This is a genomic window from Streptomyces sp. NPDC002888 (assembly GCF_042888465.1).
Classification (GTDB): Bacteria; Actinomycetota; Actinomycetes; order Streptomycetales; family Streptomycetaceae; genus Streptomyces.
Genome location: NZ_JBIAPU010000017.1, coordinates 112,892 through 169,475, shown reverse-complemented (window position 1 = coordinate 169,475; position 56,584 = coordinate 112,892). Strand labels below are relative to the sequence as shown.

Here is a 56,584-nt window from a genome sequence, read left to right as displayed (position 1 = left end):
GGTCCCGCAGGTCGAACGCGGCCAGGGCGTCGCAGCAGGCGGCGTACGCCTCCGGGTCGGCACGGCGGTGGTCCTCCACCAGCTCCGGCACGGTGAACCCGGGCGTGAACCAGCGGGCGTCCGCGCTCTCGGCGAGCGAGGCCAGTCCCTCGCGGCGCACCAGTGCCGCCCGCTCCTCCCACGGCTTCGAGCCGTTGAAGTGGGCCGACGAGCAGATCACGGCGAGGAAGGACACCCGCTCCGGGTGGTGCACCGCGAGATGCAGACCGACCGCACCGCCCAGCGACACCCCGGCGTACGCGAACCGTTCCAGACCGAGCGCGTCGGCCAGCGCGAGCACCCGCTCGGCGAGGTCGCCGACCGTGGCCCCGGGCCCGATCAGATCCGCCGCCGAACCACCGTGCCCCGGCAGGTCCCAGCGCACCACCCGGTGGGTGACGGACAGCTCGGGCGCCACCTTGTCCCACAGGGCGTACGAGGTGCCCAGCGAGGGGCCGAGCAGAAGAGGGGGAGCGGAAGCGGGGCCCTCGGTACGGTGGTTGAGAAGGTTCTCGGTCAACGTCGCTCCAGCGCACGGTTGATGATGGCTCCTGCGGAGCCGGTGTAACGGGCGGGGTCGGCGATCTCGTCCAGGTCGAGGTCGACGCCCTGCAACTGGGGCTCCTCGGCGAGGAGTTCCGCCAGCGGTCTGCCCTCGGCGTAGGTGCGCCGGGCGAGTTCGGTGAGCAGGTCCTTGGCGCGGGCGCGGCCGAGCACGCCGGCCAGCTCGGCGGAGAGCCGCTCGGAGACGATCAGCCCATGGGTGAGGCCGAGGTGTTCGCGCATGGCGTCCGCGTTCACCCGGAGCCCCTCGGCCAGTTCGGCGGCGTCGCGGGCGGCACCGCCGACCAGCCGCAACAGGTCCCGCAGCGGCTCCCACTCCGCGTGCCAGGCCCCGGCCGGCCGCTCGTCCTCCGCCACCAGTGCCGAGTACAACGTCGCCGCGAGCTGCGGTGCCCGCCGGGCGGCCGCCGCGATCAGGGTGGACCGCACCGGGTTCGCCTTGTGCGGCATGGCCGAGGAGCCGCCGCCGCTGCCCTCCGCGACCTCGGCGATCTCGGTGCGGGAGAGGGTGAGCACATCGGCGGCGATCTTGCCCAGCGCCCCGGCCGTGATGGCCAGACACCCGGCGAGGTCGGCGATCGGCGTGCGCAGGGTGTGCCAGGGCAACAGCGGCTCCGCGAGCCCGAGTTCACGGGCGTAGGCGGCGGGCAGGGCGGTGGGGTCGTCGGCGCCGTATGCCGTGAAGGCCGCCAACGTGCCGGCCGCGCCGCCCAGTTGGGCGGGGAGTCCGTCCCGTACCGCCGTCACGCGGTCCCGCGCGTCCAGCACCAGCGACCGCCACCCGGCCGCCTTCAGCCCGAACGTCGTCGGTACGGCGTGCTGGGTGAGCGTCCGTCCCGGCAGCGCGGTGTCGCGGTGCTCGGCGGCGTGCCGGGCCAGCGCGCGCTCGGTGCGGGCGAGGTCGGCGAGGACGAGGTCCAGTGTGCGCACCGCCACCAGCATCGTCGCCGTGTCCATGATGTCCTGGCTGGTCGCACCCCGGTGGACGTACGGGCCGTACTCCTCGCCGACCGCCTTCGTCAGCTCGCCGACCAGCGGGATGACCGGGTTGCCGCCGGCCCGGGCGCGCTCGGAGAGGGACCGTACGTCGAAGCTGTTCGCGTCGGCCGCCCGTGTCACCGCCGTCGCCGCGCCGGCCGGGGCGAGCCCCAGCGCGGCCTGCGCCCGGGTCAGCGCGGCCTCCGCGTCGAGCAGCGCCCGCAGGAAGGCGCCGTCGCTCGTCGCGGCCGCGGCGGGGGAGCCGGCCCACCCGGGGGCGAGCAGACCGGTGTCGGACTCTGCAGGGGTCACTGGAACTCCAGGAAGACCGTCTCGCCTTCGCCCTGAAGACGGATGTCGAAACGGTACGTGCCGTCGCCTCCGTCCGTGGCGATCAGCGTGTCGCGGCGGTTCGGCTCCAGGCGGGCCAGCAGCGGGTCGGCGGCCAGCGCAGCCTCGTCGCCCGGCAGGTAGACCCGGGTGAACAGGTGCACCAGCAGACCGCGCGCGAACACGCACACGCTCAGGTAGGGCGCGCTCCGCCCACGTGCCCCGGGACGCAGCGTGCGTGCGTACCAGTGGCCGTTGGCGTCCGTCTGGATGCGGCCCCAGCCGGTGAACTCCACCCCGTTGCGGCCCAGGTAGCCGCCGGTCGAGGGGTCGCGCCGGATCGAGCCGTCCACCTGCGGCAGGTTGCCGTCCGGGTCGGGTCCCCACAGCTCGACGAAGGCGTCCGGCAGCGGCTTGCCCTCGCCGTCGTGGACATACCCCTGGAGGGTGATGGTGTCCGGGTGGCCGACGGGTGCGATGTCCCCGCCGCCGGGGAACGGCAGGGCGTATCCGTAGAAGGGGCCCACCGTGTGCGACGGGGTGGGCAGCACGCTCTCCGGGCTGCTTGTGTCGATCTTCGTCATGGCGGTCAGCGTCCTTCCTCGATCCAGGTGGCGTTCGGGCCGTCCAGCACGATGTCCCAGTGGTAGCCGAGGGAGAACTCGGGCACGGAGAGGCTGTGGTCGTAGGTGGCGACCAGGCGCTGCCGGGCGGCGTCGTCCGTCACGGACTGCAGGATCGGGTCGTACTCGAAGAGCGGGTCGTTGGGGAAGTACATCTGCGTCACCAGCCGCTGCGTGAACGCCGAGCCGAAGAGCGAGAAGTGGATGTGGGCCGGGCGCCAGGCGTTGACGTGGTTGCGCCACGGGTAGGGGCCCGGCTGGATCGTGGTGAAGCGGTAGAAGCCGTCGTCGTTGGTGAGGGTGCGGCCCACGCCCGTGAAGTTGGGGTCCAGCGGGGCGTCGTGCTGCTCGCGCTGGTGGGCGTACCGGCCGGCCGAGTTGGCCTGCCAGAGCTCGACGAGCTGACCGCGGATCGGGCGCCCCGTACGGTCGAGGAGCCGTCCGGATACGGTGATCCGCTCGCCGATCGGCTCACCCCGGTGGTGCCTGGTCAGGTCGTTGTCGATCTCGGTGATGTCCCGCTCGCCGAAGGCCGGGGAGGACAGCTCCACCAGCTCCGGGTCCTGGGCGACGTCGATGGCGACCGGCGGCTGCCCCGGGTGGCGCAGCAGGGACGAGCGGTAGGGGGCGTAGTCCCGGCGCGGATGGTGCTCGACGGGGCCGCCGTCGGCGACCCGCTTCTCGTACGCGGCGTGCTCGGCCGCGATCTCCTGGTCGATGTCGTGCTGGGTGAGAGTCATGGGTCTTCCTAACGCTTCCTGACGCTTCCTAGCGTTCGAGGACGAGGGCCAGGCCCTGGCCCACGCCGATGCAGAGGGTGGCGACGCCGGTGCCGGAGCCCCGGGCGGCCAGTTGGTGGGCGACGGTGCCGGCGAGGCGGGCACCGGAGGCGCCGAGCGGGTGCCCGAGGGCGATCGCGCCACCCTGGGGATTGAGGATCGCCTGGTCGAACTCGGGCCACTCCGCCACACAGCCCAGCACCTGCGCGGCGAACGCCTCGTTCAGTTCCAGGACCGACAGGTCGCCGAACTGCTTGCCGGCCTTGGCGAGGGCGCGGTTGACCGCCTCGACGGGGGCGAGCCCGAAGTAGTGCGGGTCGATCGCGGAGACACCGGTCGCGCCGACGCGGGCGAGCGGTTCACGGCCGGTGGCCTTCAGGCCCTTTTCGTCGACGAGGAGCAGGGCTGCGGCCCCGTCGTTCAGGGGCGAGGCGTTCCCGGCCGTCACCGTGCCTCCCCCAGCCTCCGGCCGGGGGGACCCCCATCTCGCTTCGCTCGCCGTGCGGAAGGACGGCTTCAGCTTGGCCATCGCCTGCAGCGACGCATCGGCGCGTACGCACTCGTCGGCGTCGACCACCACCGGCTCGCCCCTGCGCTGCGGGATCGGCACAGGCGCGATCTCGGCGTCGAACAGTCCTGCGGCCTGCGCCTTGGCCGCTTTCTGGTGGCTGAGCAGGGCGAACCCGTCCTGCTGCTCCCGCGTGATCTTGTGCTTGTCGGCGATCAGCTCCGCCGACTCACCCAGCGGAACGGTCCACTGCGGGTCCATCCTCGGGTTGACCATGCGCCAGCCCAGCGTGGTCGAGTACAGCTCGGTGTGGGCGGCGGGGAACGGCCTGTCGTTCTTCGGCAGGACGTACGGCGCGCGGGTCATCGACTCCACACCACCGGCCACCGCGATGGAGGCGTCCCCGACGGCGATCGCGCGGGCCGCCTGGATGACCGCCTCCAGGCCGGAGGCGCACAGCCGGTTGACGGTCACGCCGGGCACGGAGGTGGGCAGGCCCGCGAGGAGGGCGGCCATACGGGCGACGTTGCGGTTCTCCTCGCCGGCCCCGTTGGCGTTGCCGAGGTAGACGTCCTCGATGCGGGCCGGGTCCAACGAGGGGGTGCGGGCGAGGAGTTCACGCAGGGCGTGGGCGGCCAGGTCGTCCGGGCGGACGGTGGCGAGCGCGCCGTTGTAGCGGCCGACCGGGGTGCGGACCGCGTCGACGATGTAGACGTCCTTCATCGCAGGTCCTCCTTCATCGCGGGTCCTCCGGGACGGTCAGCTTGGCGTCGGTCTTGCCGATGATCTCGTCGACGCTCACGCCGGGCGCGGTCTCGACAAGCGTCAGACCGTCCTCGGTGACGTCGAGGACGCCGAGGTCGGTGATGATCCGGTTCACGCACCCCTTACCTGTGAGCGGCAGCGCGCACTCGGTCAGGATCTTCGGCGAGCCGTCCTTGGCGGTGTGGGTCATCACCACGATGACCGTGCGGGCGCCATGGACGAGGTCCATCGCGCCGCCGATCCCCGTGATCAGCTTGCCCGGTATGGCCCAGTTGGCGAGGTCGCCGTTCTCGGACACCTGCATGGCGCCGAGAACGGCGACGTCGATGTGACCGCCGCGGATCATGCCGAACGACAGCGCGGAATCGAAGAAGGACGCGCCCGGCAGGACCGTCACGGTCTCCTTGCCGGCGTTGATCAGATCGGGGTCGACCTGGTCCTCGGTGGGGTAGGGGCCGGTGCCCAGGATGCCGTTCTCGGACTCCAGGATCACCTCGACGCCCGGCGGCAGGTAGTTGGGGATCAGGGTCGGCAGTCCGATGCCGAGGTTGACGTACTGGCCGTCTTCGAGCTCGCGCGCGGCGCGGGCGGCCATCTCCTGGCGTGTCCAGGCCATCAGTTGCTCACCGTCCGCTGCTCGATCCGCTTGTCCGCCGCCTGCCCGGGGGTCAGCGCGACGACCCGCTGCACGAAGATCCCCGGCAGGTGCACTGCGTCCGGGTCGATCTCGCCGGGCTCGACGAGTTCCTCGACCTCGGCGATCGTCACCCGGCCCGCCATGGCCGCGAGGGGGTTGAAGTTGCGGGAGGACTTGTTGAAGACGAGGTTGCCGTGCCGGTCCCCCTTCGCCGCCCTGACCAGCGCGAAGTCGGTACGGATACCGTGCTCCAGCACGTACTGGGTGCCGTCGAACTCCCGCACCTCCTTCGGCGGCGATGCCAGCGCGACCCCGCCCTCACCGTCGTAGCGCCAGGGCAGCCCGCCCTCGGCGACCTGGGTGCCGACCCCGGCCGGGGTGTAGAAGGCGGGGATTCCGGCGCCGCCTGCCCGCAGCCGCTCGGCGAGCGTGCCCTGCGGGATCAGCTCCACCTCCAGCTCGCCGGCCAGGTACTGCCGGGCGAACTCCTTGTTCCCGCCGATGTAGGACCCGGTCACCCGCGCGATCCGCCCGGCGGCCAACAGGACCGCGAGGCCCGACTCCATCGCCCCGCAGTTGTTGGAGACGACCGACAGCCCGGCCACGCCCCGCTCGTACAGGGCCTGGATCAGCACGTTCGGCACACCGCTCAGCCCGAAACCACCCACCGCGAGCGACGCGCCGCCGGGCACGTCGGCCACGGCTTCCAGGGCCGTGGCGACCACTTTGTCCATCCGTGAAGCCCCATCTCTTCCGAGCACCCCGACCCTCAATTAATCAGGGCACTGAGTATTTCAGTGAGGTGTCTTCACGCTGCCATCGAGGCACCAGGGGCGTCAAGACTGTCTTCCCCGGGTATTGTTCAGTACACCAACGAATTCAACCCGGGGAGTACGGATGGCCGCGGTGGACCTCACCACCCATCCCGGGCACCTGGCCCGGCGACTGCAGCAGGCGCACTACCTGCTGTGGAACACGATGGTCTCCGAGGAGATCACCTCGCCCCAGTTCGCGGTCCTCAACGCACTCGTCGCCGAACCGGGCCTGGACCAGCGCACGGTGGGGGAGCGGGTGGGGCTCGACCGGTCCACCATCGCCGAGGTGATCAGCCGGCTCGGCCGGCGCGGGCTGCTCGACAAGGTCCGCGACCCGCAGGACGGCCGCCGCTTCCTGCTGCGCCTGACCGACGACGGCCTGCGCACCCACCGCAAGCTGACCGTGCGCACGGCCCGGATGAACCAGGTCTTCCTCGCCCCGCTCTCCGCCGAGGAGCAGAACCAGTTCTTCGACCTGATCCGTCGGGTGTCGGACGCGGCGGAGGGGCTGCGCAATCCCGCGGAGCCGCTCGTCGCGCCGCGCTGATCGCCGCCGCGATCACTTCTTCGCGAAGACCACCCATACCTGGCCCGCGGCGAAGTTCACCGGCCGACCGTCCTTCGTCGTGAACTCCGTGCCGTCAGTGGCCTTTCGGCGCTTCCACTCCACGTCGTACGCCCGCCCGTCGCGCAGCACCGTCGCCGTCCCCGAGCCCACCGTCTCCGTGTACGGCGTGTTGTTGCCGAGGAAGTCGCGGAAGGTGGACGTGCGGACCTTCACGTACTGCACGACGACCGTCGGCGGAGCGGGCGGCTTGCCGTCGGTCGTCCGAGCGGCGGTCCCGTCCATCGCGACCCGCCAGCCCTTGTCGCTCCCGGACCAGGTGAAGGCGAAACGGGCCGCCGGGTAGCGCACGGTGAGCGAGGTCTGCGCCCTGCCGCCCGCGGGTGCCGGGCCCACGTGGAAGCCGGTGGTCAGCGCGGCCGCGCCTGGCGCGGTGGGCAGCAGTCGGTCGGGGCGCAGATACAGGTTGTGCGGCGCGCGCCTCGCGGAGTCGCGGAAGTAGGCGCCGGACGCCCGGCCCGGAGGCTCGGGCACCAGCGGCGCACCGTCGATCAGCGGCATCAGCTTGCTCTGCGCGCCGGAGAACGCCAGCAGGGGCCGGTCGAACTGGCGCAGCAGTTCGAGATCGGACTCGCGTGCGCTGCGCACCGGCCCGACCGCCTTCGGCAGCCGCGTGGCGTACACCGCCATCAGTCGGCTGAGCCCGCCCTCGACCTGCTCTGCGTAGACGATGTCCGCGGAGTCCAGGCCGGTGTGCGGGCGGGCCGTGCTCGCGTTGTCGATCTTCACGGCGAGTACCGAGCCCGTGGTGGGGGTGGCGGTCTGGCTCCGCGTCGGCGTCCGGCTCGTGTTACGTCCGTCGTCGGGCGGGGCGGAACTCCCCGTGCAGCCCGCGACCAGCGAGAGCGACACCGCGGCGGTCAGCAGCGCCGCTGTCGTCGCGGTGTTCCGCGCACGTGCCCTGCGTCTCACGACCACCGTTGCCACCTCACGCATGTGTCACTCATTGTGCGCTTATTTGCTTATTGCTGCACACGTGCGATCGATTCCGCTGGTGCGCACGTCGTGGTTCGGTATGGGGCCTTCGGGTACCCGGGCGGGACACAGAACCGGACAGCCCGGGCACACCGGACACGACGGAGGGAGCGCGGCGCGATGAGGGCAGTGACGTGGCAGGGCAAGCGGGACGTGCGGGTGGAGACCGTTCCGGATCCACGGATCGAGGAGCCGACGGACGCCGTCATCCGTATCACCTCCACCGGCCTGTGCGGCTCCGACCTGCACCTGTACGAGGTGCTCACCCCGTTCATGACGCCGGGCGACATCCTCGGCCACGAACCGATGGGCATCGTGGAGGAGGTCGGCGCCGGAGTGCCGGACCTCCAGGCGGGCGACCGCGTGGTCGTGCCGTTCCAGATCGCCTGCGGCAACTGCTGGATGTGCCTCACGGGCCTGCCCACGCAGTGCGAGACCACGCAGGTGACCAGCGAGCACATGGGCGCCGCCCTGTTCGGCTACACCCGCCTCTACGGCTCGGTGCCGGGCGCCCAGGCCGAGTACCTGCGGGTCCCGCAGGCGCAGTACGGGCCGATCAAGGTCCCCGAAGGGCCGCCCGACGACCGGTTCGTCTACCTCTCCGACGTCCTGCCCACCGCATGGCAGGCGGTCGCCTACGCCGACATCCCCCAGGGCGGCAGCATCGCCGTTCTCGGCCTCGGCCCCATCGGCGACATGGCCTGCCGTATCGCCCAGGCCCGTGGCGCCGGGCGGGTGTTCGGCGTCGACCTGGTGCCCGAGCGGCTGCGCAGGGCGCACGCCCGGGGTGTGGAGACGTACAACCTCAGGAGCTTCGACCACGAGAAGGAGCTGGTCGCGGCGATCCGCGACCAGACCGACGGTCGCGGCCCCGACGCGGTCATCGACGCGGTCGGCACCGAGGCGCACGGCAGCGCGGCCGCCAAGCTCACCCAGCAGGCTTCGGCGATGCTGCCCCGGAAGCTGAGCGGCCCGCTCGCGGAGCGCTTCAGCGTCGACCGGCTGGCCGCCCTGCACACCGCCATCGACCTGGTGCGTCGCGGCGGCACCATCTCGCTGTCCGGCGTGTACGGCGGCATGGCCGACCCGCTGCCGATGCTCACCCTGTTCGACAAGCAGGTCCAGCTGCGGATGGGCCAGGCCAACGTGCGCCGCTGGAGCGACGAGATCATCCCGTACCTGACGGACGAGGACCCGCTCGGCGTCGACGACTTCGCCACCCACCGGGTACCGCTGTCCGAGACGCCGGACGCGTACCGGATGTTCCAGCAGAAGAAGGACGGCGCGATCAAGATCCTGATAGAGCCGTGAGCCGGTCCTACGGGATCAGGCCTCATGTGCGTCAGTCCCTGGCGCCGAAGATCTCCGCGAGGTCGTAGCGGACCGGCTCCTCCAGCTGTGCGTACGTGCAGCTCTCGGGGGTCCGGTCCGGACGCCAGCGGCGGAAGCGGGCGGTGTGCCGGAAGCGGGCCCCGTTCTCCATGTGGTCGTACGCCACCTCGGCGACCCACTCCGGCCGCAGCGGCACCCAGGACAGGTCCTTCCGGCCCGACCAGCGGCTCGGCGCGCCGGGCAGCCGGGCCGTCTCGTGGGCGGCCTCGTCCGACCAGGCCGCCCAGGGATGCCCGGCCACGGCGTCCATCCGCAGCGGCTCCAGCTCCTGCACCAGCTCGGCGCGCCGCTTCATGGGGAAGGCCGCCGACACGCCGACGTGCTGGAGGGCACCGCGGTCGTCGTACAGGCCGAGCAGCAGCGACCCCACCACCGGGCCGCTCTTGTGGAGGCGGTACCCCGCCACGACGACGTCCGCCGTGCGCTCGTGCTTCACCTTGAACATGGCCCGCTCGTCCTGGAGGTAGCGCACACCGAGCGGCTTGGCGATCACCCCGTCCAGGCCCGCCCCCTCGTACTGCTCGAACCACTCCTGCGCCACCTCGACGTCGGTCGTCGCCGGCGCCAGATGCACGGGGGGCGTCACCCCTTCCAGCGCCCGGCTCAGCAGCGCCCGCCGATCGCTCAGCGGCACGTCCAGCAGCGACTCGTCCCCCAACGCCAACAGGTCGAACGCCACGAACGAGGACGGTGTCCTCTCCGCCAGCATCCGCACCCGCGAGTCCGCCGGGTGGATCCGCTCGGTCAGCGCGTCGAAGTCCAGCCGCCCCTCCCGCGCGATCACGATCTCCCCGTCCACCACGCACCGCTGCGGCAACCGCTCCCGCAGCGCCGCCGCCAACTCCGGGAAGTACCTGGTCAGCGGCTTCCCCGTACGGCTGCCGAGCTCCACCTCACCCCCGTCCCGGAACACGATCGCCCGGAACCCGTCCCACTTGGCCTCGTACTGCATGCCCGGCGGAATCCTCGCCACCGACTTGGCGAGCATCGGCTTCACGGGCGGCATGACCGGCAGATCCATGGTCCGATTCTGCGCGCTGATGGTCCGGTGTGCGAGGTTTGCGGCGTGCGCCTACCGTGGCTCGCATGGGTGATGCGGTGGAGCTGGAGGTGGGCGGCCGGACCGTGCGGCTGTCCAGTCCCGACAAGGTCTTCTTTCCGGAGCGCGGCTTCACCAAGCTGGACCTGGCCCGGTACTACCAGGCCGTCGCCCCCGGCATCCTGCGCGCGCTGCGCAACCGCCCCACCACCCTGGAGCGCTACCCCGAGGGAGTGGCCGGCGAGTCGTTCTTCCAGAAGAGGGCGCCGAAGAACATGCCCGACTGGATCCCGACCGCCCACATCACCTTCCCCAGCGGCCGCAGCGCCGACGAGATGTGTCCCACGGAGGAGGCCGCCGTGCTGTGGGCCGCCCAGTACGGCACCCTCACCTTCCACCCCTGGCCGGTGCGCCGCGACGACGTCGACCGCCCCGACGAACTCCGCATCGACCTCGACCCGCAGCCCGGCACCGACTACGACGACGCCGTCCGCGCCGCCCACGAACTCCGCGCCGTCCTCGACGAGTTCGGCGGACTGCGCGGCTGGCCCAAGACCTCCGGCGGCCGTGGCCTGCACGTCTTCGTGCCCCTCGCACCCCGCTGGACGTTCACCCAGGTCCGGCGCGCCGCCATCGCCGTCGGCCGGGAGATGGAACGCCGGATGCCGGAGTTCGTGACCATCAAGTGGTGGAAGGAGGAGCGCGGCGAGCGCATCTTCATCGACTACAACCAGACCGCCCGCGATCGCACCATCGCCTCCGCCTACTCCGTACGGCCCCGCCCGCACGCCCCCGTCTCCGCGCCCCTGCGCTGGGAGGAGGTCGGCCAGGCCCACCCCCGCGACTTCGACCTCGCGACCATGCCCGCGCGCTTCGCCCGACTCGGCGACGTGCACGCGGACATGGACGACCACGCCTTCTCCCTCGACGCGCTGCTGGAGCTGGCGACAAAGGACGAACACGACCACGGGCTCGGCGATCTGCCGTACCCGCCCGAGTATCCGAAGATGCCGGGCGAACCCAGACGGGTACAGCCGAGCCGGGCCAGGAAGGAACCGAAGGACCCAAGGGAGCCAAAAGAGCCCAAGGAACCGGAGGAACCGAAGGGGCCTCCTACAGCTCCTTGATCCGGATGTCCCGGTACGAGACCACATCCGTCGTGCCGTGCACCTGGAGCCCGATGTAGCCGGAGGCGAACCGCCGCCCGTCCGTGCCCGGATCGTCCGCGCGGGGCGGGGAGAAGTCCAGGCCGCCGATGTTGTCGAACTCGTTGATCAGCACACCGTTGCGGTAGACCGAGTAGTGCTGGTCGACCACGCGGATCTCGTAGTCGTTCCAGGTGCCCTTCTGTGTCACGCCCGCACCGGCGAGGCCCACCCGGTCGAAGCCGTAGACGGAGCCCGTCTTGTACATGTCGCCGTCGGGCCGGTCCAGCACCTGCACCTCGTGCCCGTACTTGATGGCGACCCACTCCGGCCGTGACTCCTCCGGGTGGTCGAGGACCCACGGGAAGCGCACGAACACACCGGAGTTGGCGTTGCCGGTGCCCGGGGCGTCGTCACGCCACTGGAGCTTCAAGGAGAAGTCGCCGTACTTGCGCTGCGGGAACCACAGCATGCCGAGGCCGGGAGTCGTGGTTCCGCTGGTCATCGAGCCGTCGGCGTTGAGCCCGAACGAACCGCCGCCCACCTGCCGCCACTTGGCGAAGGAGTCCGCGCTGCCGTCGAAGAGCTTGCGGTAGCCCTCTGTCTGCCCCGGCCTGCCGATTCCGGACGCGCGGGCGGTTTCCAGCACGGCGTCGTACTCGCGCTCGTCGACGACCCCTTCGTCGAGAAGCCTGCCGAGGGCCGTCTTCACGTGCTTCAGGAACAGCGCGTGGGACGTCCACTCCTTCTCGTCCTCGATCAACTCGTTGATCCGGCACCGGTTGTTGGTCACCCGGTTGGGGACTCCGGAGTCGACCGTGCCGACGATCACCGTCAACCGCTCGTCGAACTCCGGGCAGTTGGGCGCGGGGACTCCGCCGCCCGCCACCACCGTGAAGCTCACCGTGCGTGGCTGTGACGTGTTCCCGGCCTGGTCGCTCGCCCGGTACGCGACGGTGTGCGCGCCCACTCGGTCGACGACCACGGGCCCGGTGTACGCCAGGTAGGGACCGGCGTCCAGCGAGTACTCGACGCGCGCGACGCCGGAGCCCCCCGTGTCCGTCGCGCTGACGGTGACCCGGGCGTTCCCCACGTACGCCCCGTCGGAGTTGCGCGTACCGTCGACGATCGCGCCCGTCACCGGGGGAATGGTGTCCTGCGGCGGTGCGGAGACCACCGTGAACTGGACGCTCTTCTCGGCGGAGACGTTGCCCGCCTTGTCGGTGGCGCGGTAGCGGACGGTGTGGGTGCCGAGCTGGTGGACCATGACGGGGGCGGTATACGGCAGCCAGTCCCCGGTGGAGCCGACCGCATACTGGATACGGTCGACGCCGGACCCGGTATCGGATGCCGTGACGGTGACCGTCGCCATGTCGATGTAGGCCCCGTCGGCGTTCTTCGCGCCGCTCACCGTCGCCGAGGTCTCCGGCGCTGTCGTGTCGTCGGTCGGCGGGGCGACCACGGTGAACTCGACGCTCTTCTCGGCCGACACGTTGCCGGCCTTGTCGAAGGCGCGGTAGCGGACCTTGTGGCTGCCGACCCGGTCGGCGACGACCGGAGCGGTGTACGGGAGCCAGTCGGCCGCGTCGTCGACGGCGTACTGGATCCTGTCGACACCGGACCCACCGTCGTCCGTGGCCGCGACCGTCACGCTCGCCGAACCGACGTACTCACCCTGCGCGTTCTGCGCCCCGGTCACCTTCGCCGTCGCCTCGGGCGCCGTGGTGTCCTCGCCACCGCCCTCGGTCACCATCAGGATGCCCTGCATCTGTCCATGGCCGGGGATCGTGCAGTGGTAGAAGTAGCGGCCCGGGGTGAGCGTGACCTCGGCGGTGTGGCGGCCGCCCTGGTCGTCGTTCGGGTTGGCGAGGATGTTGAGCTGGACGTCGTCGTTGAACTCGGGGTCGGAGGTCTCGAACGTCAACGTGTGCGGCATACCGGTGGTGTTGCCGGTCGCCGCGCTGTTCTCGAAGACGATCGTCGTCGTGCCCGCCACCGCTGTCGTCGGTGCCGAGGTGTACTTGGTGATGTCGTCGCCCGCTGTCCAGGTGAGCACAGAAGCGGCGGCTGCCTGATCCGCGGCGGCGGGTGTCACCTGCATTCCGAGCGTCATGAGCAGGACGGCCAACAGGGCCGCCCAGACTGTGCGTTGGCGTCTCACTGGATCCCCCTTGCCAGCTGGTCCGCCGGCGGTGTCGGACCGCCGCCCTTGTAGGTCACCCGCCACAGCGCCGACTTGGCGTCCGAGGTGAAGAAGCCGCGGCCGTAGTCGAGGACGTACAGAGCGCCGTCCGGACCGAACTTCCAGTCCATGAGGTTCTTGATGCCGTCGTTACTGATCGGCACGATCTTCTTCAGCGACTCCGCGTGCACCGGCAGACCGCCGTCGCCCTGGGTCCTCGCTTCGGTGAGCACGGCGTTGCGCGGCTGGTCGGCGTCGTAGAAGTCGCCGACGAACCACTTGCCGTCCCAGTACGCGGGCCACTTGGCGTCCCCGGCGGCCGCCGGGTCGTAGCGGTAGACCGGCCCGTTCATCGCGGCCTGGCCGCCGCCCTTGAGCCACGGCAGCAGATAGGTGGCCTGCTCCTGCTTGTAGGAGGGGACGCCGTTCGCGTCGCGCGGATAGTCCGGGGCGCCGCCCTGCGGGGAGTACCAGATGTTGTTGCCGGTGACCGGCGGGAGGTTGACCAGGCCGTCGTTGTTCGGCGACTCGTTCTTCGGGTGGTCGCAGTCGTACCAGCCCAGCGGCTTCGACGGATCCGGCAGGTTCCGGTCCCGGTAGGGTTGCTTGTTGCCCATGCAGTACGGCCAACCCCGGTTGCTCGCCTTGGTGATCACCGCGAACGTGTCGTACTTCGCCGGGCCCCACGTCGTCGACGGCGCGCTCGCGTCCGGGCCGACCCAGCCCGCGTACAGGACGTCCGTCTGTCGGTCGACGGAGATGCGCGCGGGGTTGCGGACGCCCATCACGTAGATCTCGCCGCGGGTCTTCCCGCCGCCCTCCGCGCTCTCGTGACCGGTGAAGAGGTTGCCCTCCGGGAGGGTGTAGGTGCCGTCGGGCTCCGGGTGGATGCGCAGGATCTTGCCGTTGAGGTTGTTGGTGTTGCCGGCGGTGCGCCGCGCGTCGGCGAAGGAGACGCCCTTGTAGTTCGGCTCGGGGTTGTTGCCCGAGTAACCGTCGCTGAAGCGGCTGGAGTTGTTGTCACCGGTCGCGATGTACAGGTTGCCCTTGGAGTCCCAGGCCATCCCGCCGCCCGCGTGGCAGCAACTGTGGATCTGCACCGGCCACTTGAGCAGCACCTTCTCGCTGCCGAGGTCGAGCTTGTTCGTGGCGGGGTCGAGCGTGAAGCGGGAGACACGCCGCTCGGCCATGCGGGTGTCGCGGTTGATGCGGGCGTGTGGCGTGTGGTGCAGGTACACCCAGCCGTTCTGCTCGAAGCGCGGGTCGAGCTCGATGCCGAGCAGGCCCTCCTCGACCTTGACCAGCTCGTCGCCGCCGCCCTTGTTGCCGAAGACGGTCAACTCGCCTGCCAGCGTCACCTTCTTGGTCTTCGGGTCGTAGACGTGGACCTGACCCTTGCCCTTGCCGATGTCGGGGTTGTTCCAGTCGGTGATCACCGGCTGGGAGGAGTCGGCGCCGCCGCGTCCGATGGAGAACACGCGCCCATCGGGTGCGGTGACCAGGCCGTGCGGCTCGCCGATCTGGTCGTTCTGGCCCGGCTGATTGGGCTGGGTGAGGCGCTCGGCCTTGTAGTTGCCGGTGATGGTCGCCTTGCAGTCGGCCTGCGCCAGCCGGGTGGTCCACAGCAGGGCGCCGCGCAGATGCGTACGGAACTCGGTCTCGTCGTAGGACGACACCGTGCCGCCCATGCCGGTGTAGAACGAGCGGCCGCCGTCGTAGTCCCGGCACCAACTGACCGGATGGTCCCAGCCGTTCTTGCTCGCGCCCGGCTGGTACGTCGACTCGCGGACCCGGGCGACGGTGTGCACGTCGCCCGAAGGGTTCTTCGCCCAGTTGAACCACTGGTCGGGCCGCTTCCACTGCACCGGCAGGTCCCGGGTGGCCGGGTGTCGCCGATCGCCCACCTCAACGGTCGCCCGCTGCACGGCAGTTGGGCTGGAAGATGCCGGGCGGGCGCCGACGAGGCCGGTGAACCAGTCCGAGTACGGTTCCGCGCGGGCCGCGTCGTGGATGCCGACGAAGCCGCCGCCCGCCTCCATGTACGACTCCAGGCCCGCTTCCTGCTCCGGGTCGAGGACGTCGCCGCCTCCGGTGAGGAACACGATCGCGTTGTAGCGGCCCAACTCCGTGTCGTCGGTGAAGACCGAGGCGTCGTCCGTGGCCTCCACCGTGAAGCGCTGGTCCTGCGGGCCGGACAGGCCGATCCGCTCGATCGCCTCGATACCGGCGTTCACGACCGGCGACTCGTTCCCGGCCGCGGCGGTGCCGTGGAAGATCAGCACCCGTACGTTCGCGCCGCCCGGCGGCGACTTGACGGACATCGTCGTCCCGGGCGGTTCCGGCGCCGGGAGCGCCCCGGCGGGTGGGCCCGACATCAGCCCGGCGGTGAGGAATCCGGCGGTCACGGCCGTCGTCCAGGCCCGTCTTCTCGCGCTTGTTGTGCTCAACCCTCGTAAGTGCATGGGCACCTCCTCGGTCACAGCGGCAGCGCCAAGAAGCTAGACCCCACCGTCCGGCGCGCCAATACCTATAACCGGAATGGCACGAACTTTGTCCAGGGAGTGGATAAACGGCTGAGGGCCCGGTACGGTCTCACAGGTTCATCACAGGTCCGTCTCCGCAAAATCCGTACCAGGGTGGGGAGTTCCGCATGGACAGACGCGGGTTCAACCGGCGGGTGCTGCTGGGCGGCGCGGTCGCCGCGACATCGATGGCCCTGAGCTCCGAGGCCGTGAGCGCCGCCGCACCGGCGCGGACCGCGCCGGCCGGGGGTGTGGTGAGGCACCTCAAGCTGTACGCCGAGAAACTGTCCGACGGCCGGATGGGGTACGGCCTCGAGAAGGGCGCCGCGACCGTCCCCGGGCCGCTGATCGAGCTCAACGAGGGCGACACGCTGCACATCGAGGTCGAGAACACGATGGACGTGGCCGCGAGTCTGCACGTCCACGGCCTGGACTACGAGATCTCCAGCGACGGCACGAAGCTGAACAAGAGCGACGTCGAACCGGGCGGCACCCGCACCTACACCTGGCGCACCCACGCACCCGGCCGGCGCGCGGACGGCACCTGGCGGGCGGGCAGCGCGGGCTACTGGCACTACCACGACCACGTCGTCGGGACGGAACACGGAACCGGCGGCATCCGCAAGGGCCTCTACGGCCCGGTGATCGTCCGCCGCAAGGGCGACGTCCTGCCCGACCGCACCCACACCGTCGTCTTCAACGACATGACGATCAACAACAGGCCCCCGCACTCCGGCCCCGACTTCGAGGCCACCGTGGGCGACCGCGTCGAGTTCGCGGTGATCACGCACGGCGAGTACTACCACACCTTCCATCTGCACGGGCACCGCTGGGCCGACAACCGCACGGGCCTGCTCACCGGCCCCGACGATCCGAGCCAGGTCGTCGACAACAAGATCGTCGGCCCGGCGGACTCCTTCGGCTTCCAGGTGATCGCGGGGGAGGGGGTGGGCGCCGGGGCGTGGATGTACCACTGCCATGTGCAGAGCCACTCCGACATGGGGATGGTGGGCCTGTTCCTGGTGAAGAAGCCGGACGGCACGATCCCGGGGTACGAGCCGCACGGACCGCATGGCGTGCACGAGCACTGAGGGGTACGCGTCGGCGTCAACCGATGTCGAGAAGGCCCCACTCGGTGAAGGGCTCCTCCTGGACGTAGACGCGTGATCCCCGGCTGACGACCCGTCTCGGGCCGCCCGATCGGCTGCCGTCGGAGCGCAGCAGACGGACTTCCTCCTCGGGTTCGACGGCCGAGTCGGTCAGCTTGCCGAGGACGAGCCGGTCGCCGTCGTCCGCGTACCCGCCGTAGAAGGCGACGTGCTCGCCGTGCACGGCAACGCCGGACGCGCCCCTGACCGGGGCGGTGCGCACATGCGGTGGTCGGCCGTCGCGCACTTCCAGCAGAGGGAAGTCCGTGTAGGGGTACACCCAGGTCGCGCGCCGGCCCACATTGAGCGCGTAGCAGTCCAGGAAGGAGCCGATCCCGGACTGCGGACCGTACTGCCACGCCGGTGTGCCCGTGCTGCTCCAGCGCCGCACGCCCGGCTCGCTGAGCGGGTCGGAGACGACGCCCTCGTCGAAGTACCCCACCCACAGGTCGCCGGACTCGTCGGTCAGCAGGTGCCCGACGGCGTCGCCGACCGTGAAGCCCCACGTCGGGCGGCCCAACGCGTCGAAGATGTGCACCTGGTCGGCGTCGGCGCGGCTGCGCGCGTCCGCGACGACGAAGCCGCCGTCGGGGAGCGCGTCGACCAGCGGGAAGCGCGCCCGCACGGAGCTGAGGTGCGTCTCCTCCGAGCGTCCTGCGTCCACGGTGACGACCACGGCGTCGTACAGGTCGGCCAGAACGGTCGCCCCGCGCAGCAGCCAGTGCGCACGCCCGAAGGCGTCGACCGTGCTGTGCAGCACGGTCCGGCCGTGGTGGGCGCGGGGGAGGCGGGCGTACGGGGTCAGGCGGCGGTCAGCGGCCATGGGCCTTTCGCATGCTCATGCGGTGATCCTCAGGGTGCTCCCGCCCCGTGTGCAACCGGATTTTCGATGATCGGAGAGCGCTCTCACTCCGCTCGCGGTGCCAGAGTTATCCTGATCCGCACCCACCCATGAGGAGCCCCGAAGTGACCGACACAGCGCCGCGACCCACCCTGGAGGCCGTGGCCGCGCTGGCGGGGGTGTCGCGGGCCACCGTGTCCCGGGTGGTCAACGGTGGGGACGGGGTCAGGGAACCTCTCGTCCAGCGGGTCCGGCGGGCGGTGGAGGAACTCGGGTACGTCCCCAACCAGGCCGCCCGCAGCCTGGTCACGAGGCGGCACGACGCCGTCGCCGTCGTCATCGCCGAACCGGAGACCCGGGTCTTCGCCGACCCCTTCTTCGCGCTGCAACTGCGCGGCATCAGCAAGGAGTTGACGGCCCACGACAGCCAACTCGTGCTGCTGCTGACGGAGGGCCGCGACGATCACGCCCGGGTCGGCCGCTATCTCGCCGGGGGCCACGTCGACGGGGCCCTGGTCTTCTCGCTGCACCTCGACGACCCGCTGCCCGGACTGATCCAGGGCGCGGGCGTCCCGACCGTGTTCGGCGGCCGGCCCGGCTGGGGCGACGGCCGCGGCGGGGTGACGTACGTCGACAGCGACAACCGTGGCGGCGCCCGTGAGGCCGTGCGCCACCTCCTCGGCCTCGGCCGCGGGCGCGTCGCGCACATCACCGGGGCGCTCGACCAGACGTCCGCGGTGGACCGGCTCGACGGCTACCGGGACGTCCTGCCCGACGCCGACCCGCGGCTCGTCGCCGAGGGCGACTTCACTCCCGCCGGTGGCGAGCGCGCGATGCGTGAACTCCTCGACCGTCGCCCCGACCTGGACGCCGTGTTCGCCGCCAACGACCTCACCGCCGCGGGCGCCCTGCGCGTCCTGCGCGAGCACGGGCGCCGCGTGCCCGACGACGTGGCAGTGATCGGCTTCGACGACATGCTCGCCGTGGCCGAACAGACCGACCCGCCCCTGACCACCATCCGCCAGGACATCGAGGAGGCGGGCCGCCTGATGGCGCACCTGCTGCTGCGCCGACTCAGCGGAGGCGGCGAGGGCGGGGGCGGGGACACGGCGGACGCGGGTGCGGCAGACGGGACCGCGGCCGGTGCGGACGTGACGGACACGGACATGGGCCCGGCGGCTTCTGACGCGGGCCCCGCGAATGCTGACGCGGCGAGCCCGGACGAGGCCACGGCCGGCATGCCGACGGGCGTGGTCCTGCCGACGACCCTGGTACGCCGCGCCTCGGCGTAGCCGCGACAAGGTCATGGGCCCGCGGGCCCGTTGCCCCTCTCGAGGCGGGCACGCGCACTCGCTGCCCCGGCCGCCGCCGGGCGCACCGCCGCCGTTCAGCCCTGCTGCGGCGCGCTCTTGATCACCGCGAAGCGGGCGCCGTACGGGTCGGCGAGCTTGGCGAGGCGGCCGACGCCCTCCACGTCCGTGGCGGGCATGCGGACCGCGCCGCCCAAGGACTGTGCCTTGCCCACGACCACGTCCGTGTCGGTGACCTCGAAGTACGGCAGCCAGTACGGGTCGGAGGCCGCCTCCGTGGGGTCGTCCGCCAGGGGGACGACGCCGCCGAACATGGCGTCCTCCCCGGCACCGGCGGGGTTCAGGCAGGTGTAGGTGCCGCCGGGGAAGGGGACGGCGGAGGTCTCCAGGCCCAGCACGGCGTTGTAGAAGGCGGCCGCGGCCGCGATGTCCGGCGTGTACAGCTCCACCCAGCACAGGGAGCCGGGGGCGCCCGCCACGTCCACGCCCTTGGTCTGCGCCGGCTGCCAGATGCCGAAGGGCACGCCCGCCTGGTCGGCGAGGACCGCCATGGTGCCTTGGCCCATCACGTCCATCGGCGGCATCAGCACCCCGCCGTGGGCCTGCTCGGCGGCCTTGGCGGTGGCTTCCGCGTCCGGTGTCTGGAAGTACACCGTCCAGGACGGCGGGCCCTGCTCCGCGGTGGTCTGCATGCCGCCCGCCGCGGTCTTCCCGTCCAGCTGGAAGAAGCCGTAGCCGCCGGCCTCGGGCCCCGCCGACTGGAACTGCCAGCCGAAGAGGGCGTTGTAGAAGGCGGTCGCGCCCTCGATGTCGGAGGTGCCGACGTCGGTCCAGTTCGGGGCGCCGTTGACGAAACGGGTGGTGAGCATCTTCGCCCTCCTCGGAAGGGTCCCGTTCTCTGCACTGCCGAATCCCGCAGCACTGCCGAGTCTCGCACCGCCCACTGACAATCGCCGCCGGAGCGCGGCCCCGCGCCGGAGGCGTCCTCCGTCACCGGCGGGTTTCTCGGCGTTCGGGACCGTCCCCGCGCGCCGCCGTGCGCCGGCCCGCACGGCGGGGCATCATCGAGCGGCTGCCGGGCCCCCGCGACGATCGCATTGATCCCGCGTTGATCCCGCGTTGATCGAACGTTTTTCGCCGCCCGGCACGATTTCGCCCATGCACATCGACACGATCACCCCGACCGCCCCCGCCTGGCAGGCCGAGGCCCTGTGCGCGCAGACCGGGGCGGACTTCTTCTTTCCCGAGCCGGGCAGCTCGGTGCGCGAGGCGAAGCTCATCTGCGGTATGTGCGAGATCCGCCCCGCCTGCCTCGAGTACGCCCTGGCCAACGACGAGCGCTTCGGCGTCTGGGGCGGCCTGTCCGAGAAGGAACGCCTGCAACTCCGACGCACGTCACGCTGAACCGAGGCTCCCCGGCCGCCCGAGCGCCGTGAACGCGGCGGTCACGCGCCGGCGCGGGCCGCCATCCGGGCCTTGCGCGCGGCCAGCTTCTCGTCGAACTTCAGCGCCTCGGCGTTCAGCCCGCCCATGAACAGGCCGAGCTCCTCCTGCGCCTGAAGTCCCTCGGGGCCCAGGCCGTCGATCTCCAGGACCTTCAGGAACCGCAGGACGGGCTGGAGCACGTCGTCGTGGTGGATGCGCATGTTGTAGACCTCGCCGATGGCCATCTGCGCGGCGGCCCGCTCGAAGCCGGGAATGCCGTGGCCGGGCATGCGGAAGTTCACGACGACGTCGCGCACCGCCTGCATCGTGAGGTCGGGGGCGAGCTCGAAGGCGGCCTTCAGCAGGTTCCGGTAGAACACCATGTGCAGGTTCTCGTCGGTCGCGATGCGCGCCAGCATGCGGTCGCAGACCGGGTCGCCGGACTGGTGGCCGGTGTTGCGGTGCGAGATACGGGTCGCCAGCTCCTGGAAGGAGACGTAGGCGATCGAGTGCAGCATCGAGTGCCGGTTGTCCGACTCGAAGCCCTCGCTCATGTGGGACATGCGGAACTGCTCCAGCTTGTCCGGGTCCACCGCGCGCGAGGCGAGCAGGTAGTCACGCATCACGATGCCGTGCCGGCCCTCCTCCGCGGTCCAGCGGTGCACCCAGGTGCCCCAGGCGCCGTCACGGCCGAAGAGGGAGGCGATCTCGTGGTGGTAGCTGGGGAGGTTGTCCTCGGTGAGCAGGTTCACGATGAGGGCGATGCGGCCGATCTCGGTAACCTTGGACTGCTCCTTGTCCCAGGCCTCGCCGTCCTCGAAGAAGCCGGGGAAGTTGCGCGCATCGCTCCACGGCACGTACTCGTGCGGCATCCAGTCCTTGGTGACCTTCAGATGCCGGTTGAGTTCCGTCTCGACCACTTCCTCCAGCGCGTACAGCAGTTTGGCGTCGGTCCAGACGGCGGGGCTGCCAAGGTGAGGGGTGGTGATCGTCACGTGGTACTCCAGAGGGACGGTCTAGCAAAGCGGAACGAACCGGCCGGGGGCGCGGCAACTTACGGGATCGTAGGCTACGAACCCGTAGGTTACGAAGCCGTAGGTTAAGGGCGTCGTAAAGAGCGCTGATCAGCAGGTGTGCCGCAGGTCACCCGCGACGCGGCGTGAGGATGAAAACAGCTCCGGGACCCGCAGGTCCCATGGCTGAAACGGTGAGGTGTTCACCCGGTCAGGCGTACAGCTCCCGCAGTCGTACCGAGAGGCATGTCACACAGCCCTCGAGCTTCTCGAACTCGCTGATGTCGACCACGACCGGCTCGAACCCGAGGTCTGTGAGCAGTCCGGCCGTCTTCGGCGCGCTCGCCGCCATGAGCAGCTTGTCGCCGCCGAGCAGCACGACGTGGCCGCCGGCCTCCTCGGGCACCGACAGGAACCGCGGGAACAGCGCGGGCCGGTCGACCTTCGGGATGTGCCCGATCACTGTCCCGTCGGGCAGCGCGGTGACCGCCGACTTCAGATGCAGCACCTTGCTCACCGGCACCGCGACGACCCTCGCGCCCAGCGGTTCGAAGGCGGCGCGCAGCTGCTGGACCCCGGCCGCGTTGGTACGGCCGCCCCGGCCCACGTAGATCGTGTCGCCGACCTTGAGCACGTCGCCGCCGTCCAGCGTGCCCGGATCCCAGATCCAGTTCACCGAGCAGCCCAGCCGGGCGACGGCCTCCTCGACCCCGGCCGTCTCCTCGCGCCGGGACTCGGCGCCGGGCCGCGCTATCAGGGCGACGTTCTTGTACATGACGACCGTGTCCTCGACGAACACGGAGTCGGGGCAGTCGTCGGCCGGGTCCACCTCGATCGTCTCCCAGCCGTGCGCGCGCAGCGTCTCCGCGTAGGCCTCCCACTGCTCCAGGGCGAGCCCGGCGTCGGCCTTCTCCCGCTCGATGTGCGTCACCAGGCCTTCGGCGAGGCGTGGGCTGGGGCGGCGGATGAGGGCCTTCTTGCTGGGCACGTCCAGGTCTCCGAATCGGCTGAGGGTGTCGGTGCCCGTGATGCGGCACCGACTGGCCATCATGCAGCGCCGGTCCGCACCCACGAAACCCCGCGCACCGGCCTGTGGCCCTCCTGAGACGGTCCAGGGGGCCACCGGCCGGTCTGCCGGGGCTGAGCCGGCCGGGCTGTCGGGAGGCCGACGGCCCGGCCTGCTTGCGCCCCGCCGCGCCGTCAGAAGTCCGACGGGCCTGCTTGCGCCCCGCCGCGCCCTCAGAAGCCGGACGGGCCTGCTTGCGCCCCGCCCCGCCGTCAGGCGTCCGACGGGCCTGCCCGCGCCTCGCCCCGCCGTCAGAAGTCCGACAGGCCTGCCTGGCCGATCGCCTCCGGTGTGGTGTGCGTGAGTTCGCCGTCCAGGAGCAGCCAGCGGGTGATGCCGATCGACTCCAGGAAGGGCAGGTCGTGGCTGGCCACGATCAGTGCGCCCTCGTACGACTCCAGGGCCGTGGTGAGCTGCCGCACGCTCGCCATGTCGAGGTTGTTCGTCGGCTCGTCCAGCATCAGCAGCTGCGGCGCGGGCTCCGCCAGCATCAGCGCGGCCAGCGCCGCCCGGAAGCGTTCACCGCCGGACAGCGTCGCCGCCCGCTGGTCGGCCCGGGCGCCCCGGAACAGGAACCGGGCCAGCCGCGCCCGGACCCGGTTGTTGGTGGCGCCCGGCGCGAACCGGGCCACGTTCTCGGCGACGGTCAGCTCCTCGTCGAGGACGTCCAGCCGCTGCGGCAGGAACCTGAGCGGGACGTGCGCCCGCGCCTCGCCCGACACCGGCGGCAGCTCCCCGGCGATCGTGCGCAGCAGCGTCGTCTTGCCGGCGCCGTTGCGCCCGATCAGCGCGACCCGCTCCGGACCGCGCAGATCGAGACCCCCGGCCACACGGGCGCCGTACGCGAGCTCCAGGTCCAGGAGGGTGAGGACGGTACGGCCCGGCGGTACGGCCGTGTACGGCAGGTCGACGCGGATCTCGTCGTCGTCCCGTACGGCGTCCACCGCCTCGTCGAGCCGTTCCCTGGCCTCGGTGAGCTTCTCCTCGTGCATGATGCGGTGCTTGCCCGCGGACTCCTGCGCCGCGCGCTTGCGTGCGCCCATGACGATCTTCGGCTCGCGCTTCTGGTCGAACATCTTCTGCCCGTACCGCTTGCGGCGGGCCAGCTTGACCTGGGCGTCGACCAGTTCGCGCTTCTGTTTGCGGAAGTCGGCCTCGGCGACGCGCACCATGCGCTCGGCCGCCTCCTGCTCGGTGGCGAGCGCCTCCTCGTAGGCGGAGAAGGTGCCGCCGTACCAGGTGATCTCGCCCGAGCGCAGGTCGGCGATCTGGTCGACCAGGTCGAGGAGTTCGCGGTCGTGGCTGACCACGACCATCACACCCGGCCAGGACGACACTGCCGCGTACAGCCGCCTGCGCGCGTACAGGTCGAGGTTGTTGGTGGGCTCGTCGAGCAGCAGGACGTCCGGCCGGCGCAGCAGCAGCGCCGCGAGGCGGAGCAGGACGGACTCGCCGCCCGACACCTCGCCGATCGTGCGGTCCAACTCGATGTGCCCGAGCCCGAGTTCGCCCAGCGTGGCCAGGGCGCGCTCTTCCACGTCCCAGTCGTCGCCGAGGGTCTCGAAGTGGGCCTCGGCCACGTCGCCCGCCTCGATGGCGTGCAGTGCGGCCCGCTGGGCGGCGATGCCGAGCGCCTCGTCCACGCGCAGCGCGGTGTCGAGCGTGACGTTCTGCGGGAGGTAGCCGACCTCGCCCGCTACGCGGACGGTGCCGTCGGAGGGGCCGAGTTCGCCGGCGATCAGCTTCAGCAGGGTGGACTTTCCGGAGCCGTTGACGCCGACAAGACCGGTCCTGCCGGGGGCGAAGGAGACGTCGAGGTCCTCGAAGACTGGGGTGCCGTCGGGCCAGGTGAAGGAGAGGGACGTACAGGCGATGGAGGTATGCATACGGGCCTCGCGGTTGCTGGATGCGGTCGGGGAGCAACGCGTGTCGAGACACCGGGGCGGGCGACCGGGAACGCCGGCACGAAGGCCGAAGGCCGAAGGAGCCACAGGGCATGAGAAAAGCCCTGCTCCGTCAGGGACGGCTCGAATGCCGAGGTCGCACGCGGCGTCCACACCTCACGGGTGTGACGCGGTGTCTCAGGACCTCAGACGAGCAACGTCCTTCTCCAATCGACGGCAACAGAACCGTTGTACACCGTAGGAGGGGTCTGAGGGGCTGTCAACGGAATTAGCCGGGGCCGCTCGAGGGGCCCTCACACTGACGTCGGATTTCCGCCAGCTCCCCACCCCGGCCGGGTGCTTGAGTCATTCGCATGACGAACGAGAACCCTCTCCGCGACCGTGCCCTCGCCTTCCGCGCCCTGCACGTCCCGGGGCGGCCGCTGGTGCTGCCGAACGCCTGGGACACCGCGAGTGCCCGCATCGTCGAGGACGCGGGGGCGCCCGCCGTGGCCACTACGAGCGCCGGGATCGCCTGGGCGCTGGGGGCGGCGGACGGCGACCGGCTGGAGCGCGACCGGGCCGTGGCGGCCGTCGCGGCCATCACCGCCGCGGTGCGCGTGCCGGTGAGCGCGGACATCGAGGGCGGCTACGCGCCGGACCCGGCGGGCGTCGCCGACACCGTCCGCGCGGTGCTCGACGCGGGCGCCGCCGGGATCAACATCGAGGACGCGCTGTACGAGGACGGGGAGGGGCCGCTGCGGGCGGTCGCCGAGCAGGCCGAGAGGATCGGCGCCGCCCGCGAGGCCGCCGACGCCGAGGGCGTGCCGCTGTTCGTCAACGCGCGCATCGACACCCTCCTGACGGGCGTCGGGGGAGTGGACCTCACCCTGGAGCGGGCCGCTGCCTTCCGCGCCGCGGGCGCCGACGGGATCTTCGTCCCCGGAGCCGTCGACCGGGAGACCGTCAAGCTCCTCGTGGACGGCGTCGACGGACCGCTGAACGTCATGATCGGCCCCGGCGCACTCCCCGTCGCCGAACTGGCCGGGCTCGGCGTCGCGCGCGTGAGCGCCGGATCGGGCATCACCCAGGCGGCCCACGCACTCGTCCGCCGCGCCGCGCGGGAGCTGCTGGAGGCGGGGACGTACGAAACGCTGACCGGCGGGTTCGACTACGGCGAGCTGAACACACTGCTCGGCCAGGCGCGTTAGACCCCCCTGGCTCGCCGACCCGTCTCAGGCGTCCCGCATCAGCTCCGCCAGGTCGTGGTCCAGGTCGAGCTGGAGGTGTTCCAGGCCGGCCGGCACCAGCTCGCCCGTGGCTTCCAGGAACCGGCGGATCTCGCCCGAGCGGACATGGACGATGGCGGTGCCCTCGGGGGCGTGGAACTCCAGGACCGTGCGGTCGTACCCGTACGGCCGGACGCGGACGTCGCCGTGGCCCTCGGCGTCGTGCAGGCCGGCGGCGAGCAGGTCGCGGGCGAACGTCCAGCAGACCTCCACGCCCTCCAGGGTGGCCGGGGCGGGGAAGGTCATGCGGACGGCGAACGGGTCACGGCGGTCGTAGTGCAGGGTGGCGGGAATGCTCGGCATCCGCGGCGCGGCGGCGACGAGGCGGGCCTCTACGGGCTGCTCGATGACGGTGGACAACGCCTTGCTCCCTTGATGGCGGCTGGACAGACCTTCCGGGCGGATGAGGCCGGGCACTGGAAGAGACGACGGAATCGGCCAATCCGTGTACAGGAAGTCGAGTGACCTCGGTCACCGCGTTCATTCACAGGAGTGGCGCAGCTCTCCTCCCGTTCAGGAAAGGGCACTTGGGGCGATCGGGGACACCTCGGGACGGCCCGGGCGGGGTCGTCTGGACGGCACCGGGGTGGTGGGCTAGCTTCGCCCGCCATGAGGCGCTTGGGGAACACGCGACGCACGAGACCGGCGGCACGGACGGGACGAGGGGCGCGACGTACGGGCCGGGCGGTGGCCGCGGCAGTCGCCTGCGGGGCGGCGCTGGCCGCCCTGACCGCCGGCCCTGCGCAGGCGCAGGCGCCCGGGCAGCGGGCGCCGCACTGGGAGCTCAAGGACAGCGGAACCCCCGACGTGCGGTTCCGCGGGCTGGCGGCCGTCGGCCGGGAGACCGCCTGGGTGGCCGGAACGCAGGGCACCGTGCTGCGCACCACGGACGGCGGGAAGAGCTGGCGGAACGTCTCACCGCCCGGCGCTTCCGAGTTGCAGTTCCGGGACGTCGAGGCGTTCGACGCGCGGCGTGCCGTGGTGCTGGCCATCGGTGAGGGCGAGGCGTCCCGCGTCTACCGTACCGACGACGGCGGGGCGACCTGGACCGAGTCCTTCCGCAACACCGACGCGCGCGCCTTCTACGACTGCCTCACCTTCTTCGACCGCCGTCACGGCCTGGCGATGAGCGACCCGGTCGACGGAAAGTTCCGCATCCTGTCGACGAGCGACGGCGGCCGCTCCTGGAAGGTGCTGCCGAACGACGGGATGCCGGCCGCGCTGGACGGCGAGGCGGGGTTCGCGGCGAGCGGTCAGTGCCTGGTCATCTCCGGCGCGAGGGACGTCTGGCTGGCCACCGGCGGCGGTGCCCACGCGCGCGTGCTGCACTCGGCCGACCGCGGCCTGAACTGGACGGCCACCGACACGCCGATCCCGGCGGGCGACCCGGCCCGCGGTGTCTTCGCGCTCGCCTTCCGCGACCGCGCTCACGGCCTCGCCGTCGGCGGCGACTACCGTGCCGACCAGCCCTCCCCGCGGGCGGCGGCCACGACCGGGGACGGCGGCCGCACCTGGCGGACCGCCGCCACGCCCCCGCCCGCCTACCGCTCCGGCGTCGCCTGGCTCCCGCACAGCCGCACCGCCGCGCTCGCGGTCGGCCCCACCGGCACGGACCTCACGACGGACGCCGGCCGCACCTGGCGGACGGTCGACACGGGCTCGTACGACACGGTGGACTGCACGGCGGACCTGGGGTGCTGGGCGGCGGGGGAGAAGGGGCGCGTGGCGCGCCTGGAGAACTGACTCCGGCCGGATCCGGCGAGCGCCGAACGCGAACCGGAGTGCCACATTCGCCCACAACGGGGTACCCGTTCACCGAGCACGAGGAGAGGCGTCGAGAGGAGTGAACGGGCATGCCACGCGGTTCCAGCTCGAAGCGGGAACGCCAGTACGAGCACATCAAGGAGAGCGCGCAGGACCGGGGTGAGAGCACCGGGCGCGCCGAGGAGATCGCCGCGCGGACGGTGAACAAGGAACGCGCCCGATCCGGTGAGTCGAAGACCGCCAGCCGCACTTCCACCCAGGACATGTCGTCCGGCAAGCGTGGCGGGCAGCGGTCCGGCCAGGGCTCCCAGGGGCCCACCTACGACCAGCTCTACGAGGAGGCCAAGCGGCGCAACATCCACGGCCGTTCGGACATGAACAAGCAGCAGCTCCAGCGCGCGCTGGGCAACAAGGGCTGACCCGGGGGCGCGGGCCGCGCCTCAGCCAAGGGTCTCGCGGTACCGCTCCAGCTCGGGCGCCGTCTTCGTGGCGGTGAACTCCGTGATGCGGTACGCGCACACTCCCGCGGTGACGAACGGGTCGCCCGCGGCGACCTCCTCGATCCGGGTGCGGTCCTCGGCGACGGCGAGGATCACCCCGCCGTCGCGCGGGTTCTTGCGCCCGGAGGCGAGGAAGTAACCCTTCTCGTACTGCTCGTCGAGCCACGCCACGTGCGCCTCCAGCACGGCGTCGACGGCATCGAGCGGGGCGGTGTAGGTCAGCTCCAGTACGAACATGATCGCGAGCGTACCGCCGGAGCCCGTAGGCTCGGCACCACGATGACGACCGTAGGTGTGCCCGCGGGCTGGCCCGCGACCGAGGAGGAGGCCCGCGCCGTCCAGGACGAGCTGCGGGCGAGGATGGTGCTCGACGAGCCGGGGCCGCAGCCCGGGACGGGCCATGTGACCGGAGTCGACGTCGCCTACGACGACGAGCGGGACGTGGTGGCGGCCGCGGCCGTGGTCCTGGACGCAGCGAACCTCGCCGTCGTGGCCGAGGCGACCGCGGTGGGCCGGATCTCCTTCCCGTACGTGCCCGGTCTGCTCGCCTTCCGTGAACTCCCCACCGTCCTGGCCGCCCTCGACGCCCTGCCCTGCCCACCCGGCCTGGTCGTCTGCGACGGCTACGGCCTCGCCCACCCCCGGCGCTTCGGCCTCGCCACCCACCTCGGCGTCCTCACCGGCCTCGCCACGATCGGCGTCGCCAAGAACCCCTTCACCTTCACGTACGACGACCCCGGCACCCGGCGCGGATCGTCGTCCCCGCTGATGGCGGCCGACGAGGAGGTCGGCCGAGCCCTGCGCACCCGGGACGGCGTCAAGCCGGTGTTCGTCTCCGTGGGGCACCGCGTGAACCTCGCCAACGCCTGCGCCCACACCCTCGCCCTGACCCCCGAGTACCGCCTGCCCGAGACGACGCGCAGGGCGGACGCACTGTGCCGACGGGCTCTGCGGGAGGCCACGCGCACGCGAGGTCCCCTGGCCGACCGAGCCACCGCGGACCCCACCTCGAGCTGGGGACGCTCCCTCTTCGAGCGTCAGGCCGCCCCCGTGTTCTGGGCGGCCCGCGTGCTCGAAGCGGCCGCGGCGGGCCCGGGCCGGACGCCGGAGATCGATGCCGCGCTGCGACTGGCGGCCGACCGGGACGCCTGGAGCCGGGGGCGCGAGGTGTTCGACCTGATCCGCAGGAGCGGGCTCCCCGTGGACGAGCAGCCCGCGGAGGAGGAGCGACTGCTCCTCCGGCTCGCGGAACTGGTGGCCAAGCTCGCCCACAACGCGGCAGGCCCGCCGCCGTTCTTCGACCACCACGCGGGGTGGCAGGTCGGCCCGCTGGCCGTCCATCTCGCCACGGCCGCGCACGACCCATCCGTGCGGGACCGCATCGAGGCCGCGCTGGGGGACTGGCCGTCGGCCGCCGCGCCGGTCCTCTGAGTACGTGCTCTGAGTACGTCGTCTGAGTATCCGTACGGATGTGCCCGCCTCCCCGTGATCGGCAGGCTGGGCCGCATGACGACGCACCGTGCTCCGAAGCCCCTGGCCGACCCCAACCGGCCCGTCGAGCGTGCCGTGACCGCCGCGCTGGTTGTGGCCGTGCTGGCGGGGCTCGGTTGGATCGGCGGGATGATCTACACCTTGGTGGCGTGGCCCATGTAGGGGTCCTTGCACTATGGCGCCCGATCAGGCCGCGTGACCCGGGCGGGCAGGCTGCAAGGACCCCTCAGGGCAGGCAGGGACGGTCAGCGGACGGCGGCGACACGGAAGCGGATACCCGCCCGGCGCAGCCGCTCGGTGAGGGCGTCGCCCATCGCCACCGCGGTGGTGACCTGCCCGGCCGTCGGCGGCAGGTCGTCGAGGGCCAGCGCGAGCGCGGACTCGGCGAACATCTTCGCCGTCTCGTCGTAGCCGGGGTCGCCGCCCGAGACCTCCGTGAACACGCGGCGGCCGCCGCCCTCGCCCACGAACCGCACGGAGAACCAGCTCTTCGCCCGCTTCTCGGGACTCGGCCCCTCGCCGGGCTTGAGCCGGTCGGACAACCAGCGCCGGGCGGGTGCCACTTGGGCGGCCGCGAAGAGCGCCCCGACGGCCGCGACACCGCCCACCGCGACGGGCAGGCTCGGTACGGCCGCGTAGTGGCGGTAGCGGAAGTCGGGCCCGTAGCGTTCGAGCGCCTTCGCCGAGCGGCGCACGATCTGCGGATCGATCGTCGGCAGCGGCAGCGCCCACGCGCCGACCTCCGGGGCGAACCGGGGCGCGCTCGTCGGTGCCGTCGCCCGGCGGCCCACCAGGCGCGGCTCGTGCCGTCCGCGGTCCCGCGCGGCCGCCACCATCTGCCGCCCGCGCGCGAACTGGCCCAGCGCGGAGGCGAACGTGCCGCCCGAGAAGGTCGCGTCGGCGGTCACGAAACCGTCCACGGTCAGCGCAACCCCCTCCGGCAGCTGCCGGACGGTGAAGTACGCGCCAAGGTCGTGGGGGATGGAGTCGAACCCGCACGCGTGCACCAGCCGCGCACCGGTCTCACGCGCGCGTGCGTCATGGCGCACATACGTCAGGTCCACGAACTCCGGCTCACCGGTGAGGTCGAGATAGTCGGTGCCGCTGTCGGCGCAGGCGGCGACGAGGGCCTCGCCGTACTGGACGTACGGCCCCACGGTCGTGGCCACCACGCGCGCGTGCTCGGCGAGTGCCCGCAGGGACCCCGGGTCGGACACGTCCGCCCGCAGCAGCCCGATGCCCGCGCCGCCGGGCAGCCGCTCGCGCAACCGCTCCAGCTTCTCCTCGCTGCGGCCCGCGATCGCCCAGCGCAGCCCCTCGGGTGCGTGTGCCGCGAGGTACTCCGCGGTGAGTTCCCCGACGAAGCCGGTGGCCCCGAAGAGCACGATGTCGTACCGACGATGTGTGGGGCGATCCGTGGGGAGATCCGCCCTGTTTAGCCTGCTCATGACACCCCTCGGTCGTGCGCTCCGCGCCGTTGTCGGTGGCTGAGGCTAGCGTGAGGAGTGCGGGACCCGTCGCCCGGCCTGCCGATCCGCTCGGTCCGGGGTACGGTGGCTAAGCGCTTGCTCGCCCAGCTCTTGTGCCGGGTGGAACGCGTTCTTAGCATCGCTGGTGGTCAATCGCTCGTGTCGCAGCAGGGGGCTGGATGACGACGGCAATGACGCCGACGGCAATGACGCCGGGGCACGGTCCGCTCGCCGGTGTGCGCGTGGTCGAGCTGGCCGGCATCGGGCCCGCTCCCTTCGCCGCCATGCTCCTCGCCGACCTCGGTGCGGATGTCGTCCGCGTGGACCGCCCGGGCGGCGCCGTCCTCGCGATCGATCCCGAGTTCGACGTCACCAATCGCAACAAGCGTTCCGTGGTCGTCGACCTCAAGTCCGCCGACGGCCCCGCTCGCGTCCTCGACCTGGCCGAACGCGCCGACGTGCTGGTCGAGGGCTACCGCCCCGGTGTCGCCGAGCGCCTCGGCGTCGGCCCCGAGGACTGCCACGCCCGCAACCCCCGGCTGGTCTACGGCCGGATGACCGGCTGGGGCCAGGAGGGCCCCCTCGCCCAGCGCGCGGGGCACGACATCGCCTACCTCGCCCTCACCGGCACCCTCGGCATGATCGGCGCCCCCGACGGGCCCCCGGCCGTCCCCGCCAACCTGCTCGGCGACTACGCGGGCGGCTCCCTGTACCTCGTCGTCGGTGTCCTCGCCGCCCTGCACCACGCCCGCGCCACCGGCACCGGCCAGGTCGTCGACGCCGCCATCGTCGACGGCGCCTCCCACCTCGCCACGATGATTTACGGCATGCTCGCCGCCGGCGGCTGGCAGGACCGCCGGGGCGCCAACCTCCTCGACGGCGGCTGCCCGTACTACGGCACCTACGAGACCGCCGACGGCGCGTACATGGCGGTCGGCGCGCTGGAGCCCCAGTTCTACGCGGAGTTCCTTGACCTCCTCGGCCTCCCGGACCACGCGCGGGCACGCAAGGACATCACCCGTTGGGGCGAACTGCGCGCGGCGATCTCCGCCCGCTTCCGCACCCGCACGCGGGACGAGTGGACCGCCGTCTTCAAGGGCTCCGACGCATGCGTGGCGCCCGTCCTGTCGCTGCGCGAGGCCCCGCACCACCCGCACCTCGCCGCCCGCGGCACCTTCACCGACCACGGCGGCATCACCCAGCCCGCCCCCGCCCCCCGCTTCTCCGCCACCCCGGTCACCGTCCGCTCCGGCCCCGCCCGGCCCGGCGCCGACACGGAGGCCGTGGCACGCGACTGGGGGATACCCCGGCTCGTCACGGACGACCTGCCGGGCGGCGACGCCCCGGCCACAACGGACGACGCCCCGGCGGCCGGCGCCGCCCTCGCGACAGACGGCGACTGACCCCGGCCGACCGCTCGGCCCACCCTCCTCGAAAGGCTTACCAGTGAGCACCGAAGCGTACGTGTACGACGCGATCCGCACCCCGCGCGGACGCGGCAAGGCAGCCGGCGCCCTGCACGGCACGAAGCCCATCGACCTGGTCGTCGGCCTCATCCACGAGCTGCGCGACCGCTTCCCCGACCTGGACCCGGCGGCCGTCGACGACATCGTGCTCGGCGTCGTCGGCCCCGTCGGCGACCAAGGCTCCGACATCGCGAGGATCGCCGCCGTCGCGGCCGGACTGCCGGACACCGTGGCCGGCGTCCAGGAGAACCGCTTCTGTGCCTCGGGTCTGGAGGCCGTCAACATGGCCGCCGCCAAGGTCCGTTCGGGCTGGGAGGACCTCGTCCTCGCGGGCGGCGTCGAGTCGATGTCCCGGGTGCCGATGGCCTCGGACGGCGGCGCCTGGTTCAACGACCCCATGACCAACATCGCCGTCAACTTCGTGCCCCAGGGCATCGGCGCCGACCTGATCGCCACCATCGAGGGCTTCTCCCGGCGGGACGTCGACGAGTACGCGGCCCTCTCGCAGGAGCGGGCGGCCACGGCCTGGAAGGAGGGCCGCTTCGACCGGTCCGTCGTCCCGGTCAGGGACCGCAACGGCCTCGTCGTCCTCGACCACGACGAGCACCTGCGCCCCGGCACCACCGCCGACTCGCTCGCCAAGCTGAAGCCGTCGTTCGCCGACATCGGCGACCTGGGCGGCTTCGACGCAGTGGCCCTGGAGAAGTACCACTGGGTGGAGAAGATCGACCACGTCCACCACGCCGGCAACTCCTCCGGCATCGTCGACGGCGCCTCCCTGGTCGCGATCGGCTCCAAGGAGGTCGGCGAGCGAGGCGGCCTGCGCCCGCGCGCGCGGATCGTCTCCGCCGCGGTCTCCGGATCCGAGCCCACCATCATGCTCACCGGCCCCGCCCCCGCCACCCGCAAGGCGCTCGCCAAGGCGGGCCTGACCATCGACGACATCGACCTCGTCGAGATCAACGAGGCGTTCGCGGCGGTCGTGCTGCGCTTCGTGAAGGACATGGGCCTGTCCCTGGACAAGGTCAACGTCAACGGCGGCGCCATCGCCCTCGGCCACCCGCTCGGCGCGACCGGCGCCATGATCCTCGGCACGCTCGTCGACGAACTGGAGCGCCAGGACAAGCGGTACGGCCTCGCCACGCTGTGCGTGGGCGGCGGCATGGGCATCGCGACGATCGTCGAGCGCATCTGAATCCCCGGCGGAATCCGGACCCCAGAGACTTCTACGGAGACCCTGTCATGACCGAGAGCACCACCATTCGCTGGGAACAGGACGACACCGGCGTCGTCACCCTCGTCCTCGACGACCCCGGCCAGTCCGCGAACACCATGAACCAGGCGTTCCGCGCGTCGCTCGCCGTGATCGCGGACCGCCTGGAGGCCGAGCAGGACTCGATCCGCGGCGTCATCCTCACCTCCGCCAAGAAGACCTTCTTCGCGGGCGGCGACCTGCGCGAGCTGATCCGGGTCACGCCCGAGACGGCGCAGGAGCTGTTCGAAGGCGGCATGGAGGTCAAGCGCGACCTGCGCCGCATCGAGACCCTCGGCAAGCCGGTCGTCGCCGCGATCAACGGCGCGGCCCTGGGCGGCGGCTTCGAACTCGCCCTCACCTGCCACCACCGGGTGGCCCTGGACGCACCCGGCTCCAAGATCGGCTGCCCCGAGGTCACCCTCGGCCTGCTGCCCGGGGCCGGCGGCGTCGTGCGCACCGTACGCCTCCTCGGCATCGCCGACGCGCTGCTGAAGGTGCTCATCCAGGGCACCCAGTACAGCCCCCGGCGCGCCCTGGACAACGGTCTGGTCGACGAGGTGGTGGACACCCCGGAGGAGCTGCTGGCCAGGGCCCGCGCCTTCATCGACGCCCACCCCGAGTCGCAGCAGCCCTGGGACCGGCCCGGCTACCGCATCCCGGGCGGCACCCCGGCCAACCCCAAGTTCGCGGCGAACCTGCCCGCCTTCCCGGCGACCCTGCGCAAGCAGACGAACGGCGCCCCCTACCCGGCCCCGCGCAACATCCTCGCGGCCGCCGTCGAGGGCGCCCAGGTCGACTTCGACACGGCCCAGGCCATCGAGGGCCGCTACTTCGTGGAGCTGGCCGCGGGCCGGACCTCGAAGAACATGATCCAGGCGTTCTTCTTCGACCTCCAGGCCGTCAACTCCGGCGCCAACCGCCCGAAGGACGTCGAGCCGCGCCAGGTCCGCAGGGTCGCCGTCCTCGGCGCCGGGATGATGGGCGCGGGCATCGCCTACTCGTGCGCCCGCGCGGGCATCGACGTCGTCCTGAAGGACGTGTCCCTGGAAGCCGCAGTCAAGGGCAAGGGCTACTCGGAGAAGCTGTCCGCCAAGGCCGTCGCCAAGGGCCGTACGACCCAGGAGAAGGCGGACGCGCTGCTCGCCCGCATCACCCCCACCGCCGAGGCGGCCGACCTCGCGGGCTGCGACGCCGTCATCGAGGCCGTCTTCGAGGACTCGACGCTCAAGCACAAGGTGTTCCAGGAGATCCAGCACGTCGTCGAGCCCGACGCACTGCTGTGCTCCAACACCTCCACCCTGCCCATCACCGCCCTCGCAGAAGGCGTGGAGCGCCAGGCCGACTTCGTCGGGCTGCACTTCTTCTCGCCCGTCGACAAGATGCCGCTCGTGGAGATCATCAAGGGCGAACGCACCGGCGAGGAGGCGCTCGCGCGCGCCTTCGACCTGGTCCGGCAGATCAAGAAGACGCCGATCGTCGTCAACGACTCGCGCGGCTTCTTCACCTCACGCGTCATCGGGCACTTCATCAACGAGGGCGTGGCCATGGTCGGCGAGGGCATCGAGCCCGCGTCGGTGGAACAGGCGGCGGCCCAGGCGGGCTACCCGGCCAAGGTGCTCTCCCTGATGGACGAGCTGACGCTCACCCTCCCGCGGAAGATCCGCAACGAATCCCAGCGCGCCGTCGAGGAGGCGGGCGGCACCTGGCAGACGCACCCCGCCGAGGCCGTCATCGACCGCATGGTCGACGAGTTCGGCCGCACCGGCCGCAGCGGCGGCGCCGGCTTCTACGAGTACGGCGAGGACGGAAAGCGGTCCGGGCTGTGGCCGGGCCTGCGGGAGCACTTCACGCGTGAGGGCGCGGAGATCCCCTTCGAGGACATGCAGGAACGCATGCTCTTCTCCGAGGCGCTCGACACCGTCAGGCTCCTGGAAGAGGGCGTCCTGACGTCCGTGGCCGACGCCAACATCGGCTCGATCTTCGGCATCGGCTTCCCCGGCTGGACCGGCGGCGTCCTGCAGTACGTCAACGGCTACGAGGGGGGCCTGCCCGGATTCGTGGCGCGCGCGCGTGAGCTCGCCGAACGCTACGGCGACCGGTTCACCCCGCCCGCCCTGCTGCTGCAGAAGGCGGAGAACGGCGAGACGTTCACGGACGCCCGCTGAGTGAGGGCCGTGTGAGGAGTAGCGCCATGTGACGTGAATTACCGCATGTGACGGGTGCCTTCGGGAAGACGCAGCCTCGGTCCGTGCCGCCTACAGGGTGGTACGGGCCGAGTCACGTACGGATACCCGAGGGAGACCCCGCTCGGGGCGCACCAGAGAGTGGTACCAACCCGTGAGCAGCAAGGACGCCGCGCAATCGGCACAAGTCGCCACCCAATCCCGGGCGGCCGCAACGCCCGCGGACGCGGGCGACGCCGGCTACAGCAAGGACCTCAAGCACCGCCACGTCAACATGATCGCCATCGGCGGCGCGATCGGCACCGGCCTCTTCCTCGGCGCCGGCGGCCGCCTGCACGACGCGGGCCCGGCGCTCGCGCTGGCCTACCTCGTCTGCGGGGTCTTCGCCTTCTTCGTCGTGCGGGCCCTCGGCGAGCTGGTCCTCTACCGCCCGTCCTCCGGCTCCTTCGTGTCGTACGCGCGCGAGTTCCTCGGCGAGAAGGGCGCGTACGTCGCCGGCTGGATGTACTTCCTGAACTGGTCGACGACCGGCATCGCCGACATCACCGCGATCGCGCTCTACACGCACTACTGGAGCATGTTCACGAGCATCCCCCAGTGGGTGCTCGCCCTGATCGCGCTCGCCGTGGTGCTCGCAGTCAACCTGATCTCGGTGAAGTACTTCGGTGAGATGGAGTTCTGGTTCGCGATCATCAAGGTCGCCACGCTCGTCGGCTTCATGCTCGTCGGCATCTTCCTGCTGGCCACCCAGCACGAGGTGGGCGGCGGTACGCCGGGCCCGCAACTGGTCGCCGACAACGGCGGTGTCTTCCCGCACGGTGTGATGCCCGTAGTCCTCGTCATGCAGGGCGTGATCTTCGCGTACGCCGCGCTGGAGCTCGTCGGCGTCGCCGCGGGTGAGACCGCGGAGCCGGAGAAGGTCGTCCCGCGCGCGGTGAACTCGATCATGTGGCGCGTCGGTCTGTTCTACGTCGGCTCGGTCGTCCTGCTCGCCCTGCTGCTGCCCGGCTCGGTCTACTCGGCCGGCCAGAGCCCCTTCGTGACGGTCCTGTCGAAGATCGGCGTCCCGGCGGCCGGCGACGTGATGAACCTGGTCGTCCTCACGGCCGCGATGTCCTCCCTGAACTCCGGCCTGTACTCCACCGGCCGCATCCTGCGCTCCATGGCCATGGCGGGCTCGGCCCCGAGGTTCACCGCCCGTATGAACCGCAGCCAGGTCCCCTACGGCGGCATCCTGCTCACCTGCGCGGTGTGCGTGCTGGGCGTCGGCCTGAACTTCCTCGTGCCGGACCAGGCCTTCGAGATCGTGCTGAACATCGCCTCGCTCGGCGTCGTCAGCACCTGGGTGATCATCATGATCTGTCACCTGGTCTTCGTGCGCCGCGCCAAGGAGGGCCTGGTCGCCCGGCCCTCCTTCCGCCTCCCCGGCAGCCCGGTCACGGAGATCACCACGATCGCCTTCCTGGTCGCCGTGCTCGCTCTGATGTGGAACGACCCCGAGGTCGGCCGCAAGACACTCCTCCTCGTCCCGGTGATCGCCGTCGCGCTCGTCGGCGGCTGGTTCGCAGTGCGCCGCAGGGTCACCGAGACTGCCGACCAGGAACTCTCCGACCTCACGAAGTAGCAGGTCACGACCACCGGAACCTGAGTATCAGCATCGATGTCAGTGGCATCGCCCACTATGGCGTCATGTCGGAGATCAGGTATGTCCGGGGTGACGCCACCGTGCCGTCGGTGAAGGGCGTCAAGGTGATCGCCCACGTCTGCAACGACATCGGGGGATGGGGGAAGGGCTTCGTCGTGGCGCTGTCGCGCCGCTGGCCACAGCCCGAGGAGTCCTACCGCGCCTGGCACCGCGAGCGCGCGTCGAACGACTTCGGGCTGGGCGCGCTCCAACTCGTGCAGGTCGAGCCGTACGTGTGGGTGGCGAACATGATCGGCCAGCGGGGCATCCGGACGGGCAGCAAGGGCGTCCCCGTCCGCTACGAGGCCATCGACGCGGCGCTGACCCGGCTGGCCGACGAGGCCCTCGCCCGCAAGGCCTCCGTGCACATGCCCCGGATAGGCTGCGGCCTGGCCGGCGGCAAGTGGTCCCGCGTCGAGCCGCTGATCACCGAGCGGCTGGTGAGGCGGGGCGTCGCCGTGACGGTGTACGACCACGGGGAAGGGGCGACATGAGCTGTGACATCGACGTGCTGGTGCTCGGGGGCGCAGGCGTGGACACGATCGTGTACGTCCCCGAGCTGCCCCTCCCGTACGCCGACAGCTACATGATCGACAGCGGGATCCGTACCCGGGCCGGGCAGACCGGGGACTTCGTCGCGCTGGCCCTCGCCGCCCTCGGTCTGCGCACCCACCACCTGGACTTTCTGGGCGACGACCCCGAGGGCGAACGGGTCCGAGCGTTGCACCGCGACCACGGCATCGCCCTCACCGCGATCCCGCAGCCCGCCGGCACCAAGCGCGCGGTCAACCTGGTCGGCCCGGACGGGCGGCGGCTGTCCCTGTACGACACCAGCCGCGCACACCCGGACGACCGGTTCCCGGAGGACACCCTGCGGGGCCTGGCCACCGCGAGCCGGCACGCCCACGTCTCCATCACTCACCCCTGCGCCCCCGCCCTGCCCGTGCTCCGCGCGGCCGGCGTCAGCATCTCCACCGACCTGCACAACTGGGACGGCGCCAACCCCTACCACGAGCCGTTCGCGTACGGCGCGGACCTCGTCTTCCTCTCCGCGGCCGCCCTGCCCGACCCCGAGACGACCATGCGCCGCATCGCCGGGCACGGCCGCGCCGAGGTGGTCGTCGCCACGGCCGGGGCGGAGGGCGCGTTCCTGCTGTCCGACGGCGAGCTGACCCACATACCGGCCGTCACGCCGCCCGCGCCGGTGGTGGACTCCAACGGCGCCGGCGACGCCTTCGCGGCCGCCTTCCTCCACGGCCACCTCAGCGGCGAGCCCCCACGGCGATGCGCCCGGCTCGGCGCGGTGGCCGGGGCGTACGCCTGCACGGTGCCGTCCACGGAGACCGCCGCCCTGTCCCACGAGGCGCTCCTGACCGCGGCGGCAGCCGCGGAGGCAGAAGCGGCGCGGTAGTCCGGCAGGGCTCGACAGCCCCAGGCTGCGGTCGCCGGCCCGGCGTCCGGATTCCTGCCGTGGGCCCGAGGCACGCGCCCCGGGCCGCACGCCGACCGGGCTCAGTGCCCGTGCCCGTGCCCGTCCTCGTGCTCGTGCTCGTGCACGGTGTTCGTCTCCGCGATCTTCTTCCACGACTTCGGATGCTGCGGCGCGGCCGACGTCCGGGCGATGGACGCCCCGGCCGCCGCGGGAGCCGCCGGCTTCGACGCCTGGAACAGCCACGTGTCGAACAACGCGCCCAACTGCTGCCCGGAGACCGCCTCGGCGTACTTCCGGAAGTCGGCGACCGACGCGTTGCCGTATGCGTACTTCTTGGGCCAGCCCTTCAGGATGGTGAAGAACGCCTCGTCGCCGATCTCGTTGCGCAGCGCCTGCAGGGCCAGCGCGCCCCGGTCGTAGACCGCGATGTCGAACTGGTTCTCCGGGCCCGGGTCGCCGGGCCTGACCGTCCAGAACGGGTCGTCGGCCGGGTGCGAGGCATACGTGTAGTCGGCGAGCTCCTGGGCCGTGCCCTCACCCTCGTGCTCGGACCACAGCCACTGCGCGTACCGCGCGAAGCCCTCGTTGACCCAGATGTCCTTCCACTGGGAGACGGACACGAGGTCGCCGTACCACTGGTGGGCCAGCTCGTGCACGACCACGGAGGTGTTCGTCCCATTGGCGAACTGCCGCGGGCTGTAGTACGGCCGGGTCTGCGTCTCCAGTGCGTATCCGGTGGTCGTGTTCGGCACGTACCCGCCGAGCGCGTTGAAGGGGTACGGCCCGAAGTACTCGGTCAGCCAGTCGGCGATCTCCCCGGTCCGCTCGATGCTCGCCCGCGCCGCGCCGTAGTTGTCGCCCAGGTCCTTGCTGTAGGCGTTCACGACCGGGATGCCGCTCTCGGTCGTCCCGGTGGTGACGTCGAACTTCCCGACCGCGAGCGTGGCCAGATACGTCGCCTGCGGTTTGTTGGACCGCCAGTTGTAGCGGGTCCACCCGAGACGGGAACTCGTCGACTGGAGCGTGCCGTTGGAGATGGCCTGCGAACCGTCCGGGACCAGCACCGACACGTCGTAGGTGGCCTTGTCGAGCGGGTGGTCGTTGCTCGGGAACCACCACCAGGCCGCCTCGGGCTCGTTCGCGGCGACCCCGCCGTCCGGTGTGCGGTGCCAGCTCGTGAAGCCGTACGCCTGCTTCGACGACGGCACCCCGCTGTAGCGCACCACGACGGTGACGTCCGTGCCCTTGGCCAGCGGCGTCTTCGGCGTGATCTCCAGCTCGTGCTCACCCGAAGAGGTGAAGGATGCCTTCGCGCCATTGACGCGGACCTCGGCGACGTCCAAGAGGAAGTCCAGATTGAATCGCGACAGGTCCTGCGTCGTGCGGGCCAGCAGCGTCGCGGTGCCCTCCAGCTCGTCCGTGGCGGGCTGGTACTTCAGCCGCAGGTCGTAGTGCGAGACGTCGTATCCGCCGTTGCCGTAGTCCGGGTAATAGGGGTCGCCGATGCCCGGCGCGCCAGGGGAGTAGGTCGCGGCCGATGCCGGGATCGCCAGCAACAGGGAAGCCGCAGCGAGTGCGCCCGGCGCGATGATTCTGCGGTGCACGAAAGCTCCAAGTCGTGGGGGCGGAAGGTCAGTTCACAGCCTATTGAGTCCCTGTGCCCCCACACGTGTCCATCACCACCCCTGTCACACGATCGCCATTCGGCCGTCATGGGCACACCACTTCGCGAGGCCCCCGTACACGTCCAGTTGCCCCCTTCTGTACGGGAGTTGCCGCCTGTACCGTCCCGCGCATGCCGAAACGCACGCGCTCAACGACCTGGAGAACGCTCGCCACCCTCGTCGTCACCCTGCTGGGGGCGTCCCTCCTCACCCCGGCGGCGGCCCAGGCCGGTCCCCGGGAGAGCCGGCCGGTCTACTCCTACGAAAACGCCGTCCGCGAGGCCGTCTGGGTGGACACCGGCCTCGACGCCGACGGCGACGGCAGCACCGACCGGGTCGCCGCCGACATCGTCCGCCCGCGCGAACCCGCCCAGCAGGGCCGGAAGATCCCGGTCATCATGGACGCCAGCCCCTACTACTCCTGCTGCGGCCGCGGCAACGAGAGCCAGAAGAAGACGTACGACGCCGCCGGCAACATCGTCCAGGCGCCGCTCTTCTACGACAACTACTTCGTGCCCCGCGGCTACGCCTTCGTCGGCGTCGACCTCTCCGGCACCAACCGCTCCGACGGCTGCGTCGATGTCGGGGGCCGCTCTGACATCCAGTCCGCCAAGGCCGTCGTCGACTGGCTGGGCGGCCGCGCCAGGGCGTACACCACCCGCACCGGCACCACACCCGTCAAGGCGACCTGGACCAACGGCCGCACCGGCATGATCGGCAAGAGCTGGGACGGCACCATCGCCAACGGCGTCGCCGCCACCGGGGTCAAGGGCCTGAAGACCATCGTCCCGATCAGCGCCATCTCCTCCTGGTACGACTACTACTTCGCCAAGGGCGCCCCGCTCTACAACTCCGGCCCCGACTGGCTGTCCCACCGCGTCGAGAGCCCCGAGGCCCAGGCCAAGTGCGCCGCCGTCCAGCAGAAACTCGTCGACGGCGCCCCGCGCACCGGCGACTGGACCCGCCTGTGGACCGAACGCGACTACGTCAAGGACGCCTCGAAGGTGAAGGCGAGCGTCTTCCTGATCCACGGCCTCCAGGACCTCAACGTCCGCGCCAAGCACTTCGGCCAGTGGTGGGACGCCCTCGCGGGGAACGGCGTCGAGCGCAAGATCTGGCTCTCCCAGACCGGCCACGTCGACCCCTTCGACTTCCGCCGCGCCACCTGGGTCGACACCCTGCACCGCTGGTTCGACCACGAACTCCTCGGCTACGACAACGGCATCGACCGCGAACCCGTGGCCGACATCGAACGCCACCCCGACCAGTGGGTCACCTCGAAGTCCTGGCCGCCCCGCGGCACGCACACCACCACCCTGCGCCCGGCCCCGGGCACCCAGCCGGGCGTCGGCACCCTCGGCCCGATCAGGGCCAGGGGCACCGAGACCTTCACCGACGACCCGCAGCTCGGTGAGACCGACTGGGCCGCCCGGATCGACACCCCGACCCCCGACAAGGCCGGCTTCACCACCGGGCCCCTCACCCGGGACCTGCGCCTGTCCGGCTCCTCCACGGTCACCGTCACCGCGACCCCGACCACCTCGACGGCCCACCTGAGTGCCGTCCTCGTCGACCTCGGCCCCGACACCATCCGCGACTACGCCGACTCCGCCGAGGGCATCACCACCCTCACCGACCGCACCTGCTGGGGCGCCGGCACGGCCGGTGACAGCGCCTGCTTCAAGGCGACCGCGGCCAAGACCGCCGACGTCGACCACACGATCGTCAGCCGCGGCTGGGCCGATCTCGGCAACCACGCCTCCGACCTCAAGGGCGAGCCGCTCACCCCGGGCCGGGCGTACACCATCACCCTCGACCTGGCCGCCACCGACCACGTCGTTCCCCGGGGCCACCGCCTCGCGCTGATCGTCGCGGGCACGGACAAGGACCTCATCGACCCCCCGTCCACCACCCCGACCCTCACCCTCGACCTGTCCCGCACCTCCGCCGAGGTCCCGCTCGTCGGTGGCGCCGACGCCTTCGCCCGGGCCACGGCCGGAGCACGGACGGCGACCGACGAGGCCACGGTCCTGGACGGCGTACGGGCACCGCTGGGCGCCGACCGCGTCCCGGGCCGGTAGGGAGCCGGTGACTCAGGAGGGGGCGGCCAGCGCGGCCGACTCCTCCGCGCACCCCCAGGCCACCGTCACCCCTGCCCCGCCATGACCGTAGTTGTGCACCAACACCCGCCCGTCCGGCAGCACTTCGCGCTCCAGCCGGACCGCCGGCCGGGCGGGCCGCAGCCCCACCCGGTGCTCCAGGACCCGCGCCCCGGCGATCTCCGGCCGCAGCACCGCGCACCGCCGCACGATCGCCTCGGCCACCTCCGGGTCCGGCTCCAGCGACCAGACGTCGTCGTCCGCGGTGCCGCCGAGCAGCAGCCGCCCGGGCTGCGGGAAGAGATACGCCAGCTCGCCGTCCGGAGCGGTGGAAACGAGCCACGTACGGATCCCGGGGTTCGCCACGACGACCAACTGCCCCCGCACCGGCCGCACGGACGCGTCCGGCACGAGCTCTCGGGCGCCCAGCCCGGTGCAGTTGACCACGACGGGCGCCTCGACCGCGGCGAGCCCGGCGACCGTACGCTCCTCGACCGTGCCGCCGGCCCGCAGCAACCGCTCACGCAGCCACCGCAGATGGGCCGCCATGTCGATCAGCGGCAGCCGAGCCCACACCCCCGACCCCGTGTACTCGTCCGCCGACGACGCCCGCACCCCGGGCAGCCGGGCGGCCGCCCACTCGACGACGTCGTCCAGCTCCGTCTCGCCCAGTACCCCTTCGACCATGCGTACACCGGTCTCGTCCGGACGGACCGCCAACTCCTCGTACACGTCGAGGGATCGCAGCGCCCACGGCCGCGCCGAGGCCACCGGCGCGATGTGGTATGGCCACCACAGCGCACCCGCGACCGCCGAGGTGGTCCGCTCCACCGGGTCCCGCGCCCACACCCGCACCCGCAGGCCGCGCTCCGCCAGCACGACGGCCGTCGTCAGGCCGATGACGCCGCCGCCGACGACCACCACGTCGCCACTCTGTTCGCTCGCCACACCGGGACGTTAGCGGAATACGTCATGATGTGCTCATCTCGTCCCCTTCCTGGGGATACTCACACCATGTCTGCCGAGTACGCGACCTTCGGCCTGGCACCGGCGATGCGTGCCGGTGGAGTTCTCGCGGACGGTGCCGTCCAGGTCCACCGGGACTTCCTGGACTTCATCGTCGACGGGCGCCCGCTGCTGTTCCGGCTCTCCGACCTGGACGCAGTCTCCCCGCTCGCCTCCGACGTGCCACCCGCGATCTTCACCGCGCAGGTCCGCGCCCTCCTCCTGGAGGCCGACCCGCCGCTGCCCGGCGGCCGTTACGTCGTCTACGGCTGTCCCGAGTGCGAGGACCTGGGCTGCGGAGCGGTCACCGCGCTCATCGAGCGCCGCGGCGACGACTACGCCTGGCGGGACTTCGCCTGGCAGACCGACGAGCACGCCGACCTGGACCTCAACGGCTACCACGGCCTCGGCCCCTTCCTCTTCCACGGCGACGAGTACCGCGCGGCCCTCGGCGCCCTCCTCGACGACACCGCGCCCACCACCGACCGCCGCCGCGTGCTGCTGATCGGGGCCCGGGTCGCCGTTCTCGCCAAACTGGCGGCGGCGCTGCGCACCATCGGCATCGGCGCCGACATCGCCCACGACACGAACGACGTCACCGCCGACGAACTGCGCGCCTACGGCGCCGTCGCCTTCGGCCGCGCCGTCGGCGAAGAGGAACGCGCTGCCGTACGCCACTCCTTCGCCCGCGCCGGAGCCGACGTGTCCTACGTCGACGGCCTCGCCCCCATCGTCCCCCTCCTGGTCGCCCAGATCGAGAACGCCCTCGACCGCCGTCCCCCCGAACAGCGCCGCCTCGTCGGCCTCGTCGCCGCCGACGGCACCGCCGGAATCGAGGTCACCTCCTCCTGCCGCGTCCGCATCACCACCTACCGCCTCGACCGCCTCTCCCGCACCCACACCCACGACCTCTTCGACGCCGTCCTCGAACCGGGCCACCACGGCATACCTCTGGACCCGAAGGCGGTGAAGGGCGAGTCCTTCGTCGTGGCACGGACGACGGGGAGCGTGCTGGTGGAGGCGATGGCCCGCTGAGAACCCGGGCGCGGACGATCCCGTACGGCCATTAGGATCGACCCCCTGATGACTGCCACCCTCGTCGCCAAGAATCTCGCCGCCGGGCACGGTGACCGCTCCCTGTTCTCCGGGCTCGACCTCGTCGTCGCGCCGGGGGACGTGATCGGGCTGGTCGGTGCCAACGGGGCGGGCAAGTCCACCCTGCTGAAGCTGCTCGCCGGGCTCACCGCGCCGGAGGAGGGGGAGCTCAGGCTGTCCCCGCCGACGGCGACCGTGGGGCATCTGCCGCAGGAGCCGGAGCGGCGGCCGGGGGAGAGCGTGCGGGAGTTCCTCGCGCGCCGTACCGGTGTCGCCGAGGCGCAGCGGGTGATGGACGAGGCCACGCAGGCCCTCGTGGACGGGGCGCCGGGCGCCGACGACGCGTACGCGACGAGCCTGGAGCGCTGGCTCGGCCTCGGCGGGGCCGACCTCGACGAGCGGGCGGCGGAGGTCGCCGACTCGCTCGGTCTGGGCGTGGACCTCGACCAGCCGATGACCTCCCTGTCCGGCGGTCAGGCGGCCCGCGCCGGGCTCGCCTCCCTGCTGCTCTCCCGCTACGACGTCTTCCTGCTCGACGAGCCGACCAACGACCTGGACCTCGACGGCCTGGAGCGCCTCGAACGCTTCGTGAGCGGCCTGCGCGCCGGCACCGTCGTCGTCAGCCACGACCGCGAGTTCCTCACCCGCACGGTCACCAAGGTCCTCGAACTCGACCTCGCCCAACGGCAGATCAACCTCTACGGCGGCGGCTACGAGGCCTATCTGGAGGAGCGGGACGTGGCCCGCCGGCACGCCCGCGACGACTTCGAGGAGTACGCCGACAAGAAGGCCGCCCTCCAGGACCGCGCCCAGACGCAGCGCGCCTGGATGGACAAGGGCGTGAAGAACGCGCGGCGCAAGGCGGGCAACGACAACGACAAGATCGGCCGCAAGTTCCGCAGCGAGGCGAGTGAGAAGCAGGCGGCGAAGGCCCGGCAGACGCAGCGCATGATCGAACGCCTCGAGGTGGTGGAGGAGCCGCGCAAGGAGTGGGAGCTGCGCATGGAGATCGCGGCCGCTCCGCGCTCCGGGGCGGTCGTGGCCACCCTGCGGGACGCCGAGGTGCGGCGCGGCGGCTTCGTGCTCGGCCCGGTCTCCCTGCAGATCGACTGGGCGGACCGGGTCGCCGTGACCGGGGCCAACGGCGCGGGCAAGTCGACTCTGCTCGGCGCGCTGCTCGGCCGGGTCCCCCTGGACGCCGGACACGCGGCCCTGGGGTCGGGCGTGCTGGTCGGCGAGGTCGACCAGGCCCGCAAGCTCTTCCACGGCCCGGAGGCCCTGCTGGACGCCTTCGGCGCCGCCGTCCCGGACACGGAACCCGCCGAGGTACGCACCCTGCTCGCCAAGTTCGGCCTCAAGGCGGACCACGTGCTGCGCCCGGCGGCGACGCTCTCACCGGGCGAGCGCACCCGCGCGGCCCTGGCACTGCTCCAGGGCCGGGGCGTCAACCTCCTCGTCCTCGACGAGCCGACCAACCACCTCGACCTGCCGGCCATCGAGCAACTGGAGTCGGCCCTCGACGCCTACGAGGGCACGCTCCTCCTGGTCACCCACGACCGCCGCATGCTGGACGCGGTCCACGTCACCCGTCGCCTGGAGGTGGCGGACGGCAAGGTGACCGAGCGCTGACGGGACGTCAGGCGCCGGGCCGGCTGCGGGTACTCGACGACCGGTCCCGCCGCCACCGGTGCGGCCGGGACGGGTGCAGGTCTGCCGAGACGGCCGTACGGTCAGGTCGCAGTCGAGGGCGCCCTCGACCTCCGGCAGTTCCACCCCGTCGGCCGTCCAGCCGCCCCGACCGCCCGGCCGAGGATTTCGAACCCGCTCCAAAGGGGCGCGGGGAACTGCGCGACCAGCCACAACCGGCCCGCAGTTCCCCACGGCCTCCCTGGCGGAGCCGTCAGCGCCGCCCCTTCTTCGGGTCGACCAGGCCCGCCCGGCGCAGCGCATCGGCCATCGCGTCGTTGGCCGGCGGGGGAGCCTGGCGCGAACCGCCGCCGCCACCACCCCGGCCCTGGCGCTGCTGCGGCGGACGTCCGCCACGCTGCGGCCGGCCGCCGGAGGACTGGCCCTGGCCCTGCGGAGCCGCCTCGTCGTCCAGCCGCAGCGTCAGCGAGATCCGCTTGCGCGGGATGTCGATGTCGAGGACCTTCACCTTGACGATGTCACCGGGCTTCACCACGTCCCGCGGGTCCTTCACGAACGTCTTCGACATCGCGGAGACGTGCACCAGACCGTCCTGGTGGACACCGACGTCGACGAACGCGCCGAAGGCCGCCACGTTCGTCACGACGCCCTCCAGGACCATCCCGGACGACAGGTCGGAGATCTTCTCCACGCCCTCCATGAAGGTGGCCGTCTTGAAGGCGGGCCTCGGGTCGCGCCCGGGCTTCTCCAGCTCCTTGAGGATGTCGGTCACCGTCGGCAGACCGAACGTCTCGTCCACGAACTCGGTCGGCTTCAGCGAGCGCAGCACCGACGTGTTGCCGATGAGCGAGGCCACCTCCTGGCCCGTCGTCCTCACCATCCGGCGCACCACCGGGTACGCCTCGGGGTGCACGCTGGAGGAGTCCAGCGGGTCGTCGCCCTCACGGATCCGGAGGAAGCCCGCGCACTGCTCGTACGCCTTCGGACCGAGCCGCGCCACCTTCTTCAGCTGGGAGCGGGAGGTGAACGGGCCGTTCTCGTCGCGGTGCGCCACGATGTTCTCGGCGAGCCCGGAAGTGATGCCGGAGACCCGGGAGAGCAACGGGGCCGACGCCGTGTTGACGTCGACTCCGACACCGTTCACACAGTCCTCCACCACCGCGTCCAGCGAGCGCGACAGCTTCACCTCGGACAGGTCGTGCTGGTACTGGCCGACACCGATCGACTTCGGGTCGATCTTCACCAGCTCGGCCAGCGGGTCCTGGAGGCGACGCGCGATCGACACCGCGCCGCGCAGCGACACGTCCATGTCGGGCAGTTCCTGCGAGGCGAAGGCTGAGGCCGAGTACACGGACGCGCCGGCCTCGGACACCATCACCTTCGTGAGCTTCAACTCCGGGTGCTTGGTGATGAGTTCACCGGCGAGCTTGTCGGTCTCGCGGGACGCCGTGCCGTTGCCGATCGCGATCAGGTCGACCGCGTGCTCCTTGGCGAGCCGCGCCAGCTTGGCGATCGCCTCGTCCCACTTGTTGGCCGGGACGTGCGGGTAGATCACGTCCGTGGCGACCACCTTGCCGGTCGCGTCGACCACGGCGACCTTCACGCCCGTACGAAAGCCCGGGTCCAGGCCCAGCGTCGCGCGCGTGCCGGCCGGGGCGGCGAGCAGCAGGTCACGGAGATTCGCGGCGAAGACATTCACGGCCTCGTCCTCGGCGGCCGTACGCAGCCGCAGCCGCAGGTCGATACCGAGATGGACGAGGATGCGGGTGCGCCAGGCCCAGCGCACCGTGTCCGTCAGCCACTTGTCGCCCGGGCGCCCGCGGTCGGCGATCTGGAACCTCGACGCGACGATCCCCTCGTAGGACGAAGGCCCGGGCTGCTCGGAGGGCTCCTCCGGCTCCAGGACGAGGTCGAGGACATCCTCCTTCTCGCCGCGCAGCATCGCCAGGATACGGTGCGAGGGCAGCTCGGTGAACGGCTCCGCGAAGTCGAAGTAGTCGGCGAACTTGGCGCCCGCCTCCTCCTTGCCCTCCCGTACCTTGGCCGCCAGCCGCCCGCGCACCCACATGCGCTCGCGCACCTCGCCGATCAGGTCGGCGTCCTCCGAGAACCGCTCGGTGAGGATCGCGCGGGCGCCGTCGAGGGCGGCCTGCGGATCGGCCACGCCCTTGTCGGCGTCGACGAATGCGGCGGCCGCGGCGAGGGGCTCCACGTTCGGGTCGGCGAGCAGCCCCTCGGCCAGCGGCTCGAGCCCCGCCTCGCGCGCGATCTGCGCCTTGGTGCGCCGCTTGGGCTTGTAGGGCAGGTAGATGTCCTCCAGGCGCGCTTTGGTCTCGGCACCCCGGATCTGCGCTTCCAGCTCCTCCGTGAGCTTGCCCTGCTCGCGCACCGACTCCAGGATCGCCGTCCGACGCTCCTCAAGCTCCCGCAGGTAGCGCAGCCGCTCCTCGAGCGTGCGCAGCTGCGCGTCGTCGAGCATCTCGGTCGCTTCCTTGCGGTAGCGGGCGATGAAGGGCACCGTGGAACCGCCGTCGAGCAGTTCCACGGCGGCCTTCACCTGCCGCTCCCGTACGCCGAGCTCCTCGGCGATCCTGCCTTCGATGGACCCTACGTTGATGGACCCGATGGACCCGGGTGTCGTCACGATCCCGTACCGCCTTCTCCACTGAGGTTGCGCGGCAATTGTGGCAGGCGGCGCCGACAGTCGGGGATCAGGGCGGGCGCACGGCGTTTCAGGCCCTGCCGCGGTGGGCGGAGGACGAAGCGCCGCCGAACAGCCTGGCCAGGGCGCGGAACGGGAGCGTCACCACTGTGGCTATCGCCCCACCGATCTGGCGCAACACGTCTGCGATCGCACGGAACACGAAGTTCCCCTTTCCTCGCTTCGATTCGCTTGCTCTGCCGGCCGTCGCGGCCGGACGACACCCGGGTACCCCCCTGCGGTCGATCATGCCCCGGGCCGCCGCCCCCTCCGCAGGGCCTCGCATGGCAGGAAAGGTGGGAAAGGCGTCATTGCGGCCATGCTCCGGCCCGTCAAGAATCGGTCGTATGGCGCAGCGCACCGTTCTCGTCGTCCTCTTCGACGACGTCCAGAGCCTCGATGTCACCGGCCCCGTGGAGGTCTTCGCGGGCGCCGAGAAGGTCACCCCGGGCACGTACCGCATCCGCACGGCCTCCCTGGACGGCGCTCCGGTGCGCACCTCCAGTGGCCTGACCCTCGTACCGGACGAGGCCCTCACGAACGCCGCCGCCCCGCACACCCTTCTCGTCCCCGGCGGCCAGGGCACCCGCCGTGCCGACCCGCGCCTGACCGACTGGCTGCGCGCGCACGCCCCGCGCGCCGAGCGGCTCGTCTCCGTGTGCACCGGGGCGGTCCTGCTCGCCGAGGCGGGTCTGCTGGACGGGCGCCGCGCGACGACGCACTGGGCGTACTGCGACAAGCTCGCCCGTGACCATCCGGCCGTCGAGGTCGATCCCGACCCCATCTACGTACGCGACGGACACGTTTTCACCTCGGCCGGCGTCACCTCCGGCATCGACCTCGCGCTCGCCCTCGTCGAGGAGGACCTGAACCGGGACGCCGCGCTCGACGTCGCCCGCCATCTGGTGGTCTTCCTGCGCAGGCCCGGCAACCAGGCCCAGTTCAGCGCCCAGCTCGCCGCCCAGACCGCCCGGCGCGAGCCGCTGCGCGAGGTCCAGCAGTGGATCACCGAGCCCCCGGCCGCCGACCTGACCGTCGAGGCGCTCGCCGCCCGCGCCCGCCTCTCGCCCCGCCACTTCGCCCGCGCCTTCCACGCCGACACCGGCATGACTCCCGGCCGCTACGTCGACCGCGTCCGCCTCGAACACGCCCGCCGCCTCCTGGAGGACACGGCCGACGGCGTCGAGGAGATCTCCCGCACCAGCGGCTACGGCACCCCGGAGGCCATGCGCCGCGCCTTCGTCAGAACCCTCGAAGCCTCCCCGGCCGAATACCGCCGCCGCTTCCGCCCCGCATCCACCCACTGAACCCACCCACTGAACCCACCCCCGAGGAGACCATCCATGCAGATAGCCATCGTCCTGTTCGACCGGTTCACCGCCCTGGACGCCGTCGGCCCCTACGAGACCCTCGGTCGCCTCCCGGGCGCGGAGACCGTCTTCGTCGCCGAGGAGACCGGGCCCGTGCGCACCGACACGGGCGCACTCGCGATCACCGCCGACAAGACCCTGGCGGAGGTGCCGAGCCCCGACATCGTGGTAGTGCCGGGCGGTCCCGGCCAGATGCCGCAGATGGAGAACGAGGCCCTGCTGGAGTGGCTGCGCACCGCCGACGCCACCAGCACCTGGACGACGTCCGTGTGCACCGGCTCCCTGCTCCTGGCCGCCGCCGGTCTCCTGAAGGGCCGTCGCGCCACCTCCCACTGGCTGGCCCTGGACCACCTGGCAGGCTTCGGCGCCGAGTCGACGGGGGAGCGGGTCGTCCTCGACGGCAAGTACGTCACCGCCGCCGGTGTCTCCTCGGGCATCGACATGGGCCTCACCCTGCTCGGCAGGATCGCCGGCGACGAACACGCCCAGGCGGTGCAGCTGCTCACCGAGTACGACCCGCAGCCGCCCTACGACGCCGGCTCCCCGGACAAGGCGCCCGCGCACCTCGTCGAGGAGTTCCGCAGCAGCAGCCGGTTCAGCCTGACGTAGGCACGTTCCAGGTGAAGCGGGGCTGCCTGCGCTGAAGGAACGCGGCGACGCCCTCCTCGGTGTCGCCGCTGCCGCGTGCCTGCGCGCCCCAGTACGCGTCCCGGTCGGTGCGCCCGTCGGCGAACTCCTTCGCCGCGCCCTGCGTCAGCTGCGAGCGGCTCACCAGGATCCGTGTGAACTCCGCTACTCGTTCGGCGAGTTCACCGGCGGGCAGCACCTCGTCGACCAACCCGGTCCGCAACGCCCGCTCCGCGTCGATCAACTCGCCCGAGAACAGCAGGTACTTGGTGGTGGCCGGCCCCACCAGCGACGCCAACCGCCGTGTGGAGGACGCCGGGTAGACGATCCCGAGCTTCGCCGGGGTCACCCCGAACAGCGCGCCCTCCTCGGCGAACCGCAGATCGCAGGCCGCCGCGAGCTGCGAGCCGCCGCCCACGCAGTGCCCCCGTATCGCCGCCAGCGTGGGCTTGGGGAAGGCGGCGAGGGCCTCCTCGGCGAGCACCGCCAGCCGCTGCGCCTCCTCGGGCGAGCCCTGAAGGGTGGAGATGTCGGCTCCCGCGCAGAAGGTGTCGCCCGCACCGGTCAGCACGAGCGCCCGTACGTCCGGGTCCGCGGCCAGGGTCTCCAGCAGCGGGGGCAGCGCCCGCCACATCGCGGCCGTCATGGCGTTGCGCTTGGCCGGATGGTGGACGACGACGGTGGCGACCGAGTCGGTGACGCTGTGCAACAGCTGCGGGTCCATGAGCCGGATGCTATCCGTCGGCTCGCACACGCGATCAAGAAGTCCGAGGTGAGGTACGGCACGATGGACAGAAGAGAGTAAAAGGGGATCAAACGCAAGAGAGGCGCGAGGAGGCGGTCATGGTCACGGCCACCCGCCGCAGGGGCGACACGGAGAAGCTCCGGCGCGACTTCAGCTGGATCGGCGCACTCGGTGTGCTCCTGGTGATCGCGGGACTCGTCGGACTGCTCTACACCGGCGTCGCCACCCTCACCTCGATGATCCTGTTCGGCTGGCTGCTGCTGATCGGCGGCGTCGTCGGCCTGCTGCACGCGGTCCAGGCGCGTGGCAGCAACTTCTTCTGGCTCGGGGCCGTCGTCGCGGCCCTGAACATCGCCGCGGGTGTGTGATCATCCGCTCGCCCGACGAGGCCGCCGCCGCCCTCACCATGTTCGCCGCCCTGCTGTTCCTGAGCGCCGGCCTCTTCCGGGTGGTCGGCAGCCTCGTGGTGCGCGGCCCTCAGTTCGGCTGGACCCTCGTCCTGGGTGCCTTCGACCTGTTGCTGGGCATCCTGGTGCTGGCGAACTGGCCGAGCAGCAGCAAGTACGTCATCGGCTGCTTCTTCTCCCTCGCGCTGCTCTTCGACGGGCTCGGTCTGATCGCCACCGGCTTCGGCGGCCGGCGCATCGTCGGCATGGTCGCCGACCGGCTGCCCCAAGGCCGGTGACGTACAACCCGAAGAGTTCGCAAGCTCGGCGTGGCCAGGACAGGAGTGGTCCCACAACTGACCGTGTCATACGCCAGTGGTCAGAAACGCTCGATATTCGCTGACTTCTGTTCAGTTCTCGGGAGTGCGGGCGCGCGGTACCAACACTCGTCGTGTGGTGACAATCGAGCGCAAGGGTGGCGACCGGACGATGGAGAACCACGGGCCGCCGCAGCCGCTGCCGTACGAAGGCGTCTGGCGTTTCACCGCCCCCGCCCTGGACGCCTCGGTCCCGCAGGCGCGACACGCCGTGCGGGACCTGCTGTACCGCCAAGGGGTGCCGGTCTCGGACGACCTGGCCCAGGGGCTCCTGCTGATCGTCTCGGAGCTGGTGACGAACGCCGTCCGGCACGCGGCGCTGCTGTCGCCGATGCTCGCCGTGGAGGTCGCCGTCGGCGCGGAGTGGGTGCGGGTGTCCGTCGAGGACAACCACCCCTACCGCCCGACCGCCCTGGAGGCCGACCACGGCCGCACCGGTGGCCGCGGGCTGCTCCTGGTGCGCGAGATCACCCATGAGGCGGGCGGGGTGTGCGACGTCGAGCACACGGCGAGCGGCGGCAAGGTGATCTGGGCCGCCCTACCCCTCAAACCCGCCCACCCGTCCTGACCGCCCTCGTCCTGGCCGCCCACCCGTCTGGGCCGTCTGTCCGGATCAGCCGCCTCCCTGGATCAGTCGCCTCCCTGGATCAGTCGCCTCCCTGGATCAGTCGCCTCCCCGGCCCGGGCGCCTCCCCGGCCCGGGCGCCTCCCCGGCCCGGGCGCCTTCCCGGCCCGGCCGCCTCCGGATCGGGCGGCCGCCGGCCTGGGGGCGGCCGCCCGCGGTCACCAGCCCGCCGACGGCCCCGTCAGCTCCCGGACCGCCGGGCGCGCCGCGTCCAGCACGGTCATGAACCACGCCGAGAACGTGTCCTTCGCATGCCGTTCGGCCAGCTCGGCCGGCGTCACGAAGGCCGTCGCGCCGACCTCGTCCGCATCCGGCCGCAGCGGGGACTGCACCAGGCCGACGAACAGGTGGTTGTACTCCTGCTCCACCAGGCCGGAGTCCGGGTCCGGGTGGTTGTAGCGGACCGTGCCCGCCTCGGCGAGCAGCGACGGGGAGACCCCGAGCTCCTCGTGCGTCCGCCGCGCCGCCGCCGCGAAGGGCGCCTCGCCGGGGTAGGGGTGGCCGCAGCAGGTGTTGGACCAGACACCGGGGGAGTGGTACTTGCCGACCGCCCGCTGCTGGAGCAGCAGTCGGCCCCGCTCGTCGAAGAGGAACACGGAGAAGGCGCGGTGCAGTTGTCCGGGTGGCTGGTGCGCCGCGAGCTTCTCAGCGGTGCCGATCGTCACACCGTTCTCGTCGACGAGTTCCAGCAAAATCGCGTCCTCGGTGCCGCTCGACGAGCTGTGCGTCGCGGTGGCAGGTGTGATCGGCATACCCATCCTTCGCATCGGTCTTCGCGCCCAAGTCTGCCGTACGAAACCGGCACTCCCGGCACTTCGCGGCGCGCGTCACCGGGCCGGCGCCGGAACCGGGACCCGGTAGAAGATCGTGCCCTGCGTAACCGGCTGGGAACCCTCCGTGGCGGTCGCGCCGTCGGACGTTGCCGCCCTCGCCGCCGACCGATGCCCCCTCAGTGGCAGAGCCGCGCCTCGTGCTCCGCGTGCCCGCTCGGCTCCAGCTGGAAGGTGCAGTGCTCGACGTCGAAGTGGTCGCCGAGGCAGCCCTGGAGCTCGTGCAGCATCTTCTCGTGGCCTATGGCGTTCAGGGCGTCGGAGGTCACGACGACGTGCGCGGACAGCACCGGCATACCGGAGGTGATCGTCCAGGCGTGCAGGTCGTGGACGTCCTCGACGCCGTCCAGGGCGAGGATGTGGGCCCGCACCTCCGTCATGTCGACGTCCTTGGGGGCGGCCTCCAGCAGCACGTCGAGGGTCTCGCGCAGCAGTTTGAAGGTGCGCGGCACGATCATCAGGCCGATCACCAGCGACGCGATCGGGTCGGCGGCCTCCCAGCCCGTGGTGAGGATGACCAGCGCCGAAATGATCACCGCGAGCGAGCCCAGCGCGTCCGCCGCCACCTCCAGGAAGGCGCCCCGCACGTTCAGGCTGTCCTTCTGGCCGCGCATCAGCAGCGTCAGCGAGATCATGTTCGCGACCAGGCCGATCGCGCCGAACACGACGGTCAGGCCGCCCGCGGTGCCCGCGGGTGTGATGAACCGCTGGATCGCCTCGTACAGGACGTAACTGCCGACCCCGAGCAGCAGCAGGCAGTTGGCGAGCGCGGCGAGGATCTCGGCACGGGCGTAGCCGAAGGTGCGGTTCCCGCTCGGCGGGCGGCTCGCGAAGTGGATGGCGAGCAGCGCCATGCCCAGACCCAGCGCGTCCGTCGCCATGTGCGCCGCGTCCGCGATCAGCGCGAGCGAGTCCGCGAGGACACCGCCGACGATCTCGACCACCATGACGGTGAGCGTGATCGACAGCGCGACACGGAGCCGGCCGCGGTAGGCCGCTGTCGCCGTACCGCTCGCCGGCACGTGCGAGTGCGCGTGCCCGTGATCGTGCCCTGCCCCCATGGAAAGCCGCCCTCCTGTATGCCCTGGTGATGCCTCCGGGGTCACAGTCAACTACGGGTGGGGGGTATAGGGCAACGCGGCACTGAACACCGTTGTCATGTACCCTGACCTGCGGAAACGAACCGCAGGTCAGGAGGGTTCGGGCTCACCCGCCGCGGTGCAGCCGCCACCCCTGCCAAGCAGACTCGACCATCTCGCGCACCCCGCGCCGAGCCGTCCAGCCGAGCTCCTCGGCGGCCAGGGCGGCCGAGGCGACCGCGCGCGGGGCGTCGCCCGGGCGGCGCGCCTCGACCAGGGCCGGCCGCGTGTCGCCGGTGACCTCGCCGATCAGCGTGACCAGTTCCCGCACCGAGACGCCCTCGCCGCGGCCGATGTTCACCGTCAGGTCACCGCTGCGCCCGCCGGGCCGCCGGGCCGCCGCGAGGTGCGCCTCGGCGAGATCGGCGACGTGAATGTAGTCACGGACGCAGGTGCCGTCCGGCGTCGGATAGTCGTCGCCGAAGATCCGCGGGGCCTCGTCGCGGGTGAGCCGGTCGAAGACCATCGGGACTATGTTGAAGACACCGGTGTCGGCCAGCTCGGGCGCGGCCGCGCCCGCCACGTTGAAGTAGCGCAGGCACACCGTCGCGATGCCGTGCGCCCGGCCCGCCGCCCGCACCAGCCACTCCCCGGCGAGCTTGGTCTCGCCGTACGGGTTCACCGGGGCGCACGGGGTGTCCTCGGTGATGAGGTCCACATCGGGGTTGCCGTACACGGCTGCCGACGAGGAGAAGACGAACCGCTCCACCCCGGCCTCGGCGACCGCCTCCAGCAGGGAGGCGAGACCGCCCACGTTCTCCTGGTAGTACCGCGTCGGCTGCGCCACCGACTCCGCGACCTGCTTGCGCGCGGCGAGATGCACCACACCCGTGACCGCGTGCGCGGCGAGGACCCGCTTCAGCAGCTCGCTGTCCCGCGACGAGCCCCGCACCAGCGGGACGTCCGACGGCAGCCGCGCGGGAACCCCGGCCGACAGGTCGTCCAGCGCGACGACCCGCTCCCCGGCCCCGGCCATGGCCCGTGCCACATGGGCCCCGATGTATCCGGCTCCGCCGGTGATCAGCCACGTCATGGTCGCCCACCCTATGCCGACCCGGCGCGGCCGGACGCAATGTCCCTGATGCGAGGGATGGGGGGCGCGGTTTGTGGGCCGGGTCGCGCATCACCCATGATGAT

49 protein-coding genes and 2 pseudogenes (1 of these 51 only partly in view) are annotated in these 56,584 nt (G+C 71.7%); 24 read left to right on the top strand and 27 right to left on the bottom strand.

Going from position 1 to position 56,584, the window contains the following annotated elements:
* The 7 genes in view from pcaD to ACFYWX_RS27015 are tightly spaced (at most 28 nt apart) and all read right to left on the bottom strand, a layout consistent with a single transcriptional unit that may run on beyond the window.
* Positions 1 to 559: the beginning of a 3-oxoadipate enol-lactonase gene (gene pcaD / locus ACFYWX_RS27045; RefSeq protein ID WP_389426696.1), read on the bottom strand. 563 nt of this gene lie to the left of the window's left edge; only the first 559 of its 1,122 coding nucleotides appear in the window; its start codon is at positions 557 to 559; its stop codon lies beyond the left edge, outside the window.
* Positions 556 to 1,893 (bottom strand): 3-carboxy-cis,cis-muconate cycloisomerase, encoded by a 1,338-nt coding sequence (gene pcaB, locus ACFYWX_RS27040; RefSeq protein ID WP_389426695.1) that lies wholly within the window; start codon positions 1,891 to 1,893, stop codon positions 556 to 558. Before pcaB ends, pcaD begins: the two co-directional genes overlap by 4 nt.
* Positions 1,890 to 2,495: a protocatechuate 3,4-dioxygenase subunit alpha gene (gene pcaG / locus ACFYWX_RS27035; RefSeq protein ID WP_389426694.1), complete on the bottom strand. Its 606-nt coding sequence runs from the start codon at positions 2,493 to 2,495 to the stop codon at positions 1,890 to 1,892. Before pcaG ends, pcaB begins: the two co-directional genes overlap by 4 nt.
* A 5-nt stretch (positions 2,496 to 2,500) precedes the next feature.
* On the bottom strand, positions 2,501 to 3,274 hold the full coding sequence (gene pcaH / locus ACFYWX_RS27030) for a protocatechuate 3,4-dioxygenase subunit beta (protein ID WP_389426693.1): 774 nt from the start codon (positions 3,272 to 3,274) through the stop codon (positions 2,501 to 2,503).
* Between the two features lie 28 nt (positions 3,275 to 3,302).
* Entirely contained in the window at positions 3,303 to 4,544 is a 1,242-nt protein-coding gene (locus tag ACFYWX_RS27025; protein WP_389426692.1) for a thiolase family protein, read from the bottom strand.
* Positions 4,545 to 4,557: 13 nt separating this feature from the next.
* Positions 4,558 to 5,202: a CoA transferase subunit B gene (locus tag ACFYWX_RS27020; protein WP_389426691.1), complete on the bottom strand. Its 645-nt coding sequence runs from the start codon at positions 5,200 to 5,202 to the stop codon at positions 4,558 to 4,560.
* On the bottom strand, positions 5,202 to 5,957 hold the full coding sequence (locus ACFYWX_RS27015) for a CoA transferase subunit A (RefSeq protein WP_389426690.1): 756 nt from the start codon (positions 5,955 to 5,957) through the stop codon (positions 5,202 to 5,204). The genes ACFYWX_RS27020 and ACFYWX_RS27015 overlap by 1 nt, the downstream gene beginning before the upstream one ends.
* 163 nt (positions 5,958 to 6,120) lie before the next feature.
* Between ACFYWX_RS27015 and ACFYWX_RS27010 the strand changes: the two genes are divergently transcribed.
* Complete coding sequence (locus ACFYWX_RS27010) at positions 6,121 to 6,585, top strand: MarR family winged helix-turn-helix transcriptional regulator (RefSeq protein WP_389426689.1); 465 nt, start codon at positions 6,121 to 6,123, stop codon at positions 6,583 to 6,585.
* A gap of 12 nt (positions 6,586 to 6,597) precedes the next feature.
* Here ACFYWX_RS27010 and ACFYWX_RS27005 read toward each other — a convergent pair whose 3' ends face one another.
* The gene (locus tag ACFYWX_RS27005; protein WP_389426688.1) at positions 6,598 to 7,599 is read right to left on the bottom strand and encodes a DUF3048 domain-containing protein; all 1,002 of its coding nucleotides are present in this window, start codon (positions 7,597 to 7,599) and stop codon (positions 6,598 to 6,600) included.
* Between the two features lie 159 nt (positions 7,600 to 7,758).
* Here ACFYWX_RS27005 and ACFYWX_RS27000 point away from each other — a divergent pair, with 159 nt between their 5' ends.
* Positions 7,759 to 8,949 carry a zinc-dependent alcohol dehydrogenase gene (locus tag ACFYWX_RS27000; RefSeq protein WP_389426687.1) on the top strand — a complete coding sequence of 397 codons (1,191 nt, stop codon included), beginning with the start codon at positions 7,759 to 7,761 and terminating at the stop codon, positions 8,947 to 8,949.
* Between the two features lie 31 nt (positions 8,950 to 8,980).
* Here ACFYWX_RS27000 and ACFYWX_RS26995 read toward each other — a convergent pair whose 3' ends face one another.
* Positions 8,981 to 10,051 (bottom strand): ATP-dependent DNA ligase, encoded by a 1,071-nt coding sequence (locus ACFYWX_RS26995; protein ID WP_389426686.1) that lies wholly within the window; start codon positions 10,049 to 10,051, stop codon positions 8,981 to 8,983.
* Between the two features lie 65 nt (positions 10,052 to 10,116).
* On the opposite strand from ACFYWX_RS26995, the gene ligD reads away from it, so the two are divergent.
* Complete coding sequence (gene ligD / locus ACFYWX_RS26990) at positions 10,117 to 11,196, top strand: non-homologous end-joining DNA ligase (RefSeq protein ID WP_389426685.1); 1,080 nt, start codon at positions 10,117 to 10,119, stop codon at positions 11,194 to 11,196.
* Here the strand turns inward: ligD and ACFYWX_RS26985 are convergent.
* Entirely contained in the window at positions 11,183 to 13,327 is a 2,145-nt protein-coding gene (locus ACFYWX_RS26985; RefSeq protein WP_389426755.1) for an OmpL47-type beta-barrel domain-containing protein, read from the bottom strand. The two genes, ligD and ACFYWX_RS26985, sit on opposite strands and share 14 nt — an antisense overlap.
* A 44-nt stretch (positions 13,328 to 13,371) precedes the next feature.
* Positions 13,372 to 15,858 (bottom strand): ThuA domain-containing protein, encoded by a 2,487-nt coding sequence (locus ACFYWX_RS26980; RefSeq protein WP_389426684.1) that lies wholly within the window; start codon positions 15,856 to 15,858, stop codon positions 13,372 to 13,374.
* Between the two features lie 188 nt (positions 15,859 to 16,046).
* Between ACFYWX_RS26980 and ACFYWX_RS26975 the strand changes: the two genes are divergently transcribed.
* The gene (locus ACFYWX_RS26975) at positions 16,047 to 17,009 is read left to right on the top strand and encodes a multicopper oxidase domain-containing protein (protein WP_389426683.1); all 963 of its coding nucleotides are present in this window, start codon (positions 16,047 to 16,049) and stop codon (positions 17,007 to 17,009) included.
* 16 nt (positions 17,010 to 17,025) lie between these two features.
* Here the strand turns inward: ACFYWX_RS26975 and ACFYWX_RS26970 are convergent, their stop codons facing one another.
* A complete protein-coding gene (locus ACFYWX_RS26970) occupies positions 17,026 to 17,889 on the bottom strand; it encodes a hypothetical protein (RefSeq protein WP_389426682.1) in 864 nt (287 codons plus the stop codon).
* A 143-nt stretch (positions 17,890 to 18,032) separates the two neighbouring features.
* Here ACFYWX_RS26970 and ACFYWX_RS26965 point away from each other — a divergent pair, with 143 nt between their 5' ends.
* Positions 18,033 to 19,199 carry a LacI family DNA-binding transcriptional regulator gene (locus ACFYWX_RS26965; protein WP_389426681.1) on the top strand — a complete coding sequence of 389 codons (1,167 nt, stop codon included), beginning with the start codon at positions 18,033 to 18,035 and terminating at the stop codon, positions 19,197 to 19,199.
* A gap of 95 nt (positions 19,200 to 19,294) precedes the next feature.
* Here the strand turns inward: ACFYWX_RS26965 and ACFYWX_RS26960 are convergent, their stop codons facing one another.
* Positions 19,295 to 20,086: a VOC family protein gene (locus ACFYWX_RS26960; RefSeq protein WP_389426680.1), complete on the bottom strand. Its 792-nt coding sequence runs from the start codon at positions 20,084 to 20,086 to the stop codon at positions 19,295 to 19,297.
* 289 nt (positions 20,087 to 20,375) lie between these two features.
* Between ACFYWX_RS26960 and ACFYWX_RS26955 the strand changes: the two genes are divergently transcribed.
* Positions 20,376 to 20,621 carry a WhiB family transcriptional regulator gene (locus tag ACFYWX_RS26955; protein ID WP_389426679.1) on the top strand — a complete coding sequence of 82 codons (246 nt, stop codon included), beginning with the start codon at positions 20,376 to 20,378 and terminating at the stop codon, positions 20,619 to 20,621.
* A gap of 41 nt (positions 20,622 to 20,662) precedes the next feature.
* Here ACFYWX_RS26955 and ACFYWX_RS26950 read toward each other — a convergent pair whose 3' ends face one another.
* From ACFYWX_RS26950 to ACFYWX_RS26940, 3 genes are all read right to left on the bottom strand, one after another.
* Positions 20,663 to 21,637, bottom strand: coding sequence for an acyl-ACP desaturase (locus tag ACFYWX_RS26950; RefSeq protein WP_389426678.1), 975 nt, complete (start codon positions 21,635 to 21,637; stop codon positions 20,663 to 20,665).
* 229 nt (positions 21,638 to 21,866) lie between these two features.
* The gene (gene ddaH / locus ACFYWX_RS26945; protein WP_389426677.1) at positions 21,867 to 22,643 is read right to left on the bottom strand and encodes a dimethylargininase; all 777 of its coding nucleotides are present in this window, start codon (positions 22,641 to 22,643) and stop codon (positions 21,867 to 21,869) included.
* A gap of 329 nt (positions 22,644 to 22,972) precedes the next feature.
* Positions 22,973 to 24,607, bottom strand: coding sequence for an ABC-F family ATP-binding cassette domain-containing protein (locus ACFYWX_RS26940; RefSeq protein WP_389426676.1), 1,635 nt, complete (start codon positions 24,605 to 24,607; stop codon positions 22,973 to 22,975).
* 371 nt (positions 24,608 to 24,978) lie between these two features.
* Here ACFYWX_RS26940 and ACFYWX_RS26935 point away from each other — a divergent pair, with 371 nt between their 5' ends.
* Positions 24,979 to 25,815 (top strand): isocitrate lyase/phosphoenolpyruvate mutase family protein, encoded by an 837-nt coding sequence (locus tag ACFYWX_RS26935; protein WP_389426675.1) that lies wholly within the window; start codon positions 24,979 to 24,981, stop codon positions 25,813 to 25,815.
* Positions 25,816 to 25,839: 24 nt separating this feature from the next.
* On the opposite strand, the gene ACFYWX_RS26930 is transcribed toward ACFYWX_RS26935, so the two are convergent.
* Entirely contained in the window at positions 25,840 to 26,253 is a 414-nt protein-coding gene (locus ACFYWX_RS26930; RefSeq protein WP_389426674.1) for an SsgA family sporulation/cell division regulator, read from the bottom strand.
* Positions 26,254 to 26,580: 327 nt separating this feature from the next.
* Between ACFYWX_RS26930 and ACFYWX_RS26925 the strand changes: the two genes are divergently transcribed.
* A complete protein-coding gene (locus ACFYWX_RS26925; RefSeq protein ID WP_389426673.1) occupies positions 26,581 to 27,636 on the top strand; it encodes a WD40/YVTN/BNR-like repeat-containing protein in 1,056 nt (351 codons plus the stop codon).
* Between the two features lie 110 nt (positions 27,637 to 27,746).
* On the top strand, positions 27,747 to 28,076 hold the full coding sequence (locus tag ACFYWX_RS26920) for a plasmid stabilization protein (protein WP_389426672.1): 330 nt from the start codon (positions 27,747 to 27,749) through the stop codon (positions 28,074 to 28,076).
* A gap of 21 nt (positions 28,077 to 28,097) precedes the next feature.
* On the opposite strand, the gene ACFYWX_RS26915 is transcribed toward ACFYWX_RS26920, so the two are convergent.
* Complete coding sequence (locus tag ACFYWX_RS26915; RefSeq protein WP_389426671.1) at positions 28,098 to 28,394, bottom strand: YciI family protein; 297 nt, start codon at positions 28,392 to 28,394, stop codon at positions 28,098 to 28,100.
* Between the two features lie 42 nt (positions 28,395 to 28,436).
* On the opposite strand from ACFYWX_RS26915, the pseudogene ACFYWX_RS26910 reads away from it, so the two are divergent.
* Positions 28,437 to 29,120, top strand: a pseudogene (locus tag ACFYWX_RS26910) (endonuclease V); the annotation flags it as partial.
* A 543-nt stretch (positions 29,121 to 29,663) separates the two neighbouring features.
* Complete coding sequence (gene mmpA, locus ACFYWX_RS26905; RefSeq protein ID WP_389426670.1) at positions 29,664 to 29,810, top strand: morphogenic membrane protein MmpA; 147 nt, start codon at positions 29,664 to 29,666, stop codon at positions 29,808 to 29,810.
* Positions 29,811 to 29,893: 83 nt separating this feature from the next.
* On the opposite strand, the gene ACFYWX_RS26900 is transcribed toward mmpA, so the two are convergent.
* Positions 29,894 to 31,096, bottom strand: a complete 1,203-nt coding sequence (locus tag ACFYWX_RS26900) for a saccharopine dehydrogenase family protein (RefSeq protein ID WP_389426669.1) — start codon at positions 31,094 to 31,096, stop codon at positions 29,894 to 29,896.
* Positions 31,097 to 31,296: 200 nt separating this feature from the next.
* Between ACFYWX_RS26900 and ACFYWX_RS26895 the strand changes: the two genes are divergently transcribed.
* From ACFYWX_RS26895 to ACFYWX_RS26870, 6 genes are all read left to right on the top strand, one after another.
* Positions 31,297 to 32,520 (top strand): CaiB/BaiF CoA transferase family protein, encoded by a 1,224-nt coding sequence (locus ACFYWX_RS26895; RefSeq protein ID WP_389426668.1) that lies wholly within the window; start codon positions 31,297 to 31,299, stop codon positions 32,518 to 32,520.
* Between the two features lie 43 nt (positions 32,521 to 32,563).
* Positions 32,564 to 33,778, top strand: a complete 1,215-nt coding sequence (locus ACFYWX_RS26890) for an acetyl-CoA C-acetyltransferase (protein ID WP_389426667.1) — start codon at positions 32,564 to 32,566, stop codon at positions 33,776 to 33,778.
* A 47-nt stretch (positions 33,779 to 33,825) separates the two neighbouring features.
* Positions 33,826 to 36,003: a 3-hydroxyacyl-CoA dehydrogenase NAD-binding domain-containing protein gene (locus ACFYWX_RS26885; RefSeq protein WP_389426666.1), complete on the top strand. Its 2,178-nt coding sequence runs from the start codon at positions 33,826 to 33,828 to the stop codon at positions 36,001 to 36,003.
* Positions 36,004 to 36,175: 172 nt separating this feature from the next.
* Entirely contained in the window at positions 36,176 to 37,645 is a 1,470-nt protein-coding gene (locus ACFYWX_RS26880) for an amino acid permease (RefSeq protein WP_389426665.1), read from the top strand.
* A 65-nt stretch (positions 37,646 to 37,710) separates the two neighbouring features.
* Complete coding sequence (locus tag ACFYWX_RS26875; protein WP_389426664.1) at positions 37,711 to 38,199, top strand: macro domain-containing protein; 489 nt, start codon at positions 37,711 to 37,713, stop codon at positions 38,197 to 38,199.
* On the top strand, positions 38,196 to 39,116 hold the full coding sequence (locus ACFYWX_RS26870; protein ID WP_389426663.1) for a PfkB family carbohydrate kinase: 921 nt from the start codon (positions 38,196 to 38,198) through the stop codon (positions 39,114 to 39,116). Before ACFYWX_RS26875 ends, ACFYWX_RS26870 begins: the two co-directional genes overlap by 4 nt.
* 101 nt (positions 39,117 to 39,217) lie before the next feature.
* Here the strand turns inward: ACFYWX_RS26870 and ACFYWX_RS26865 are convergent, their stop codons facing one another.
* Positions 39,218 to 40,741: a M1 family metallopeptidase gene (locus ACFYWX_RS26865; RefSeq protein ID WP_389426662.1), complete on the bottom strand. Its 1,524-nt coding sequence runs from the start codon at positions 40,739 to 40,741 to the stop codon at positions 39,218 to 39,220.
* Between the two features lie 191 nt (positions 40,742 to 40,932).
* Between ACFYWX_RS26865 and ACFYWX_RS26860 the strand changes: the two genes are divergently transcribed.
* The gene (locus tag ACFYWX_RS26860) at positions 40,933 to 42,882 is read left to right on the top strand and encodes a Xaa-Pro dipeptidyl-peptidase (protein WP_389426661.1); all 1,950 of its coding nucleotides are present in this window, start codon (positions 40,933 to 40,935) and stop codon (positions 42,880 to 42,882) included.
* A gap of 12 nt (positions 42,883 to 42,894) precedes the next feature.
* Here ACFYWX_RS26860 and ACFYWX_RS26855 read toward each other — a convergent pair whose 3' ends face one another.
* Entirely contained in the window at positions 42,895 to 43,848 is a 954-nt protein-coding gene (locus ACFYWX_RS26855) for an FAD-dependent oxidoreductase (RefSeq protein WP_389426660.1), read from the bottom strand.
* A gap of 66 nt (positions 43,849 to 43,914) precedes the next feature.
* Here ACFYWX_RS26855 and ACFYWX_RS26850 point away from each other — a divergent pair, with 66 nt between their 5' ends.
* Both ACFYWX_RS26850 and ACFYWX_RS26845 read left to right on the top strand, forming a co-directional pair.
* Complete coding sequence (locus ACFYWX_RS26850) at positions 43,915 to 44,940, top strand: oxidoreductase (RefSeq protein WP_389426659.1); 1,026 nt, start codon at positions 43,915 to 43,917, stop codon at positions 44,938 to 44,940.
* 48 nt (positions 44,941 to 44,988) lie between these two features.
* A complete protein-coding gene (locus tag ACFYWX_RS26845; RefSeq protein WP_389426658.1) occupies positions 44,989 to 46,629 on the top strand; it encodes an ABC-F family ATP-binding cassette domain-containing protein in 1,641 nt (546 codons plus the stop codon).
* A gap of 271 nt (positions 46,630 to 46,900) precedes the next feature.
* Here the strand turns inward: ACFYWX_RS26845 and ACFYWX_RS26840 are convergent, their stop codons facing one another.
* Both ACFYWX_RS26840 and ACFYWX_RS26835 read right to left on the bottom strand, forming a co-directional pair.
* Positions 46,901 to 49,291, bottom strand: coding sequence for a Tex family protein (locus ACFYWX_RS26840; RefSeq protein ID WP_389426657.1), 2,391 nt, complete (start codon positions 49,289 to 49,291; stop codon positions 46,901 to 46,903).
* A gap of 88 nt (positions 49,292 to 49,379) precedes the next feature.
* The gene (locus ACFYWX_RS26835) at positions 49,380 to 49,511 is read right to left on the bottom strand and encodes an LPFR motif small protein (protein WP_267882529.1); all 132 of its coding nucleotides are present in this window, start codon (positions 49,509 to 49,511) and stop codon (positions 49,380 to 49,382) included.
* Positions 49,512 to 49,695: 184 nt separating this feature from the next.
* Here ACFYWX_RS26835 and ACFYWX_RS26830 point away from each other — a divergent pair, with 184 nt between their 5' ends.
* Positions 49,696 to 50,655, top strand: coding sequence for a GlxA family transcriptional regulator (locus tag ACFYWX_RS26830; RefSeq protein ID WP_389426656.1), 960 nt, complete (start codon positions 49,696 to 49,698; stop codon positions 50,653 to 50,655).
* Positions 50,656 to 50,691: 36 nt separating this feature from the next.
* Positions 50,692 to 51,327, top strand: coding sequence for a DJ-1/PfpI family protein (locus ACFYWX_RS26825; protein ID WP_389426655.1), 636 nt, complete (start codon positions 50,692 to 50,694; stop codon positions 51,325 to 51,327).
* Here the strand turns inward: ACFYWX_RS26825 and ACFYWX_RS26820 are convergent.
* Complete coding sequence (locus tag ACFYWX_RS26820) at positions 51,314 to 52,069, bottom strand: enoyl-CoA hydratase/isomerase family protein (RefSeq protein ID WP_389426654.1); 756 nt, start codon at positions 52,067 to 52,069, stop codon at positions 51,314 to 51,316. The genes ACFYWX_RS26825 and ACFYWX_RS26820 overlap by 14 nt on opposite strands.
* A 119-nt stretch (positions 52,070 to 52,188) precedes the next feature.
* On the opposite strand from ACFYWX_RS26820, the pseudogene ACFYWX_RS26815 reads away from it, so the two are divergent.
* Together ACFYWX_RS26815 and ACFYWX_RS26810 are read left to right on the top strand one after the other, a co-directional pair.
* Positions 52,189 to 52,775: pseudogene (locus tag ACFYWX_RS26815) on the top strand (HdeD family acid-resistance protein).
* Positions 52,776 to 52,929: 154 nt separating this feature from the next.
* Entirely contained in the window at positions 52,930 to 53,421 is a 492-nt protein-coding gene (locus ACFYWX_RS26810) for an ATP-binding protein (RefSeq protein ID WP_389426653.1), read from the top strand.
* A gap of 215 nt (positions 53,422 to 53,636) precedes the next feature.
* Here ACFYWX_RS26810 and idi read toward each other — a convergent pair whose 3' ends face one another.
* From idi to galE, 3 genes are all read right to left on the bottom strand, one after another.
* Entirely contained in the window at positions 53,637 to 54,230 is a 594-nt protein-coding gene (gene idi / locus ACFYWX_RS26805; RefSeq protein ID WP_389426652.1) for an isopentenyl-diphosphate Delta-isomerase, read from the bottom strand.
* A gap of 197 nt (positions 54,231 to 54,427) precedes the next feature.
* Positions 54,428 to 55,369, bottom strand: coding sequence for a cation diffusion facilitator family transporter (locus ACFYWX_RS26800; RefSeq protein ID WP_389426651.1), 942 nt, complete (start codon positions 55,367 to 55,369; stop codon positions 54,428 to 54,430).
* 145 nt (positions 55,370 to 55,514) lie between these two features.
* Positions 55,515 to 56,480, bottom strand: coding sequence for a UDP-glucose 4-epimerase GalE (galE, locus tag ACFYWX_RS26795; RefSeq protein WP_389426650.1), 966 nt, complete (start codon positions 56,478 to 56,480; stop codon positions 55,515 to 55,517).
* Positions 56,481 to 56,584: the final 104 nt, after the last annotated feature.

Coding starts and splice junctions, on each gene's coding strand:
- pcaG (WP_389426694.1), bottom strand. CDS start 2,495: ATGACGAAGATCGACACAAGCAGCCCGGAGAGCGTGCTGCCCACCCCG.
- pcaH (WP_389426693.1), bottom strand. CDS start 3,274: ATGACTCTCACCCAGCACGACATCGACCAGGAGATCGCGGCCGAGCAC.
- ACFYWX_RS27025 (WP_389426692.1), bottom strand. CDS start 4,544: ATGAAGGACGTCTACATCGTCGACGCGGTCCGCACCCCGGTCGGCCGC.
- ACFYWX_RS27020 (WP_389426691.1), bottom strand. CDS start 5,202: ATGGCCTGGACACGCCAGGAGATGGCCGCCCGCGCCGCGCGCGAGCTC.
- ACFYWX_RS27015 (WP_389426690.1), bottom strand. CDS start 5,957: ATGGACAAAGTGGTCGCCACGGCCCTGGAAGCCGTGGCCGACGTGCCC.
- ACFYWX_RS27010 (WP_389426689.1), top strand. CDS start 6,121: ATGGCCGCGGTGGACCTCACCACCCATCCCGGGCACCTGGCCCGGCGA.
- ACFYWX_RS27005 (WP_389426688.1), bottom strand. CDS start 7,599: ATGCGTGAGGTGGCAACGGTGGTCGTGAGACGCAGGGCACGTGCGCGG.
- ACFYWX_RS27000 (WP_389426687.1), top strand. CDS start 7,759: ATGAGGGCAGTGACGTGGCAGGGCAAGCGGGACGTGCGGGTGGAGACC.
- ACFYWX_RS26995 (WP_389426686.1), bottom strand. CDS start 10,051: ATGGATCTGCCGGTCATGCCGCCCGTGAAGCCGATGCTCGCCAAGTCG.
- ligD (WP_389426685.1), top strand. CDS start 10,117: ATGGGTGATGCGGTGGAGCTGGAGGTGGGCGGCCGGACCGTGCGGCTG.
- ACFYWX_RS26985 (WP_389426755.1), bottom strand. CDS start 13,327: ATGACGCTCGGAATGCAGGTGACACCCGCCGCCGCGGATCAGGCAGCC.
- ACFYWX_RS26980 (WP_389426684.1), bottom strand. CDS start 15,858: ATGCACTTACGAGGGTTGAGCACAACAAGCGCGAGAAGACGGGCCTGG.
- ACFYWX_RS26975 (WP_389426683.1), top strand. CDS start 16,047: ATGGACAGACGCGGGTTCAACCGGCGGGTGCTGCTGGGCGGCGCGGTC.
- ACFYWX_RS26970 (WP_389426682.1), bottom strand. CDS start 17,889: ATGGCCGCTGACCGCCGCCTGACCCCGTACGCCCGCCTCCCCCGCGCC.
- ACFYWX_RS26960 (WP_389426680.1), bottom strand. CDS start 20,086: ATGCTCACCACCCGTTTCGTCAACGGCGCCCCGAACTGGACCGACGTC.
- ACFYWX_RS26955 (WP_389426679.1), top strand. CDS start 20,376: ATGCACATCGACACGATCACCCCGACCGCCCCCGCCTGGCAGGCCGAG.
- ACFYWX_RS26940 (WP_389426676.1), bottom strand. CDS start 24,607: ATGCATACCTCCATCGCCTGTACGTCCCTCTCCTTCACCTGGCCCGAC.
- ACFYWX_RS26935 (WP_389426675.1), top strand. CDS start 24,979: ATGACGAACGAGAACCCTCTCCGCGACCGTGCCCTCGCCTTCCGCGCC.
- ACFYWX_RS26920 (WP_389426672.1), top strand. CDS start 27,747: ATGCCACGCGGTTCCAGCTCGAAGCGGGAACGCCAGTACGAGCACATC.
- ACFYWX_RS26915 (WP_389426671.1), bottom strand. CDS start 28,394: ATGTTCGTACTGGAGCTGACCTACACCGCCCCGCTCGATGCCGTCGAC.
- mmpA (WP_389426670.1), top strand. CDS start 29,664: ATGACGACGCACCGTGCTCCGAAGCCCCTGGCCGACCCCAACCGGCCC.
- ACFYWX_RS26900 (WP_389426669.1), bottom strand. CDS start 31,096: ATGAGCAGGCTAAACAGGGCGGATCTCCCCACGGATCGCCCCACACAT.
- ACFYWX_RS26895 (WP_389426668.1), top strand. CDS start 31,297: ATGACGACGGCAATGACGCCGACGGCAATGACGCCGGGGCACGGTCCG.
- ACFYWX_RS26885 (WP_389426666.1), top strand. CDS start 33,826: ATGACCGAGAGCACCACCATTCGCTGGGAACAGGACGACACCGGCGTC.
- ACFYWX_RS26875 (WP_389426664.1), top strand. CDS start 37,711: ATGTCGGAGATCAGGTATGTCCGGGGTGACGCCACCGTGCCGTCGGTG.
- ACFYWX_RS26870 (WP_389426663.1), top strand. CDS start 38,196: ATGAGCTGTGACATCGACGTGCTGGTGCTCGGGGGCGCAGGCGTGGAC.
- ACFYWX_RS26860 (WP_389426661.1), top strand. CDS start 40,933: ATGCCGAAACGCACGCGCTCAACGACCTGGAGAACGCTCGCCACCCTC.
- ACFYWX_RS26850 (WP_389426659.1), top strand. CDS start 43,915: ATGTCTGCCGAGTACGCGACCTTCGGCCTGGCACCGGCGATGCGTGCC.
- ACFYWX_RS26845 (WP_389426658.1), top strand. CDS start 44,989: ATGACTGCCACCCTCGTCGCCAAGAATCTCGCCGCCGGGCACGGTGAC.
- ACFYWX_RS26830 (WP_389426656.1), top strand. CDS start 49,696: ATGGCGCAGCGCACCGTTCTCGTCGTCCTCTTCGACGACGTCCAGAGC.
- ACFYWX_RS26825 (WP_389426655.1), top strand. CDS start 50,692: ATGCAGATAGCCATCGTCCTGTTCGACCGGTTCACCGCCCTGGACGCC.
- ACFYWX_RS26820 (WP_389426654.1), bottom strand. CDS start 52,069: ATGGACCCGCAGCTGTTGCACAGCGTCACCGACTCGGTCGCCACCGTC.
- idi (WP_389426652.1), bottom strand. CDS start 54,230: ATGCCGATCACACCTGCCACCGCGACGCACAGCTCGTCGAGCGGCACC.
- ACFYWX_RS26800 (WP_389426651.1), bottom strand. CDS start 55,369: ATGGGGGCAGGGCACGATCACGGGCACGCGCACTCGCACGTGCCGGCG.
- galE (WP_389426650.1), bottom strand. CDS start 56,480: ATGACGTGGCTGATCACCGGCGGAGCCGGATACATCGGGGCCCATGTG.